Raw genomic sequence first — 53,711 nt, 5'->3', positions numbered from 1 at the left:
GCGGGGCAGGCGGCGTCCTGGTCGCAGTAGGGTTCTTCGGTGGTGTGAAGCTGGCGTATGGTGATGCCACCGGGCGAGGTGTGCCCGGCAATGGTCACGTCGCCACGCGTCAGGTGCACAGGGGCGTCGATCAGGCCGCTCACGGCAAAAACGATGGTGCGGGGGCCGGTTTCGTTCAGGGCAGCCTGCAACGAGCCGGGGCCGTTGGCGTTGAGGTTGGTGACGGTGATGACCCGTCCCCCACGCCCTCCCGTGGCCTGGGCGCCAAAGCCGGCCGCGCCCGGAAAGGCCTGTGCCGTGCCTGCCGCCACAGCGCCTACCCGCACCACTTCCAGTTGCGCGCGCTCCACGCGCACCCCCTGAAAGGCCCGTCCCTCGAACACCAGGGTCGGCAGATGCAGGGCGCCGCTGGCGCCGTCGTAGCTGAAGGTGGTGGCGCGCGGGTCGTTCAGCGACACTGGGGACGGGCCTGTGAGGCGCAGCACCACGTCACGGTAGCGGGTGGGGTCGCCCGTGATGCCGATCTCGGTGATGTGGATTTCCCCCGTGGCGCTGTGGAAGCTGGAGGACGCGGCCTGCGCCGCAAGACAGGCGCACAGCGCCGTGGACAAGGTGAGCAAGCGCAGCATCGTGGAGCCCTCCATGTGTGGGAGGAGCCCATGTTATGCCTATGCCTCGTTTGGGGGAAGAGGGGGCAACTCCGGACAGCGCCACTGCAGCAGCTCGGCCAGGCGCTGCACCACCCAGCTGGCCTCTGCCGGGCTGGTGCCCGCGCCGGGGCTGCTGAGCCCGGCGTGGATGCGCAGCAGGATTTCGGCTTCGGAGGGGGCTTGCACGTGGTACAGCGTTTGCGCCTGCTCCACCAGATGGCAGGCCAGGTCTTCGCACAGCTCGTAGCGTTCGCGCAGCTGCTGCACCGGGGTGCGCAGACGGCCCCGTGCATCGGTGCAGAGGGCCACGAAGGAGTCGGGGATGAGAATCTGGTTGTCGTCGTGCATGCGTTCAGTCGGGTGTGAACTGCTGCTGGAAGCGCGCAATGTCCTGCTCCAGTTCGAAGGTGACAAGCTGTCCCATTTTTCGGTCGGCAAGGCGGTGGGCGGCAAACAGGCTCCAATGGGCGTTACAGTGCGGGTACATCGTATCGAGAATCGATCGCTGAACCTGAAGACACCGGAAAGGGCGCCATGGCGCGAGCGAAAAATGAATGGGCTGCCAAGGTCTTTGCGCTGATCCGCGCAGGCAACCTGGAGATGGCCAGGGCGCAGATCAAGGTAGCGCCCACCGTTGCCGACATCGTTCGGCTGCAGGCGCTGCTGGCTGAACTTTCGCCCACCCCTGCGCTGCGGCTGCTGGCCGCGTTCGTCGAGGAAGAGCGCGCCCTGCTGGCCGCGCCGCGCCTGCATCGCTCGCCATAGTTTTCCCGTACTGTACTGGCCATGAACCCACCGCGTGTCTCGATCCAGACCCATGATTTTGACGTCTCTGCCGAACTGGCCGCCCTGCGTGCGCAGGACAAGCGCGTGGGCGCTGTGTGCTGCTTTGTGGGCACGGTGCGCGACCGCAATGGGGCCGAGGGCGACGCCGTGGCCTCCATGGAACTGGAGCACTACCCTGGCATGACCGAAAAATCCATCGAGGCCATGATCGACGCCGCCATGGCGCGCTTCGACATCTTTGGCGCGCGCGTCATCCACCGCGTGGGCCTGCTCGCGCCGCTCGACCAGATCGTGCTCGTGGCCGTGACCTCGGCGCATCGGGGCGCGAGTTTTGAGGCCTGCGAGTTCCTGATGGACTACCTCAAGACCCAGGCGCCGTTCTGGAAGAAGGAACAAACCCCGCAAGGTGCGCGCTGGGTCGATGCCCGCGTGAGCGACGATGCGGCGCTGGCGCGCTGGGGCATCGTGGCGCCCAACGCCTGAGGGCGCCGAGGGGGTCAGCCGCCGCCCGACGAGGGCTGCAGGCGCACCGACACATGGCTGCTCTGGATGGTGTGTACCTGGCCCGCGTGTTCCACGCGCAGCGCGCCACGGGCATCGATTCCCCGGCCCACGCCATGGTGCAGGTCCCCCGCACCGGTGAGGGTCAGTGCCTGGCCCGCCAGTGCATCCCGCCGGGCAAAGTCAGGCACGAAGGGCGCCAGGCCTTTTTCCTCGAATGTGATCAAACCCGTGCGCAGATGGTCGATCAGCCGCGCCGCCAGCGCATTGCGCTCCGGCGGCCTACCGCCGCACAGCGAGGCCAGGTCCGTGACGGGCTGACCCAGCCTGGCATGCCATTCCGGTGGCAGCCGCAGGTTCACGCCCACGCCCACGCGCGCGGTGCAGGGGCCGTCGTATTCGCCCTGCACCTCGATCAGGACGCCAGCCAGCTTGGCGCCGTGCGCCAGCACGTCATTGGGCCATTTGAGTTGCAGGTCCGGCACACCGGCTTCGGTCAGGGCCTGGGCCACGCACACCCCGGCGGCAATGGACAGGCCCGCCAGGCTGGCGGGCCCGCCCGCGAAGTGCTTCAGACACGACAGGTACAGACCCTGGCAAGGGGGGGACGCCCACCCATGCCCACGCCGACCACGCCCTTGCGTCTGTGTTTCGGCCAGCACCACGGACAGATCAGGGGCGTCGCCCGGCAGGCGCGCCAGCGCATCCTGCGTGGAATCGAGCGCCCAATGCACTTGCACGGGGGCGGCTGGGTTGGGCAGGGCCTGCTGGATGCGCTCGGCGTCCAGCAGCTCCATGGGCCAGGGCAGACAGTAGCCCACCTTGGTGCGTGCCTCGATGGGCAGCCCAGCGGCGCGCAGCGCCTCGATCTGCTTCCAGACGGCGGCGCGTGTGACACCCAGTTGCGCAGCCAGCTCCGCACCCGACACCGGCCCGCCATGGGCCAGTTGCTGCAGCACTTCGCGGGGATCCAAGGTGGCTTTCATGCCGGGGAGTGTGCCGCAGTTTGTCGTGACCAGACTTGATGCCCTGAGCCTGATTTGTGTAAACGTAATTATAAATTTTGGTTGACAATTGGCGCTTCGGTGCAGATACTTGCCTGCGTTTTGCGGCGGGGGAGCAAGCCTTCGTCATTGTTTTGTTCATCAGGATTGGTTCATGACTCAAGATGTTTCTGCTTCCCCGGTCGTCGGTGTGCAAGGCCCGGCGCGGTGGTTGCGCCAGGCGGGCTTGGTGTTGGCGGGCACGGTGGTGCTCACCCTGTCGTCGTATGTGAGCATTCCGCTGTCGCCCGTGCCGGTGTCCATGCAGACCTTTGCCGTGCTCATGGTGGGCGCGCTCTACGGCTGGCGCCTGGGTGGGTTGACCGTGCTGGCCTGGCTGCTCGAAGCGGCGCTGGGCATGCCGGTGCTGGCTGGCGGCAAGGGCGGCCTCGCACCCTTCTTCGGGCCCACGGGCGGGTACCTGTTTGCCTTCCCGGTCGGTGCGGTGCTGATGGGTTGGCTGGCCGCACGCGGTTGGGATGGCGCCCGCCCACTGCGTGCCTTTGGGGCCATGTTTTTGTGCACCACGCTGATCCTGGCGCTGGGTGGGCTCTGGTTGGGGGCCATGGTGGGCGCGGCCAAGGGCTGGCAGTTGGGTGTGCAGCCCTTTTTGGTCGGTGATGTGGTCAAGTCGGCCCTGGGCGCGGCATCGCTGGCCCTGTGGCACAGCGCGCGCAGCCACTGGAAGCGCTGATGGCCGTGCCAATGCGTGCACACCATCTGCTGTGCATGCTGAGCTATTCGGGTGAAGGCTACAGCCCGGCCTTCGTCCACGGGTTCAATGGCATCGTGCAGCGGCTGGGGGCTGGAGAACCCATGGAGCTGGTCACGGGCCCGGACGCCATTTGCGCTCCCCTGTGCAGCGATGCCTGTGCGCATTGCCACAACACGAGCGTCACGCAGCGCGATCGACTGGCGGCCGATGCGCTGGCCCCCTGGTTGGGCCAGGCGCTTGTGCCTGGAGCGCGCGTTGCGCTCAGCGCGTTGCGCCTGGCGCAATTGCGTGCTGCCTTTGCCCAGGGGGACATCCGCAGCGCGTGCACGGGCTGCCCCTGGGAGCACTTGTGCACGGACATTGCGCAGGACGGTTTTGCGGGCACGCTACTGCACATGGAGCTGGACGCTGCGCCCATGGACTGACGGCAACTATCCGGCATGATGGTTGGCTGAAATGGATACCGTCATCACCCCCGACATCGAATCGATCGAGCGCGCTACTGTGGCCGCCGTGGCGCCCGAGCGCCTGGATGAGCAGCCGGGTTGGCTGCTGCCCATGGACAGCGGCACCGTGGGTCGTGCACGCAGCGCCGTGCCCCTGCACCATGCGGCGCAGCCGCTGGAGCGGCTCGATGCCATCGTGCAGGCCTATCGTGCGGTCGGCTTTGTACCCGCCTTGCGCTTGCCCGATGTGCCGGCGTATGCGACCTGGCACCAAGCCTTGCAGGCCCAGGGCTGGCAGCGCTGCCAGCCCACCTGGACCCAGGTGGGCACGGTGCAGGCCTTGCTCGATCTCCCCGCCGCCGGCCCCGCCACGCGCTTGGATGCCCAGCCCGACGCCGCCTGGATGGCCATGTACCTGGGCGCAGGCCTGGACCCGGTGGACGGTGCCAGCCGCGCCCGCGCACTGGCCCGTGCCCAGGGGCTGTGCTATGCCAGCGTGCAAAGGGCGGGCGAGACCGTGGCCTGCGGCGCGGCGAGCTACAGCCAGGGCTGGCTGGGTGTGCATGGCATGCGCACGGCGGCGGCGCAGCGCGGCCAGGGCCTGGCGGCATGTGTGCTGCGCGCCATGGCGCAAGAGGCGCGCCAGCGCGGCATCGAGCGCGTGTTCCTGCAGGTGGACCAGCACAACGCCCCCGCACTGGCGTTGTACCGGCGCGCGGGGCTGGCGCTGGCCTGGGGCTATGCCTACTGGCGCCCTTGAGGCGTTGCTGGCTGGCTGCCTGCCTGCGGTGGGTGGCTGGACTGGGCACTGCGGATGCGCGCCACGTTCCGGTTCATCCAGCGGCGTACCACGGTCTGGAACAGCCAGCGCTTGAGGCCGTCCAGGTTCGCGCCATGGCGCGCGTAAAAGCGGTCCGGGTCGTCGAACACCCCCAAGTCCTGGTTGATGCCGTCTTTCTGGATGTGGGTGTTGCCGCCATTCCATTCGACGGGAGGGGCGTGCAGGTCGGGCGTGGCAACTCCATAGCCGCAAAAAGGCCCCTGGTGCTTGGCAAAGCGTTGTTGCAGAGCGCGCAGGTAGTCGGCATCCAGGATGAAGCCTTCCAGTTCCAGCCACTGGCCGTCCAGTTCCACCTCGACCCAGCTGTGCACGATGTTGCGTGGCGCCAGGGCGTAGGCCAGGCCGGTGATGGCGCCTTTCTGCAGTGCCTTGTCGATGGTGAAGCCGTGCAGGCGGCAGGGGATGCCACAGGCCCGCAGCAAGGCCATCAGCAGGCTGCCCTTGGTATTGCACTGGCCCAGCCCATCGTCCAGCACGCGCGAGGCGGGCAGGTCGTCGGCCAGGTTGTAGCCAAAGGCGATGTCGTTGCGTACAAAGTCATAGATGGCGGCGATGCGCTCGCGCGTTGGCAGGCGCCGCCAGCCGCGTGACTGGATCAGGGCCTCGATCCGGGGATGGGTGTAGTCCAGAATGGCTGTGGGGCGCAGCAGGGCACGGTGCTCGGTGGGGGACATGGGTTCTCCTGGTGAAATAGGCTCCATTGCAAACCTTCGAGAAACTTCAAAGTCAAGGGGCGCGGCGCGGATGTTGTGGCGGTGCGCCGTTGAAAAACTGAAAGCGGGCCTTAGTTGGGATGCAATAGGAGAAACATTCGCCATGCGTATCGACAAATTCACCACCAAGTTCCAGGAAGCTCTGGCCGACGCCCAGTCGCTCGCGCTGGGGCAGGACCATGCTTACATCGAGCCTCCGCACCTGCTGGCCGCCATGCTGCGCCAGCAGGACGGTCCGCGCGCGCTGCTCGAGCGTGCCGGTGCCAACACCGGCGGCCTGCTCGCTGCTGCCGAGGCCGGCATGAAGAAGCTGCCGCAGGTGCAGGGCCAGGAGCAGGTCACCGTCGGGCGCGACCTGGTGGGCTTGCTGCAAGGTGCCGAGAAAGAGGCCATCAAGCGTGGCGACCAGTTTGTGGCCAGCGAGTTGCTGCTGCTGGCGCTGTGCGACGCCAAGACCGACTTTGCCAACGCCGTGCGCTCCGCCGGCCTGACGCGCAAGAGCCTGGAGGCGGCCATCGAAGCCGTGCGCGGCGGCCAGAAGGTGGACAACCCCGAGGCCGAGGGCCAGCGCGAGGCGCTCAAGAAATACACGCTGGACCTGACCGAGCGCGCACGCCAGGGCAAGCTCGACCCGGTGATCGGCCGCGACGACGAGATCCGCCGCGCCATCCAGGTGCTGCAGCGCCGCAGCAAGAACAACCCCGTGCTGATCGGCGAACCCGGCGTAGGCAAGACGGCCATTGTGGAAGGCCTGGCGCAGCGCATCGTCAACGGCGAAGTGCCCGAGACCCTGCGCGACAAGAAGGTGCTGGTGCTGGACATGGCAGGCCTGCTGGCCGGTGCCAAGTTCCGGGGCGAATTTGAAGAGCGCCTCAAGGCCGTGCTCAAGGAGGTGGCGCAGGACGAAGGCCGCATCATCCTGTTCATCGACGAAATCCACACCATGGTCGGTGCGGGCAAGGCCGAAGGCGCCATCGACGCCGGCAACATGCTCAAGCCCGCCCTGGCGCGCGGCGAACTGCACTGCATCGGCGCAACTACGCTGGACGAATACCGCAAGTACATCGAGAAGGATGCGGCGCTGGAGCGGCGCTTTCAGAAAGTGCTGGTCGATGAGCCCACGGTGGAGCAGACCATTGCCATCCTGCGCGGCCTGCAGGAGAAGTACGAAGTGCACCACGGCGTGGACATCACCGACCCGGCCATCGTGGCTGCGGCCGAGCTGAGCCACCGCTACATCACCGACCGCTTCCTGCCCGACAAGGCCATCGACCTGATCGACGAGGCCGCGGCCAAGATCAAGATCGAGATCGACTCCAAGCCCGAGGTCATGGACAAGCTGGACCGCCGGCTGATCCAACTCAAGATCGAGCGCGAGGCGATGAAAAAAGAGACCGACGAGGCCTCGCAAAAACGCCTGCAGCTCATCGAGGAAGAAATCGCCAAGCTGGAAAAGGAATCCGCCGACCTGGAAGAGCTGTGGAAGGCCGAAAAAGCCCAGGCCCAGGGCAGCGCCCAGGTGCGTGAGGACATCGAGCGCATCAAGCTGCAGATCGAAGAGCTCAAGCGCAAGGGCGACTTCAACAAGGTGGCCGAGCTGCAATACGGCAAGCTGCCCGAGCTGGACAAGCGCCTCAAGGAAGCCCAGGCCCAGGAGGCTGCGGGCGAGGGCGCCAGCGGCAACAAGCTGGTGCGTACCCAGGTGGGCGCCGAAGAAATCGCCGAGGTTGTGAGCCGCGCCACGGGCATCCCCGTGGCCAAGATGATGCAGGGCGAAAAGGACAAGCTGCTGCAGATGGAAACCAAGCTGCACGAGCGCGTGGTAGGCCAGGACGAGGCCATTGCCGCTGTGGCCAACGCGATCCGGCGCTCGCGCTCGGGCCTGTCGGACCCGAACCGCCCCACGGGCTCGTTCCTGTTCCTCGGCCCCACGGGCGTGGGCAAGACCGAGCTGTGCAAGGCACTGGCGGGCTTCCTGTTCGACAGCGAAGAGCACCTGGTGCGCATCGACATGAGCGAGTTCATGGAGAAGCATTCCGTGGCCCGCCTCATCGGCGCGCCGCCCGGCTACGTGGGCTACGAGGAGGGCGGCTACCTGACCGAAGCCGTGCGCCGCAAGCCCTACAGCGTGCTGCTGCTCGACGAGGTGGAAAAGGCCCACCCCGACGTGTTCAACGTGCTCTTGCAGGTGCTGGACGATGGCCGCCTGACCGACGGCCAGGGCCGCACGGTGGACTTCAAGAACACCGTGATCGTGATGACGAGCAACATCGGCTCGCACCTGATCCAGGCCATGGTGGGCCAGGACTACGATGAGGTGAAGGACGCCGTGTGGGGTGAGCTGAAGAACCACTTCCGGCCCGAGTTCCTCAACCGCATTGACGAGACGGTGGTGTTCCATGGGCTGGACGCGCAGCACATCGAGTCCATCGCACGCATCCAGTTGCGCCTGTTGCAAGGCCGTCTGGCGCGCATGGAGCTGTCGCTGGACGTCTCGCCCGCCGCACTGGCCGAGCTGGCCAAGGTGGGTTTCGATCCGGTGTTTGGCGCGCGGCCGCTCAAGCGCGCCATCCAGCAGCGCATCGAGAACCCGCTGTCCAGGCTGCTGCTCGAAGGGCGCTTCCCGCCCAAGAGCGCGATTGCGGTCGGCGTCGATCCGGTGCTGGAGCCAGGGGTGTTCCGCTTCAGCGCCGCCCCTGTGGTTTGATATGCTATAAAATAGATAGCATCTTGCGCCTGAAATACGGGCGCTGGATGCCGATTTCACTCAAACACCTGGAGGTTGCTTGAACGATCTGCTTGCGGGCCTGGCCCGCTGGATGCTGCGCCTGTTGCTGCTGGCCATGGGCGTGGTGTTCTTTGTGAGCCTGCTGGCCGCAGCCCTGGTGCTGGCCTTGCTCTGGGGGCTGCGTGCCCTGTGGGCGCGCGTCACGGGCCGCTCGGTCACTCCCTGGGCCATGCCCATCGACCCGCGCACCGGCTGGACGACCGTGGTGCGCCGAAGCGAGCACTGGATGGGCTCTGGCCGCAGCGCTGCGCCGGGTACAGACACCCCTGCGCACCTGCGCCCTCTGCCTGGCGCCGAGGACATCACCGACGTGCAGCCGCGCGAGCCGGGCGCGCCGCGATAGACGCAACTCCCTACACATGCGGGATGCCTGCCGCCCGTATGATGCGCGGATGACCCACGCCGACCTTCAAGCCCTGTTTGACGCACAGTACCAGGCCAGCCGCGCCCAGGTGGATGTGCCCCTGCTGGTGCGCCGCGAGCGCCTGCTGCGCATGCGCAAGCTCCTGGACGAGCACGGCCCCACGCTGGCCGCTGCCGTGCAGGCCGACTTCGGCGTGCGTTCGCAGCGCCTGACCGAGATTGCCGACATGTTCGTACTGCGCTCGCTCATCGGCCACACCCTGCGCCACCTGGCGCGCTGGATGAAGCCGCAGCGCGTTGGCACGCCGCTGTACCTGCAGCCCGCCAGCGCCATGATCCTGCGCCAGCCGCTGGGCGTGGTGGGCGTGGTCGCGCCCTGGAACTACCCGGTGCAGCTCGCGCTGGCACCGGCGATCACCGCGCTGGCCGCGGGCAACCGCGTGATGATCAAGCCCAGCGAACTCACGCCCCACACCTCGGCCCAGCTGGCGCAGTTGCTGGCCCAGTTCTTCACCCCCGAAGAGGTTTGCGTGGTGCAGGGCGATGCGACCGTGGCCAGCGCCTTCAGTGCGCTGCCCTTCGACCACCTGGTGTTCACGGGCTCCACGGCCGTGGGGCGCAAGGTGGCGCAGGCCGCCGCCGCCAACCTGACGCCCACCACGCTGGAGCTGGGCGGCAAGTCGCCCTGCATCATCGACGCCAGCTGCGACCTGAAGGACGCTGCCCTCAAGATCGCGCACGGCAAGCTGCTCAATGCCGGGCAGACCTGCATCGCCCCCGACTACGTGCTGCTGCCGCGCGGCCAGGAGGCGGCGTTTGCCGAATCCTTCCGCGCGGCCGTGGCCCAGCTGTTCCCGCGCATCGCGGGCAACCCCGACTACGCTTCCATCATCAGCCCGCGCCACCTGGCCCGCCTGCGCACCATGGTGCAGCAGGCGCAGACCCAGGGGGCCGACGTGCAGAACATGGACCCGGCCCCTGGCGAATCGCCCACGCCGCAGGCGGCGGTGCAAGATGGCGGCACCAGCCGCCAGATGGCGCCGGTGCTGGTGTTCGGTGCCACCTCGGGCATGCAGCTCATGCAGGAAGAAATCTTCGGCCCCGTCCTGCCCGTGATCTCCTACGAGCGCCTCGACGACGCCATCACCCACATCAACAGCGGCCCGCGCCCGCTGGCGCTGTACTGGTTCGGCAACGACACCACCGTGCGCGACGACGTGTTGCGCCGCACCGTCAGCGGCGGGGTCACCGTGAACGACACGCTCATGCACATTGCCCACGACGGCCTGCCTTTTGGCGGTGTGGGCGACAGCGGCTGGGGCGCCTACCATGGCGAGCAGGGCTTCCTGCGTTTTTGCCACCAGAAGTCGGTGCTGGTGCAGTCGCGCTGGGCCATGGGCCACCTGTTCTACCCACCCTACGGGCCGCGTTTCGACCAGGTCATGGGCCTGCTGCGCCGCCTTTTCTGAGCACTGGAAAGCGCCGGGGCACAGCCCCGTTTTCCCGCCCCGTGGAGGGGCGTTTTTCATTTGCGGCGACAATGCCGCTCCGTTTCGTTTTTTGACAGTTTGTTTCCGGTCGGTTTTTCATGTCCAGTATCCAGGTTCGTCCCGCCACACTCCGCGATGCCAAAGCCATCGCCCAGATCCACACCGTAGCCGCACAGGCCGCCCTCAAAGGACTGGTGCCCGACGAGCAGCTGAAGTCCTTCTCCGTCGAAAAGCGCCAGGCCTACTGGCGCGAAGCCATTGAATATTCCGAGCCCCAGGTCCAGGTGGCCGTGGATGGTGACAAGATCGTGGGCTTTGTCGGTTTCGACCGCTCCCGCGACGAAAAGACCCGCCCCACCACCGGTGAGATCTGGGCCATCTACTGCGCCCCCACCCACTGGAGCAAGGGCGTGGGCCTGGCGCTGTGGGATGCCGCACGCGAAGGCCTGCAGGAAGAAGGCTGCACCACCGTCACCGCCTGGGTGCCGCTGCGCAACGAGCGCGCGCTGCGCTTCCACGAGATGGCCGGCTTCAAACGCGAAATGTCCACCGCCAAGACCGCCGTCATCGGTGGTGCCAAGCTCGAAGAAGTGCGCTTGCAGCGCCCGCTGAGTTGAAGTGACCATCGCATGGGCCGAGCAGGGCCAGACGCACACGCTGCACTGGCGTTCGGCCCAGGGCGCAGCTGCGCCGCGCCGCGTGCAGGTCGCCGACGACCGCCTGAGCGCTGACCAGGCCTACCGCCTGGCCTGCGAGGGCACGGCACTGCTGTGGCGGGGCGACTTCCAGAACGCGCGCCAGCTCTTGCAGGCCCTGCAGCGCCGCATCGAACGCAAGCCAGCATCGTCCGCAGCCCGCGCCGCCGCCAAGACAGCGCAGGCCGATGCCGCCACGCGCTTTCACCTGCACCGCCAGGCGCAGGCGCAGCGCGCACGCACGCTGGGCGCGCTGCTCATTGCGCTGGAGGGGGACTACAGCATCGCCCTGCGCCGTGCGCCCGACTGGCGCGTGGCCTGTACCGAGGCCTGGGGCCCGGCCGATGGCACGCCCAGCGTGGTGTCGCTGCGTGAGCTGCTGGGCATCGTGGGCGCGCATGAATGGCGCAAGAAGGGCGTGGAGATTGCCGCGCTGGGCGCCGCGCCGCACAACCGTATCCATCCGCACTACGGGGTGTTCTCGCCCGTGCGTGGGGAGTACCTGGACCTGGTGGCGCGCCAGCCCCTGCCCAGCCAGGCACTGGCGTTTGACATCGGTACCGGCACCGGCGTGCTGGCGGCCGTGTTGGCACGCCGAGGCGTGCGCCGCGTGGTGGCCACCGAACTGGCGCCCCGTGCGCTGGCCTGTGCGCAGGACAACCTGCAGCGCCTGGGTCTGCAAGAGCGGGTGGAGTTGTTGCAGGCCGACCTGTTTCCGCCCGGCCGCGCCCCCCTGGTGGTGTGCAACCCGCCCTGGCTGCCCGCTCGGCCCGTGTCTGCCATCGAGCAGGCCGTGTACGACGAGGACAGCCGCATGCTGCGCGGCTTTCTGGCCGGGCTGGCGCAGCACCTGGAAGAGGGTGGCGAGGGCTGGCTCATCCTGTCCGACCTGGCCGAACACCTGGGCCTGCGCACCCGCGCCCAGTTGCTCGATTGGATCGCGGCGGCGGGCCTGCGCGTGCTGGGCCGTGAAGACGTGCGCCCGCGCCACGGCAAGGCCCAGGATGCCAGTGACCCGCTGCACGCGGCACGCGCCGCCGAGGTTACATCGCTGTGGCGCCTGGGGGCAGCCTAGCGTTGGCGCTCAGGCCGCCAGCGCCTCTTCGTGCGCCAGGGGCAGCAACTGGTTCATGTGCTCGCGGATAGCGGCAGCGCGTTCAGTGCCGGCCAGGTAGCCCACTTCTTCGAGCATGGCCTCGCCCACATCCAGCATGCTCCAGCGGTCCTTGGCGTCGCGCAGGGCCGTGTGGAACTGCTGGGCCAGGTCGGGGTTGCGGCGAGCGAACATGCGCTCGCAGATGTCGAACAGGTACATGCGGGTGCCCGCCAGTGAACGCAGCGGCACACGCGAGCGGGGCAGGGGCAGCGCCTGGCTTGCGGGCGGTTCGTCGTTGGTGGACGCAGTGGGGCTGGGGTGGCGCAGATAGCCCGCGCGCATCAGTTCGTCCACAATCCGGCTTCCCTCACCGTGGTACATGGCCTGCAGCTCCTGCATGGGCTTGGCATCGGCCAGCAGGAGCAGCGAGCGCTCGCGCAGGCTCAGGGTGCGAACACCGGGCATGAGTTCCTGGCGGGCTTTGTCGGTTTTGAGCAGCAACATGGGGCAGAGCGTCTGGAGGTCAAGCCCGCATTGGAACCGCGGCGCGTGACGCCTTGATGAACACCCGTGCTCGCCACGGCGGGTTTTGTGATTGCTATAAAATGTATAGCTTATGACGCTTGTATTCATTGCCCTGAAGGCGTATTTGGCTTTGATTTTCTTGCCGCCTGCACCCCGCGCAGCCGTGCGCGTACAGCCATGAGCCTGCTGTTGGCGCCCATGGAGGGCCTGCTCGACTTTGTGCTGCGCGACGTGCTCACCCGCATTGGTGGGGTGGATCGTTGCGTGTCTGAGTTCATCCGCGTAACCGGCACGCTGCTGCCCGACCGGGTGTTTCTGCGCCATGTGCCTGAACTGCAGACCGGCGGTCGTACCCTCAGCGGCGTGCCCGTGCGGGCGCAGTTGCTGGGCTCCGACCCCGCCTGCATGGCCGACAACGCAGCCCACCTGGCCTCGTTGGGCCCCGAGGGCATCGACCTGAACTTCGGTTGCCCGGCCAAGACGGTCAACCGCCACGGGGGTGGTGCTGCGCTGCTGCAGGAACCCGAGCGCATTGCCGCCGTGGTGACTGCGGTGCGCCGGGCCGTGCCTGCGCACCTGCCCGTGTCGGCCAAGATGCGCCTGGGCTACCACGATGCCCGCCTGGCTGTGGCCTGTGCCCAGGCCATGGCCGACAGCGGGGCCTGTGAGATCGTGGTGCACGCGCGCACCAAGCTTGATGGCTACCGGCCCCCGGCCTACTGGGAACACATCCCCGCCATCCGCGAAGCGGTGGCCGTGCCCGTGGTGGCCAATGGCGAGATCTGGACCGTGGAAGACGCCCTGCGCTGCCGTGCCGTGTCTGGCTGTACGGCGCTGATGCTGGGCCGCGGCATCGTGGCCGATCCGGGGCTGGCGCGGGCCCTGCGCGCCCAGGATGCAGGCCTGTCGGGCCAGGATGTGGTGGACTGGCCCATGCTGGTGCCGCACCTGCAGGACTTCTGGCGCCAGGTCTGCGAACGCCTGGAGCCCAACCAGCGCGCGGGTCGCCTCAAGCAGTGGCTCAACCTGCTGCGCCGCCGCTTTCCTGAGGCCGAGCAGGCCTACCAGCAGGTGCGCACGCTGACCGACCAGCATGCCATCAGCCTGTGGCTGGATGCGCTGCCAGGACAGGGCAGCGCGTAGCAGCGGGGCTTACCAGCTCACCTCACGGTCGGGCGTGGCGCTGATCTTGTGGATGGACAGGTCGGCGCCGTCGTATTCTTCCTCCTGCGACAGGCGCAGGCCTACGGTGGCCTTGAGTGCCCCGTACACCAGCGCTCCGCCCAGCAGGGCCCAGGACACGCCCATCAGCGTGCCGATGAGCTGCCCGGTGAAGGCTACACCGCCCAGGCCTCCCAGCGCCTTGCTGCCGAAAATGCCAGCCGCCAGGCCACCCCAGGTGCCGCACAGCCCGTGCAGCGGCCACACGCCCAGCACGTCGTCGATCTTCCAGCGGTTTTGCGTGAGGGTGAACATGACCACAAAGATGGCCCCGGCCACGGCGCCCACGACGAGGGCGCCCAACGGGTGCATCAGGTCGGAGCCTGCGCACACGGCCACCAGGCCCGCCAAGGGCCCGTTGTGGACGAAGCCGGGGTCGTTCCTGCCCAGCAGCAGGGCGGTCAGCGTCCCGCCCACCATGGCCATGAGGGAGTTCACGGCCACCAGGCCCGAGACCTTGTCCAGCGTCTGCGCGCTCATCACGTTGAAGCCAAACCAGCCCACCACGAGCACCCAGGCGCCCAGCGCCAGGAACGGGATGCTGGAGGGCGGGTGGGCCGAGATCGCGCCGTCCTTGCGGTAGCGGTTGGAGCGCGAGCCCAGCAGCAGCACAGCGGGCAGCGCGATCCAGCCACCCACCGCATGCACCACCACGGAACCGGCAAAGTCGTGGAACTCCTCGCCCGTCAACGCCTTGATCCAGGCCTGCACACCGAAATGTTGGTTCCAGGCAATGCCCTCGAAGAAGGGGTACACCAGGCCCACGATGACGGCCGTTGCCATCAGTTGCGGCCAGAACTTGGCGCGTTCGGCGATGCCGCCGGAGATGATGGCGGGAATGGCCGCAGCAAAGGTCAGCAGGAAGAAGAATTTGACCAGCGCGTAGCCATTGAGCTGCGCCAGGCTTTCGGCGCCCACAAAGAAGTGGCTGCCGTAGGCCACGCTGTAGCCCAGGGCAAAGTAGGCGACGGTGGAAACGGAGAAGTCCACCAGGATCTTGACGAGTGCGTTGACCTGGTTCTTTTTGCGCACCGTGCCCAGTTCCAGAAAGGCAAAGCCAGCGTGCATGGCAAGCACCATGATGGCGCCCAGGAGGATGAAAAGGGTGTCCGCGCCCTGTTTGAGTGAATCCATGGTGGTCAGTGGGGTCGAAATTGATCCGTTGTGGTGCGCGGGCGGTGCCCGCAGCCTGAATGCACCGGGATAAAGCAAAATATGCGCCACGCTTGGGAATGAGCTGTGGACAACAGCACTGGCTTGGTGCTGTCCCAGGTTGCTATAAAAACAATAGCTGCTTACGCAATACAGACAAGCGTTAGAATGCGTTTTTACATAAATATTTTGATGCCGCAGGGTCTGATGGCTGCTGCGGCCTTGTGCTGTCTGTATGCAAAAACCGGTTTCGCGCGCCCCTTGGATTGACACCCTCAAGGGCGCGGCCTGCATCGCCATCGTCTGGCACCACCTGGCGTTTTACGGTCCCATGTCCGATGTGGCTTTGCCGCTGGCGCCGAATCTGATCGCCTGGCTCTATGACCATGCGCGCCTGGCGGTGCAGGTGTTTCTGGTGCTAGGGGGCTATCTGGCCGCCAGCAGCCTGGCGCCGCAGGGTTGGGTGCGGTTTGACAGCGCGGCCGCGCAGATCGGCAAGCGCTTCGTGCGCTTGATGATTCCGCTGGCAGCGGCGCTGGCGGTGGCCATGGCGGCGGCGGCGCTGGTGCGGCCGTGGCTGGAGCATCCCAGTGTCCCCGATGCTCCCCGGTGGCCGCAATTGCTGGCGCATGTGCTGTTGCTGCAGGACCTGGTGGGAGAGGAGGCGCTCTCGGCCGGGGTGTGGTACGTGGCCATCGATTTCCAACTGTTTGCGGGTACCGTGCTCGTGCTGGCGGGCGTGCGCACGGCGCTGTCCCAGATGCCCCCGGTGGTGCAGGCACGGGCCGTACAGGCGGTGGTGCTGGCGGGCGTGGCCGCGTCGCTGTTCTGGGCCAACCTCCAGCCCGAGCTGGATGTGTGGGGACTGTATTTCTTTGGCGCCTATGGCCTGGGCATGCTGGCGTGCTGGGCCGTGCGTTCACTGCGTCCGGCGTGGTGGTGGGGGCTCATGGCTGCCCTGGCAGTGGCGGCCCTGGCATGGGACTATCGCAGCCGGATTGCGCTGGCTGCCGTCACCGCTTTGACCTTGGCGGTGTTGCTGCGCCAGGTGCCGCAGTGGCCTGCGGGGGCATGGGCCAGGGGCTTGCAGCGTGTGGGCCGGATGTCCTACTCGGTCTTTCTGGTCCACTTTCCGGTCTGCCTGCTGGTCAACGCCGCGTTTGCGCAGGCCTGGCCCACCCAGCCCGTGCCCAATGCCTTGGGCATGGGGCTGGCGTTCGTACTGTCGCTGGTGGCCGGGCGCCTGATGTTCCGCTGGGTGGAGCAGCCTGCACCGACCTGGATGCAGGCATTGCGCTGGCAGGCCGGCATGCTGGGCCTTGGGCTGCTGGTGCTGCAGGTCGAGGCGCTGTGGTGAGTCAGGGGTGGTCGTGGTCGGCAAAACCCGGTGTTTGCCGACCCTTGCGCCGCATGTCGATGAACCAGGCCATGAACGGCAGCAGCAGCATGGAACCCGGCACCACCCAGATGATCAGGTAGGGGCTGACAGACGATGCAGAGCGCATCACCTGGCGCAGGTGAGCGCGGTCTTCGGGGCTCCAGCGGCCCAGCCGACGTTGGCGCACCAGCCACACCACAGAGCCGCGCATGACGGCCATTTCACCGCGCAGACGGTTCTTCTCGCGGTGGTTGCCTGCCAGAAACGAGCAAAACCACTCCGGCGCCCGCTCCATGCGGCGCTGAAATGCGCTGGTGGAGTTGGGATCGAAGCTTGGGTCTTGCATGGACTCTGGCGGGCAAGGGAGGTGCATGGGCGCGATTGTCGCTCCAAGCGGAGACTTTTGCACAGGAACAATGTCACACAGCGGCCCCAGCGCCTGCGCAGGCTTCAATCAGCGGTGCAACTCGCCAGCGCTCTCGGGCTGGTAGATGATGGACTTGACCTTGACGGTCATGCTCTTGCCACCCGGGCCAGGCCAGGCCAGTTCATCCCCCACCGACAGGCCCAGCAACGCGCTGCCCACAGGGGCGAAGATCGACACACGGTCGGCACTGCCATCCATGTCACGTGGGTACACCAGGGTCAGGCAGAAATCCTTGCCCGTCTCCGCGATGGTGAACTGGACGGTGGAATTCATCGTCACCACGTTCGGCGGGATTTCCTCGGGTGCCACGACGTCGGCGCGGTCCAGTTCGGACTGCAGGTCTGCCTTGCCGGGGAAAACGCTGGCTGGAATGGCCGCCAGCAGGGCCTCGATGCGATCCAGGTCGAGCGAAGAAAGAATGATCTGGGGTTTCTTGGATGCCATGGCCAGCTCCGAAGGATCAAAGGGCGCCACTGTAGTGCATGGGGAATCCCGCACTGCCGCTCATGGGTATGCGGCGTTGGGTGGCTTGAAAAAGAAAAAACCCGCCGGGCAGGCGGGTTGTGGACAGGTCTGCGACGCGCCGCGCTGCAGACCTGGAGTGCGATCAGATGTCGCGGCGGGGCGAGCCGGTGAACAGCTGGCGCGGGCGGCCGATCTTGTACTCGGGGTCGCTGATCATTTCGTTGAGCTGTGCGATCCAGCCCACGGTACGGGCCAGGGCAAAGATGCCGGTGAACAGGTTCACCGGGATGCCGATGGCGCGCTGCACGATGCCGGAGTAGAAGTCCACGTTCGGGTAGAGCTTGCGCTGCACGAAGTAGTCGTCTTCCAGGGCAATCTTTTCGAGCTGCTTGGCCAGTGCGAACAGGGGGTCCTTTTCCAGGCCCAGTTCGGCCAACACTTCATTGCAGGTTTCCTGCATGAGCTTGGCGCGCGGGTCGTAGTTCTTGTACACGCGGTGACCGAAGCCCATCAGCTTGACGCCGGAGTTCTTGTCCTTGACCTTCTCCATGAATTCGCCCACCTTGGCCACGCCGCCCATGGCCTGGATTTCTTCCAGCATGTTCAGGCAGGCTTCGTTGGCACCCCCGTGGGCAGGGCCCCACAGGCAGGCCACGCCGGCGGCGATGGCCGCAAACGGGTTGGTGCCGGACGAGCCGCACAGGCGCACGGTAGAGGTGGAGGCATTCTGCTCGTGGTCTGCGTGCAGGATGAAGATGCGGTCCATGGCCTTTTCGATGACCGGATTCACCTTGTAGTCCTCGCAAGGCGTGCCGAACATCATGCGCAGGAAGTTGCCTGCGTAGGACAGGTCGTTGCGGGGGTACATGTAGGGCTCGCCCTTGCCGTACTTGTACGCCATGGCCACCAGCGTGGGCATCTTGGCGATCAGGCGGATTGCGGCGATGTCGCGGTGCTGCGGGTTGTTGATGTCGGTGCTGTCGTGGTAGAAGGCCGACAGAGCGCCCACCAGACCGGTCAGCACGGCCATGGGGTGGGCATCGCGACGGAAGCCACGCAGGAAGAACTGCATCTGCTCGTTGACCATGGTGTGATTGATCACACGCTTGTGGAAGTCGGTGCGCTGTCCCTCGTCGGGCAACTCACCCTTGAGCAGCAGGTAGCAGGTGTCCAGGTAATCGCACTTGGTGGCCAGTTGCTCGATGGGATAACCGCGGTACAGCAGCTCACCCTTGTCGCCGTCAATGTAGGTGATGGCGGACTGGCACGATGCCGTGGACAGGAAGCCAGGGTCGTAGGTGAACATGCCGGTTTGGGCGTACAGCTTGCGGATGTCGATCACATCCGGGCCGATGCTGCCCTGGTACACCGGCAGTTCCACGCTGGGGCTGCCGTTACTGAACGACAGGGTGGCTTTGTTGTCAGCGAGCTTCATTGTTGCGTCCTTGTTGAGATGACCGAAGAGAGAGGGGCGTGGAGGGCTTCAGGCCGGTGCCAGCGGCGGGTCGCTATGCCTGAGCATGCCCAGCACATCGCGTACCACAGGGGTGTCGAGAGCGCCTTCCGGTTCGCGCCGCCGCAGCAGCAGGTCCAGAAGGTCGTTGTCCGAGAGGTCCATCAGCGCGGCCAGGCCTTCGGCATGGCGTTGCGTCAGGGTGGACTCATACCGGGAGAAGAACCGCTCGATGAACAGGTCGTTTTCCAGCAAGCCGCGTCGGCAGCGCCAGTGCAGCTTGCTCAACGCGCGGGTATCCAGCAGTGCATCGCACGCTTCTCCCGCGGACATGGTGGTTGCTTCACCCATGGTGTGGTCGTGTCTTGCTTCAGATGGCGCGGCGCACCATCAATTCCTTGATCTTGCCAATGGCCAGCGCGGGCTTGAGGCCCTTGGGGCACACGTCCACGCAGTTCATGATGGTGTGGCAGCGGAACAGACGGTACGGGTCTTCCAGGTTGTCCAGGCGCTCGGCGGTGGCTGCATCGCGGCTGTCGGCAATGAAGCGGTAGGCCTGCAGCAGGCCGGCGGGGCCGACGAACTTGTCGGGGTTCCACCAGAAGCTGGGGCAGCTCGTGGAGCAGCTCGCGCACAGAATGCACTCGTACAGGCCGTCGAGCTCTTCACGCTCTTCGGGCGACTGCAGGCGCTCGCGCTCGGGCGGGATGCTGTCGTTGATCAGGTAGGGCTTGATCGAGTGGTACTGCTTGAAGAACAGCGTCATGTCCACGATCAGGTCGCGGATCACGGGCAGGCCCGGCAGCGGCTTGAGCACGATGGTGCCCGGCAAGGTGTTCATGTTGGTCAGGCAGGCCAGACCGTTCTTGCCGTTGATGTTCATCGCGTCGGAGCCGCAGACGCCTTCGCGGCAGGAGCGGCGGAACGACAGTGTGGGATCCTTTTCCTTCAGCTTGAGCAGTGCGTCCAGCAACATGCGTTCGTGGCCGTCGAGTTCGATCTCGACGGTCTGCATGTAGGGCTTGGCGTCCTTGTCCGGGTCGTAGCGGTAGATTTGGAATGTGCGTTTTTGCATGGCGATTCTCTCGTGGGGCAAGACCTGATCAGAACGTCCGAACCTTCGGGGGGACGCTGTCCACCGTCAGGGGCTTGAGGTTGACGGGCTTGTAGGTCAGGCTGTTGCTTTCCTTGTGCCACAGGGTGTGCTTGAGCCATTCCTTGTCGTTGCGGCCCAGCGGCGCATCGGCATCGTCGGCGGGCTTCTCGTAGTCGTACACGGTGTGGGCACCGCGGCATTCCTTGCGGGCGGCCGCCGACACCATGGTGGCCTGGGCAGCTTCGATCAGGTTGTCCACTTCCAGCGCCTCGATGCGCGCGGTGTTGAACACCTTGGACTTGTCCTGCAGCGTGATTTCGGCCACGCGCTCACGCAGGGCGGCGATCTTCTTCACGCCTTCATCCATGCTGGCCTGGGTGCGGAACACGCCAGCGTGCTGCTGCATGGAGGCGCGGATATCACCAGCCAGGGTCTGGGCATAGATTCCGCTGGTGGATTTTTCGAGCTGGTTGAGGCGTTCCAGCGTCCGGTCTGCAGCGTCCTTGGGCAGTGGCTTGTGGGTCTTCTGCTTGTTGTTGAACTCCACGATGTGGCGGCCAGCGGCCTTGCCGAACACCAGCAGGTCCAGCAGCGAGTTGGTGCCCAGGCGGTTGGCGCCGTGCACGCTCACGCAGGCGCATTCGCCCACGGCATAGAGCCCGTTGACGATGCGGTTGGCCGTGCCGTCGTGCGTGACGACCTGGCCATTCACGTTGGTCGGGATGCCGCCCATCTGGTAGTGGATGGTAGGCACCACGGGGATCGGCTCCTTGGTGATGTCCACGTTGGCAAAGTTGACGCCAATTTCGTACACCGAGGGCAGGCGCTTGTGGATGGTCTCTGCACCCAGGTGGTCGAGCTTGAGCAGCACGTAGTCCTTGTTGGGACCGCAGCCACGGCCTTCCTTGATTTCCTGGTCCATGGAGCGGGACACGAAGTCGCGCGGAGCCAGGTCCTTCAACGTCGGGGCGTAGCGCTCCATGAAGCGTTCGCCATTGCTGTTGAGCAGGATGGCGCCTTCGCCACGGCAGCCTTCGGTCAGCAGCACGCCCGCGCCGGCCACGCCGGTGGGGTGGAATTGCCAGAATTCCATGTCCTGCAGCGGGATGCCAGCGCGTGCGGCCATGCCCAGGCCGTCGCCGGTGTTGATGAAGGCGTTGGTCGAGGCAGCGAAGATGCGGCCTGCGCCGCCCGTGGCGAACAGCACGGTTTTGGCTTCCAGGATGTACAGGTCGCCGGTTTCCATCTCCAGGGCGGTGACACCGACCACGTCGCCATCGGCGTCGCGGATCAGATCCAGCGCCATCCATTCGACGAAGAAGTTGGTGCGGGCCTTGACGTTCTGCTGGTACAGCGTGTGCAGCATGGCGTGGCCCGTGCGGTCGGCTGCGGCGCAGGCGCGCTGGACGGGTTTTTCACCATAGTTGGCGGTGTGGCCGCCGAAGGGGCGCTGGTAAATCGTGCCGTCGGGGTTGCGGTCGAACGGCATGCCGAAGTGTTCCAGCTCGTACACCACATTGGGGGCCTCGCGGCACATGAACTCGATGGCGTCCTGGTCGCCCAGCCAGTCGGAGCCCTTGATGGTGTCGTAGAAGTGGTAGTGCCAGTTGTCCTCGGACATGTTGCCCAGCGAGGCGCTCACGCCGCCCTGGGCGGCCACGGTGTGCGAGCGGGTGGGGAAAACCTTGGACAGCGAGGCCACGTTCAGGCCTGCGCGAGACAGTTCGAGCGCAGCGCGCATGCCGGAGCCGCCGGCCCCGACGATGACGACGTCGAACTTGCGTTTGGAGATGTTGGCTTGGGTGTAACTCATGGCTTAGCCTTGTTTTTCAGTGTGTGGGCGACGCTCAAAGACGCCACAGAACCTGGAAGCCCCAGCCTGCGCAGCCGACGAGCCAGACAATCGTGAAAACCTGCAGCGCCAACCGGATTCCGGCCGGCTTGACGTAGTCCATCCAGATGCTGCACATGCCGACCCAGGCATGCCAGGCCAGCGCAACGATTACGGAGAAGGCCAGAAACTTCATCCATTGGGCGGCAAAAATACCTGCCCAGAGTGCGTAACCGATGTTGCCCTTGCTGAACACAAGCTGCGCGATCACGGTCAGGGTGAACAGGATCATGATGAGGGCGGTGATGCGCTGAACCAGCCAGTCGCGCCAGCCATAGTGGGCACCGACGACGGTGCGCTTGTAACCGTAGGTGGTCATGGGATTTCCTTCGAATGGGTGTGGATCAGTAAAGGCCAAACAGTTTGGCGCCCAGGACCGCTGTCAGGCCCAGGCTCACCACCAGGGCTGCGATGGCGGAAGACTTGGCGAAGGACTTGCTGATGCTGCCGTGGTCCACATCCATCCACAGATGGCGGATGCCAGCGCAGACATGGTGCAGGTAGGCCCAGATGATGCCCAGCGTGACGAGCTTGAACAGCCAGCCGGGCACAAACCCCAGGCCGCTTTCAAAGGCCGCCTTGAAGCGGGCAAAGGAATACTCGGACGACAGGGAGGTATCGAACATCCAGACCAGCAGCGGCAGCAGCAGGAAGAGGATGGCTCCGCTGCCCCGGTGAAGGATCGAAACCCACGCGCCCACCGTCATGCGGTAGGTGGTGAGATCCTTGAAGGCGTTGATGTTGCGGAATTCAGGCCTTTTTTTGGCTAGATCGGTCATGGCAAGGGCTTTCGTGGATGTAACTGCTTTGTAATTCTGTGCACGCAAGGACACAAAATTCTATTGCAACGCAGCAACCAGGGTTTGATGCAGATGGGATTTTGTGTTTTTTTCAACATCCAATCTGAATGCAAGGTCGTTGTCAGTTGAGTTCGTTGTGGTAATGGTGCGTGTCCGTGCGGTAGAGGCCGCGCCGTAACTCCATGGGAACATCGTTGTAAGTGAAGGCGATGCGCTCCACGCTCAGCAAAGGGGTATCAGGTGCCACCTGCAGCGCCTGGGCCTGCTCTGCGGTGGGGAGCACGGCCCGGATTTTTTCCTCGGCCCGGACCATGCGAACACCGAAGTCGAGTTCGAACATGGCATAGGTGGGGCCGGGGTAGGCGGCAAGCTGGTTGGCCGAGAGCCCTTTGAAGGCTTGTCCCGGCAGCCAGATGTCTTCGAGAATCGTCGGTACGCCGCTGAAGGACAGGACACGCCGGGCCTGCATGACCGCGTCGCCGGTGCGCAGTCCAAGGGTTCGGGCCACGTCTGCGCTGGCGCGCACGCGCTTGCATTCAACAATATGGCGCTGTGCAGGGCCCTCGACACTGGCATCCCCGCTGTCAGGCATGAGCTTCAGAAAGCGGTACTGCACATGGCGCTCGGCGTGGGTGGCTACAAAGGTGCCCTTGCCCTGGCGGCGCGTTACCAGGTTCTCTGACGCCAGTTCGTCGATGGCTTTGCGCACCGTGCCCTGGCTCACCCGAAAGCGGGCGGCCAATTCCATTTCGCTGGGAATGGCTTCTCCGGGTTTCCACTCGCCCGCCTGCAGGCTTTGCAGGATCAGTCCCTTGATCTGTTGGTACAAGGGGCTGAACGCGGGTGCGGGCAGGCCAGCCTGGGGCAACTGCGGGGCGTCGGCGGTTTCGGTGGAGGCGGGGGGCAGGGAGGACATGGCTCTGCGTCGTTCGGGCCTTGATCATATCTTATATAAGACATAAGACAAATTGACGCAGTGCAGTATTCAAAGCTAGAATCCATACCTGTTTGCGGCGCGCACGTGTTGCTGGTAACAGGCGCAGGTGGCAACCGCTGCACATTCACCTGTTCCCTTCACTTCCTGGAGTTCCTACCATGAGCAAAAAGCCCGTCCGCGTGGCCGTCACCGGTGCTGCTGGCCAAATTGGCTACGCCCTTCTGTTCCGCATCGCCTCGGGCGAAATGCTGGGCAAGGACCAGCCCGTCATCCTGCAATTGCTCGAAATCCCGGATGAAAAGGCCCAGAACGCGCTCAAGGGCGTGATCATGGAACTCGAAGACTGCGCCTTCCCTCTGCTGGCTGGCATCGAGGCTCACTCCGACCCCATGACTGCCTTCAAGGACACCGACTACGCTCTGCTGGTCGGTGCCCGCCCCCGCGGTCCCGGCATGGAGCGCGCCGACCTGCTGGCCGCCAATGCCCAGATCTTCACCGCCCAGGGCAAGGCCCTGAACGCCGTGGCTTCGCGCAACGTGCGCGTGCTGGTGGTCGGCAACCCCGCCAACACCAACGCATACATCGCCATGAAGTCGGCCCCCGATCTGCCGGCCAAGAACTTCACCGCCATGCTGCGCCTGGACCACAACCGTGCCGCCTCGCAGATTGCCGCCAAGATGGGCGTTGCCGTGGGCGACATCGAGAAGCTGGCCGTGTGGGGCAACCACTCGCCCACCATGTACGCCGACTACCGTTTCGCCACCGTGAACGGCAAGTCCGTCAAGGACACCATCAACGACCACGAGTGGAACGCCAATGTGTTCCTGCCCACCGTGGGCAAGCGTGGCGCCGCCATCATCGCCGCCCGTGGCCTGTCGTCGGCCGCCTCGGCTGCCAACGCCGCCATCGACCACATGCGCGATTGGGCCCTGGGCACCAACGGCAAGTGGGTCACCATGGGCATTCCGTCCAAGGGCGAATACGGCATCCCCGCTGAAACGATGTTTGGCTACCCCGTCACCTGCGAAGGCGGCGAGTACAAGATCGTCGAAGGTCTGCCGATCGACGCATTCAGCCAAGAGTGCATCAACAAGACCCTGGCCGAGCTCGAGGGCGAGAAGGACGGCGTCAAGCACCTGCTGTAAGCCGCGTCTTCCATGACCCATCCGCGCGACATCCTGCTGGGTGCCCAGGCGGCGGCGGGCCTGCTGCCGGTCTGTGACCACTACAGCGGTGCGCCCGCGCGGATGCGCAAGAGCCTGCAATTGCAGGCAGAAATGATGCAGGAGTTCGGCGCTTGCGTCTTCGACGTGACGCTGGACTGTGAAGACGGCGCCCCTGTGGGTGCCGAGGCCGAGCATGCGGCGCTGGTGGCCGAACTGGCGCTGCACGAGGCCGCACCCGGCACCCGCGTGGCGGCCAGGGTCCACGCCGTGGACCACCCGGCCTTTGCCCAGGATGTGGACACCATTGTGGGCCGGGCAGGCCACCGCCTGTGCCACCTCATGCTGCCCAAGGTAGAGTCCGTGGCGGACATCGACCGCGCCGCACAGCTGCTGGACCAGGCGGGTGCGCCGCATCTGGCGCTGCACGCATTGATCGAATCGCCTGCGGCCGTGCACCGGGCCTTTGACATTGCAGCACATCCGCTTGTGCAAAGCCTGAGCTTCGGGCTCATGGATTTTGTGTCCGCCCACGGTGGCGCCATTCCTGACTCCGCGATGGGCGTGCAGGGCCAGTTCACCCATCCCCTGGTGGTGCGTGCCAAGCTGGAAATCGCTGCTGCCTGCCATGCGCATGGCAAGGTGCCCTCGCACTGCGTGGTCACCGAATTCAGTGACGCCGCTGCTCTGCAGGCCGCAGCGCAGCGTGTGGCACTCGAACTGGGCTACACACGCATGTGGAGCATCCATCCGGCGCAGATTCGGCCTATCCTCGAAGCCCTTTCGCCATCGCAGATGTCCGTGGACAAGGCAGCGCACATTGTTGCCGCTGCCGCCCGTGCCCACTGGGCGCCCATCAGCATCGAGGGCGTGCTGCACGACCGCGCAAGCTACCGCTACTACTGGCAGTTCCTGGAGCGGGCCCACGCCACGGGAAGGACTTTGCCGTCCGAGGTGCAGACCTGGTTTGTATCATCGCGCTGCTGAAACCTTGCCACATGGAGACTGCAATGACCAAAACCCTTCTTGCTGCGGCGCTGCTGGCGCTGATGCCCGGCCTGACCCTGGCGCAGGCCAGCCAGGCCAAGACCACCGCCAAGACAAACACCGCCGCCAAGGCAAGCCCCGCCAAGACCGCCGCGAAGCCGACGGCCAAAAAGGAAGTGGTGGCCAAGGCCAAGCCCACCAGCAGCCGCCAGCAACTGCACACGGCGGCCGTTCAGGTGGCCACGGGTCTGATTGCTGCACGAGAAGCACTCTCCCCGGACGAGTTGGCTATGGCGGAGCGCGTGTATGTGGGCCAGATGGCGTGCGAGCTGGGGGCATCGGTGAATGTCACCAGCGATCCCCAGGCCCCAGGACACTTCCACCTGGAAGGCAAGGGCTTTCGCTTCCATATGGCCCCCGTGCTCACCAGCACCGGCGCCGTGCGCCTGGAAGACCCCAAGGCTGGTGCCGTCTGGCTCCAGATTGCCAACAAATCCATGCTCATGGATCAGAAACGCGGACAGCGACTGGCCGATGACTGCATGAGCCCCGAACAGGTGGCGGTGGCCGAGACGCTGAAGAAGGCGCCCGCCCCGAACCTGCTTGAACCGTCACCGACCAAGTAAGCCTTTCCTACTGGTCCGGACCCCAACGCCCCCCGATACCACAAAGACCCAACCGGAGAAACCACCATGTTGCAAGCCTACCGTGAACACGCCGCAGAGCGCGCTGCCCTTGGCATTCCGCCACTGCCCCTGGATGCCAAGCAGGTATCCGCACTGATCGAGCTGATCAAGAACCCGCCCGCAGGCGAAGAAGCGTTCCTGATGGACTTGCTCACCCACCGCGTGCCTCCGGGCGTGGACGATGCCGCCAAGGTCAAAGCCAGCTTCCTGGCCGCCGTGGCCCACGGTGACATCCAGGTCGGCCTGATCTCCAAGGCCAAGGCCACCGAGCTGCTGGGCACCATGGTGGGGGGCTACAACGTCCATCCCCTGATCGAGTTGCTCGACGACGCCGAAGTGGCCGGTGTGGCTGCGGATGCGCTGAAGAAGACGCTGCTGATGTTCGACTTCTTCAACGACGTCGCCGCCAAGGCCAAGGCGGGCAACGCCAAGGCCCAGGAAGTGATGAAGTCGTGGGCCGACGCCGAGTGGTTCACCAGCCGTCCCGAAGTCGAGAAAAAGATCACCGTCACCGTGTTCAAGGTGCCGGGCGAGACCAACACCGACGACCTCTCGCCCGCGCCCGATGCCTGGAGCCGCCCGGACATTCCGCTGCACTACCTGGCCATGCTGAAGAACACGCGCCCCGATGCGGCCTTCAAGCCCGAGGAAGACGGCAAGCGCGGCCCCATGCAGTTCATCGAAGACCTGAAGAAGAAGGGCAACCTCGTCGCCTACGTGGGTGACGTGGTCGGCACCGGCTCTTCGCGCAAGTCCGCCACCAACTCCGTGATCTGGGCCACCGGCCAGGACATCCCGTTTGTTCCGAACAAGCGCTTCGGTGGCGTGACCCTGGGCGGCAAGATCGCTCCCATCTTCTTCAACACGCAGGAAGACTCCGGCTCCCTGCCCATCGAAGTGGACGTGACCAAGCTGGAAATGGGCGACGTGATCGACGTGCTGCCCTACGACGGCAAGATTCTGAAGAACGGTGAAACCGTGGCCGAGTTTGCGCTCAAGAGCCAGGTGCTGCTGGACGAAGTGCGCGCCGGCGGCCGTATCAACCTGATCATCGGCCGCTCGCTCACCGCCAAGGCCCGTGAGTTCCTGGGCTTGCCCGCGAGCACCGTGTTCCGCCTGCCCGTGGCCCCCAAGGACACCGGCAAGGGCTTCACGCTGGCGCAGAAGATGGTTGGCCGTGCCTGCGGCCTGCCTGAAGGCCAGGGCATCCGCCCCGGTACCTACTGCGAACCCAAGATGACCACCGTGGGCAGCCAGGACACCACCGGCCCCATGACCCGTGACGAACTGAAGGACCTGGCCTGCCTGGGCTTCAGCGCCGACCTGGTGATGCAGTCCTTCTGCCACACGGCCGCCTACCCCAAGCCCGTGGATGCCAAGATGCACCGCGAGCTGCCTGCCTTCATCTCCAACCGTGGCGGCGTCGCCCTGCGCCCCGGTGACGGCGTGATCCACTCCTGGCTGAACCGCCTGCTGCTGCCCGACACCGTGGGCACCGGCGGCGACTCGCACACCCGCTTCCCGATCGGCATTTCCTTCCCCGCAGGCTCCGGTCTGGTGGCCTTCGGCGCTGCCACCGGCGTGATGCCCCTGGACATGCCCGAGTCGGTGCTGGTGCGCTTCAAGGGCCAGATGCAACCCGGCGTCACCCTGCGTGACCTGGTGCATGCCATCCCCCTGTACGCCATCAAGCAAGGCCTGCTGACCGTGGCCAAGGCCGGCAAGAAGAACATCTTCTCGGGCCGCGTGCTGGAAATCGAAGGTCTGCCCGACCTGAAGGTGGAGCAGGCGTTCGAGCTGTCCGACGCCTCGGCCGAGCGCTCCGCCGCCGGTTGCACGATCAAGCTCAACCCCGAACCGGTCAAGGAGTACCTGCGCTCCAACATCGTGCTCATGAAGAACATGATCGCCGACGGTTATGCCGACGCCAAGACCCTGGCACGCCGCATCGAGAAGGTCGAAGCCTGGCTGGCCAAGCCCGACCTGCTCGAAGCCGACAAGGACGCCGAATACGCGGCCGTGATCGAGATCGACCTGGCCGACATCAAGGAACCCATCGTCTGCTGCCCCAACGATCCGGACGACGCCAAGTTCATGTCCGAAGTGTCGGGCACCAAGATCGATGAGACCTTCATCGGTTCGTGCATGACCAACATCGGCCACTTCCGTGCTGCAGCCAAGCTGCTCGGCGGTGCACGCGACATTCCGGTCAAGATGTGGGTGGCACCTCCCACCAAGATGGACGCGTCCGAGCTGATGAAGGAAGGCCACTACGCCAACTTCGGCGCTGCCGGTGCCCGCACCGAAATGCCCGGCTGCTCGCTGTGCATGGGCAACCAGGCCCAGGTGCGTGAGGGTGCCACCGTCATGTCCACCTCCACCCGCAACTTCCCCAACCGTCTGGGCAAGAACACCAACGTGTTCCTGGGCTCGGCCGAGCTGACGGCGGTGTGCTCGAAGCTGGGTCGTATTCCCACCGTGGCCGAATACCAGGAAGCCATGGGCATCATCAACAAGGATGCCGCCAGCGTGTACAAGTACATGAACTTCGACCAGATCGAAGAGTACGCGGAAGTCGCCAAGAACGTGACGGCCTGAGGCTCTGCCCAGCCACCACTGCAGCGGCCCTTCGGGGCCGCTTTTTTTATCGGTCGGCGGATGCAGCGTACACACGGGCTTGCTAAGCTGGGCGCATGTCCACATCTGCCCCCATGTCCTGGCCTGTCCGTATCGGGACCCTGCTTTTCAGCGCGGTGTTTGCCGTAGGGTTTGGCGCTGGCGGCTTTTTTGTGGGCCTGTTTCCGCTGTACCAGACCCTCCGCGCGGCCTGGGAAGTGCGGTCCTGGCAGAGCGTGCCCGCACAGGTGCTGGAAACGCAACTGGACCGCCGCCGGGACAGCGAAGGCTCCGAAACCTACGCGGTGCGCGTGCGCTACCGCTACCAGGTGGGGGCCCAGACCTACGAGTCGCAGCGCGTGGGGCTCGATGCCCAGGGCCATAGCGACAACGTGGGCGACTGGCACGCCCAGTGGCACCGCCGTTTGCAGGCGGCGCAGTCCAGCGGGCAGGCGCTCACGGCCTGGGTCAACCCCCGTGAGCCTGCCCAGGCGCTGCTCGACCCGCACATCCGCTGGCCCATGCTGTTGTTCCGGCTGCCCTTTGCGCTGGTCTTCACCGCAGTCGGGTTGGCGGCCGCATGGTTCTTCTTCAGGGCCTTGCGCGGTTCGTCAGGGCAGGCCACCCCAGCGGCGGATGCCGCTGCGGGGCTTCAGCGCATGGGGCGGTCGGTGCGCCAATCCGCAGGCATGCTCTGGTTCTTTGCGCTGTTCTGGTGCGGGCTGTCGTTTCCCATTGCAGCCTTGTTCTGGATGCAGGAGGGGCCCTGGCTCGTCAAGATCTTCCTGTTGCAGTTTGTGCTGGTCGGGCTCGGGCTCATCGCCTGGGCCGGTCAGCAGACGCGCCTGGCCTGGCGCCATGCGCACACGGCCCTTGCCTTGCGCCCCGCCACGCCGCGTGCGGGCGAGCCGCTGGAGGTCACGCTGAACCTGCCAGAGCGTGCCCTGCGCGGCAGGGCCCCGGAGCCCCTGGTGCTGCGGTTGGCGCAGTACCGGGTGGACGACTCGGGTTCGGGCGAAACCCGGCGGCTGGTCGAACACCTGGAGCAGCAGGCACAGCCTCTGCCCTTGCCCGATGGCAGTGCGCGCCTGGTGGCACGCTTTACCCTGCCCGACGATGCGCCAGCCCATGGCGCGCGCCGTTCGGGCGAGCGCGTGGATTGGCGGCTGGAGCTGATGCAGGCCGCTGGCGGGGTGGAACTGTCGCACGACGTCGCGGTACAAGGCAGCAGCACGCCTGGCGCCCAAGACCGCTTTGCGCAGCGCAGCGATTGGAACCAAGAGCGGCCTGTCGGCCCGACGGGCCGCAGTGCGGGGCTGTCAGACTGGCCCGCCCAGGCCGGGACGGTGGAAACCACCGACTACCAGGGGCTGGAGTTTTCCCAGACGGGCTCGCGCTGGGTGGCTGCCGTGCTGCTGCTGCCGTTTGCCGTGTTGCTGCTGCTGTGGGCGCAGGAATGGGCGCCCCGGCTGTCCTTGCCCCAGCGCTGGACTGCATGGCCCCTGTGGGGGCTGGGCATTGTGCTGGCCCTGATCCTGCACCGCGCCACCCGGCGCTGGCGTGTGCTGGTGCACGACCAGGGGCTGGCGGTTCAGCGGGTGTCCTGGCTGTGGTCGCTCCAGTTCAGCTTGCCACCCAATGCGCTGGACCACCTGAGCACCCAGCTCAACTACTCGGCCAGCACCCGGGGCGGCGACATGCAGGAATACCACGCCGTGATCGCGCGCGAAGCCGACAGCGCCAAGGCCCGGCGCATCACGCCCGGCGTGGCGGGCGAGGAGGGGGCGCAAGCCGTGGCCCAATGGTTGCAAGGCGCCTGGCACGATCGCGCCGGTCGCTTCACGCCGGGGCAAGGCCGCAGCCTTCAGTCCGGACACTCCCGTCCGCGCTGGGGCTGGCTGCTGTGGGCGGCCTTGATGGCGACCCTGGTGCTGGGGGTGCGCGGCGGTTGATGGGCTCAGGATGCCGCGTATTCCGTGGCCTATGAATCAAATTGGCCTCTAGCGCTCGTAAAATAAGCGCTAATAGCTATAAAAATTATAGCAAACGTGCTATCAACGCCCCTTCGGCAGGCCCTTCCAGCGGAATGCGCACGCGCAGCGGGCTGCCCGAGGCGAATTGCAGTTCCTCGCCCTCCAGGCCGCGCATCTGCGTGAGCTGCACCAGGCGGTTGCCCTGGGGGTGGATGATCTCCAGCGTGTCGCCCACATTGAAGCGGTTTTTCGTTTCCACCTCGGCCCAGCCGTCCTGCACGGCCTTGACCTCGCCGACGAACTGGCTGCGCCGGGACTCGGAGCTGCCGGTTTCGTAGTTCTGGTAGTCGTTGGCGGGGCGGCGTTCCAGAAAACCGGCGGTGTAACCGCGGTTGGACAGGCCTTCGAGCTCGGTGATGAGCTCGGGGTTGAACGGCCGACCGGCCACGGCGTCGTCGATGGCGCGGCGGTAAATTTGCGCGGTGCGCGAGACGTAGTACTGGCTCTTGGTGCGGCCCTCAATCTTGAGCGAATCGACGCCGATCTGCACCAGGCGCTGCACATGCTCCACGGCGCGCAGGTCCTTGCTGTTCATGATGTAGGTGCCGTGCTCGTCCTCCATGATGGGCATGAGCTGGCCCGGTCGTTCCTTTTCTTCCAGCAGATAGACCTTGTCGGCCAGCGGGTGGCGCTCGCCACCGCCGCACGAGGCGAAGGCGGTGTTGCCTTCCTCCTGCGCCTGGTTGAAGTTGAAGTCGCCCTCCATGCGCGCGGCCATGGCCTCGCCGGTGTTCGGGTCCACGGCGGCTTCTTGCGTGGCGTAGTTCCAGCGGCAGGCGTTGGTGCAGGTGCCCTGGTTGGGGTCGCGCCGGTTGAAGTAGCCCGAGAGCAGGCAGCGGCCCGAGTAGGCGATGCACAGCGCGCCGTGCACGAACACCTCCAGCTCCATGTCCGGGCATTCCTGGCGGATTTTCTCGATCTCGTCCAGGCTCAGTTCACGCGAGAGGATGATGCGCGAGACCCCCGCCTTTTGCCAGAACTTGACCGTGGCGTAGTTGGTGGTGTTGGCCTGCACGGAGAGGTGGATTTCGGTCTCGGGCCATTTTTCCTTGACCATCATGATGAGGCCGGGGTCGGCCATGATGAAGGCGTCGGGCTTGCAGGCGATGACGGGTTCGATGTCGCGCAGGTAGGTGCGCACCTTGTCGTTGTGCGCAATCAGGTTGCTGGTGACGAAGAACTTCTTGCCGCGCGCGTGGGCCTCTTGGATGCCCTGTGCGATCTGCTCCAGGCGGAACTCGTTGTTGCGCGCGCGCAGGCTGTAGCGCGGCTGGCCGGCATACACGGCGTCGGCGCCGAAGTCGTAGGCGGCGCGCATTTTTTCGAGCGAGCCGGCGGGCAGCAGCAGTTCGGGGCTTTTCAGGGTCATGGTGCGTGATTGTCTGTCAGGTGCTCCGGGCCGTGTGCACGGCTGCGTGGGAGCACCCAGCGGCGAAAGGGTCGCTGGATCGGTCGGTCAGTCTTTGGGCCGAAAGCCGATGACCAGCGCCGAGGGCACGCGGCCATCCACGTCGCGCGGCAGGGTTTCGGTCTTCTGAAGGGCGCGCAGCACGGCGTCGTCCCAGGCCTTGTTGCCGCTGGACTGGACCAGCCGGGTACTGGTGATGGTGCCATCGGGCGCGGCGCGCACTTCCACTTCGGCACGCGGGTTGCCCGCCACGGCGTCGGGATAGACGATGTGCGGCTTGACCTTGGCGGCCACCCGGCCGCCGTAGCTGCCTGAGGGGCCGGCGTCGCGCAGGGCCGTGCCGGTGGCGTTCTCTCCGCCTGTGGCGCCCGCCAGGCCTTGCATGCGGCGCATATGTTCCAAGCGCCGGGCCTCAGCCGCCTGGGCATTGGCCTTCTCGATGGCCTCCTGCTTGCGCTTGGCTTCGGCTTCCTTTTGTTTCTTTTCTTCGGCCAGGCGCTTGTCTTTTTCCTGGCGCTCTTTGTCCAGGCGCTCCTTCTCGCGCTGCTTTTCCTTGTCCTTCAGTTCCTGCGCCTTGCGCTCCTGCTCCTTACGCTCTTTTTCCAGGCGTTGGCGCTCCTGCAGTTGCTCGCGTTCTTTGCGCTCCTTCTCCAGGCGCTTCTTTTCCCGCTCAATGGCCAGATCGGCCTCGCGCGTGTCGGGCTCGGCCTGCCGCACAGGGGGTGGTGGCGGAGGGGGCGGCGGGGCGACGACCGGGGGCGGGGGAGGGGTGGGTTCGGGTGGCGGGTCGGCGCGGGGCGCTGCCTGCTGGGGCACGGCGGCCCACAGTTCGGCCTGCACGGCGGGCTGGTCGGTGCTGGTCTTCCAGTGCACGCCCCAGGTCAGGGCCACGATGAGCAGCACATGCGCCAGCACGGCCAGCGCAATCGCACGCAGGCGCGCAGGGGGTGTGGGCGGGGCCAGCTCGTCGCGGTCGTCGTGGGCGTGCATACCGGGTCAGCCGCCTTGCTTGACGGACAGGCCGACGCGCTGGACACCGGCCTTTTGCAGTGCGTCCATGGCCTTCATGACGGTTTCGTAGGACACGCCCTTGTCGGCACTGATGATGACCGGCGGTGTCTCGGCCTGGCCCTTTTGCCATTGGGCGGCCAGGCTGCCCAGCTCCTGGGTGGTCACGGCACGCTCGCTGCCGCCCGTCTTGAGCCGGACACTGCCGTCCTTGAGCACCACCACCTGGCCAAACTCCTTGGGCGGCTTGGCACCCTTGCCCACCTTGGGCACATCGACCACCCCCGGCGTGAGCATGGGCGCGGTCACCATGAAGATGATGAGCAGCACCAGCATCACGTCGATGAAGGGCACCATGTTGATCTCGTTCATCGAACGGCGGCGACTGCCACTGCGGGAGGCCATGGTGGGCATGTAGGGCTCCTTGCGCGGTTCAGTGGCCCGAGGGGCTGTGGGCCGGGTGCGCGCCCAGGTTGCGCTGCAGGATGTTGGAGAACTCCTCGATGAAGGTCTCCTGGTGGATGGCCACGCGGTCGATGTCGCGCGCAAAGCGGTTGTACGCCACCACGGCCGGTATGGCGGCAAACAGGCCGATGGCGGTGGCCACCAGCGCCTCGGCAATACCGGGGGCCACGTTGGCCAAGGTGACCTGCTCCATGCCGGCAAAGCCGGTGAAGGCATGCATGATGCCCCACACCGTGCCGAACAGGCCCACGTAGGGGCTGACCGATGCGACCGAGCCCAGGAAGGACAGGTTCGACTCCACGACATCCATCTCGCGCTGGAAGCTGGCGCGCATGGCGCGGCGTGCGCCGTCGAGCAGGGTGCCGGGGTCGCTGATGCGGCGCTCGCGCAGCTTTTGGTATTCGCGCATGCCGCTGGCAAAAATGCGCTCCATGGGGCCGGCGTTCTTGGCGTTTTGCACGGCGCTGGCGTACAGGTCGTTGAGGCTGGTGCCGGACCAGAACTCACGCTCGAACTCGTCGTTCAGCGAGCGCACGCGCTTGAGGCCAAACAGCTTGCGGAAAATGGCCGCCCAGCTGGCGACCGATACGCACAGCAACAGCAGCATCACGAGTTGAACCACCCAGCTGGCGTGCAGCACCAGGTTCAGGATGGACATGTCTTGGGCATTCATGCAATTCGTTCCAGGATGGTGGCGGGGATGCGGGACGGGCGCATGGTGGCCGCATCCACCCAGCCGATGCGTACCGTCGCTTCGTTCAGCAAGACCGGTTCGCTGGGGTTCATATGCTCTCGATTTAATAGCGCCTGCTGCCCGATTGTCAAGGAGGCGCGGCCTTTTTCCTGCAAATTTGCTGTGACCAAAAGTTGATCGTCCAGACGGGCGGGCTGCAGGTAGCGCAAGCGCACGTCGGTTACGACAAACATGCCGCCCGTTTGTTCCCGCAGAACCTGCTGCGACAGCCCGAAGGAGCGCAGCCATTCGGTGCGCGCGCGCTCGAAGAACCGGAGGTAGTTGGCGTAGAACACGATGCCACCGGCATCGGTGTCCTCCCAGTAGATGCGGATGGGGAGCTGGAATGCCATGGCCACCTTACGCCAACAGGGGTTGGAGGCGTGCCACGGCTTCCTGCAACTGGGCCATGGAGTTGGCGGTGGAAAAACGCACATAGCGCTGCGGGTCGTGCGTGCCAAAGTCACGCCCAGGGGTCACGGCCAGGTGGGCCTGGCGCATGAGGGCATAGGCCAGATCCCAGCTTCCGTTCACGCCGAGGCGCTCGCAGGCGGCGCTGCAATCGGCCCAGGCGTAGAAGGCGCCATCGGGCATCACCGGCACCTGCAGGCCCAGGCTTTGCAGCGCGGGGATGAAGTAATCGCGCCGGGCCTTGAATTCGGCGCGGCGGCGTTCGTATTCGGCCAAGCTCTCGGCCTCGAAGCAGGCCAGCGCTGCGTGTTGCGCGATGGTGCTGGGGCAGATGAACAGGTTTTGCGCCAGGCGCTCGACCACGGGCACCAGTGCTTCGGGCACCACCATCCAGCCCAGGCGCCAGCCGGTCATGTTGAAGTACTTGCTGAAGCTGTTGATGCTGATGATGTGGTCGGCAATGGCCAGCGCCGTATGGCCGAACTGCTCCTCGTACGACAGGCCGAGGTAGATTTCGTCGATCAGCGTGATGCCGCCATGCTCTTGCACCACGCCGTGGATGCGGCGCAGTTCCTCGGGCGCGATCGAGGTGCCTGTGGGGTTGGAAGGTGAGGCCAGCAGCACGCCGCGGGTGCGTTCTGTCCAGGCGGCGCGCACCTTGTCTGCGCTGAGCTGAAAACGCTCCTGCGCGGTGGTGGGGATCAGCACCGCCGTGCCCTCGGCGGCGCTCACGAAATGCCGGTTGCAGGGGTAGCTGGGGTCGGGCATCAAGACCTCGTCGCCCGTGTCGATCAAGGCCAGGCAGGCCAGCTGCAACGCGGCCGAGGCGCCCGCCGTGATGGCGATGCGCCGCGCCGGCACCTGCACGCCAAAGCGCTGTGCGTACCAGTCGCTGATGCGCTCGCGCAGCGGCGCAATGCCCAGCGCCTGGGTGTACTGTGTGGCGCCATCGCGCACTGCCTTGGCTGCAGCCTCCTGCACCAGGGGTGGGGCGGTGAAGTCGGGTTCGCCAATGTTCAGGAAGATCATGGGCGAACTGCTGCTCGCCACTTCGGCCGCCAGGGCCTGGGCGGCCTTGGCGATCTCCATCACATAAAACGGTTCGATGCGCGCAGCGCGGGTGGATGTCTTCATGGCAGGGGCCGCGCCAGCGGCGGCGGAGTCTGGGGTGACGACCAGGGCGCCGGGGGCGAGATGGCGCTTCAGTCAGGCGTGGGGGCGTTACTTGCGGTTGGCGGAATCGGCCTGCACCTCGTCGGGCCGCAGCTTGGGCGCCAGGCTGCCGAGCACGCCGTTGACGTACTTGTGTCCGTCGGTGCCGCCAAACTCCTTGGCCAGTTCGATGCACTCGTTGAGCACCACGCGCCAGGGCACGTCCAGGCAGTGCTGCAGTTCGTACACGCCGATCCACATCACCGCATGTTCGATGGGCGAGACTTCCGCCAGCGTGCGATCCAGCACCGGGGTGATCAGGGCATCCAGGCCCGTCGCGCCTTCAATGCAACCGTGCAGCAGCGCGTCGTAGTGCGCCGCATCGGCCTTGTGAAAGCCCGCCAGGTCGCGCGTGAACAGGTCGATGGCCGTGGCCTCGTTGCGACCCACCAGGTGCTGGTAGAGCGCCTGCAGGGCAAACTCACGTGCACGGGTGCGGTTGGACTTGGCGGCGGCCTTGCGCGCGCCGGTGCTGGTCAGGCCGGTGCGCTTTTGCTTGGGGGCCGGAGTGTCGGGGGTGGCGTTGTGCTCGCTCATGACAGCTCGTCCAGCAGGTTGGCCATTTCCACGGCCACGTAGGCGGCATCGCGGCCTTTCTCGGTCTGGCGTGCGACGGCCTGGTCGAGGTTCTCGGTGGTCAGGATGGCGTTGGCCACGGGCAGGTGGTAGTCCAGCGCGATGCGCGAGACAGCCGCGCCCGACTCGTTGGCCACCAGCTCGAAGTGGTAGGTTTCGCCACGGATGATGCAGCCCAGGGCGATCAGGGCATCGAACTCGTCGCGCTCGGCCAGGGCCTGCAGCGCCACGGGCACTTCCAGCGCGCCGGGCACCAGCACGTGGGTGATATGCTTTTCCTGCACGCCCAGGTCCAGCAGCGCGGCACGGCAGGCCGCCGCCAGGGCGTTGGTGATGCTTTCGTTGAAGCGGGCCTGCACGATACCGATGTGCAGCTTCTTGCCGTCGAGCTTGTCGCCCGTTCCTTTTTCTGCGCCAAACATAGTTATTCCTTCGGGATGTAGCCGGTGATTTCGAGCCCGTAGCCCGCCATGCTGGGCATGCGGCGGGGCTGGCCCATGAGCTGCATCTTGTGCACGCCGCATTCGCGCAGGATCTGCGCGCCTACGCCGTAGGTGCGCAGGTCCATGCGGCCGCGCTCGGGCGCCTGGGCCGCACGGGCCGTGCCTTCAAACTGGGCCAGCAGCTGCGCGGCGCTTTCACCACAGTTGAGCAGCACGGCCACGCCACGGCCCTGGTTGGCGATGTATTGCAGGCTGGTGTCCAGCCCCCAGGAGTGCATGGAGCGGTTGAGCTCCAGCGCGTCGAGCACCGACAGCGGCTCGTGCACGCGCACGGGCACCACATCGTCCTTGCTCCACTGGCCCTTGACCAGGGCCAGGTGCACGGCGCCGCTGGGCTGGTCGCGGAAGGCGTGGGCGGTGAACTCGCCGTAGCTGGTGTGCAGCGTGCGTTGGCCCACTTTTTCCACCAGCGATTCGGTGCGGCTGCGGTACTCGATCAGGTCGGCGATGGTGCCGATCTTGATGCCGTGTTCGGCCGCGAACACCTGCAGGTCAGGCAGGCGCGCCATGGTGCCGTCGTCCTTCATGATCTCGCAGATCACGGCCGCGGGGCTGCAGCCGGCCAGGGCGGCGAGGTCGCAGCCCGCTTCGGTATGGCCTGCGCGCATGAGCACGCCTCCGTCCACCGCCTGCAGCGGGAAGATGTGGCCGGGCTGGACCAGGTCGCTGGGCTGGCTGTCCTTGGCCACGGCCACTTGCACGGTGCGCGCGCGGTCGGCGGCCGAGATGCCGGTGGTCACGCCTTCGGCCGCCTCGATCGAGACGGTGAAGGCGGTGCTGTACACGGTGCCGTTGCGCGCGGCCATGGGGGGCAGCTTGAGAAACTCGCAGCGCTCGCGCGTGAGCGTGAGGCAGATCAGGCCGCGGCCGAAGCGGGCCATGAAGTTGATGGCCTCGGGCGTGACATGGTCGGCGGCCAGAACGAGGTCACCTTCGTTTTCGCGGTCTTCCTCGTCCACGAGGATGACCATGCGCCCGGCGCGCATCTCGGCCACGATGTCATGTACCGGGGAAATGGGGGCGGGGGGGAGGGGGGGCGTCATGCGGGGAGGGCTTTCGTCGGTGGGCCGCAGGGGGACAGGCCGCAGCGCAGGTTCCCCGGTGCTGGCGCGGTGCGGAGGCGGGCTCCGAGAGCGTCCCAAAGAACATGCGATGCGGCGCTGCCGCACGGTGGGCCGCGGCGCTGTGCGCACGCGGGCCAAAGGATGGCATTTTAGTCCAGTGCGGGCCGCAGCGTGCCACGCAAACCCGGCGCGGTGGCGGGGTCAGATGGCCGGAGCCTCGAGCACCACGTCGGATTCGGGGTAGGCCACGCAGGGCAGCACGCAGCCGCTGGCACGCTCCTCGGGGGTGAGGCCCGGCCAGTCCATGGCGTAGCGCACCTGTCCTTGGGCCAGATGGCCGATGCAGGTGCGGCAGGTGCCGTTGCGGCAGGAACTGGGCCAATGGATGCCCCCTTGTTCCATGGAGAGCAACAGGGGCTGCTCGGGCCAGGCGTCGCATTGCAGGCCGTCGGGCTCGACCACGGCGGTGAAAAAGGGCACGGTGGGTGTGTTCATGGGGTCGTATCAGGGGGAGGAGGGCTGGCGGTTCCAGACCAGCAGCAGGTTGTTGGCGGGCAGGGCGTGGCGTGCTGCGAGGTGCAGGCCCGCCGCTGCGGCTACCTGGGCCACGTCTTCCAGTCGGCGGATGCCCCAGGCCGGGTGGCGCTCGCGCAGGCTGGCGTCAAAGTCCCGGTTGCTGGGCGCGGTGGGCACGCCGTTTTCCAGATAGGGGCCGTAGGTGACGAGCCGTCCGTTCGCGGCCAAATGGCGCGCCGCACCCTGCATCAGCCCGGCGCAGCAGGCCCAGGGCGCGATGTGCAGCATGTTGGCGCAGTAGATCAGGTCAAACGGCGTGTCGAACGCGGGCCCCTGGTGTGGCCAGCGGGGTTCCAGCACGTCCAGCAGCACCGGTGGGAGCACGTTGCGCACCCCGGCCTTGGTGCACCAGGCAGCGATCGCTTCGAACTGCGCGTCTTGCGCGTCACTGGGTTGCCAGGTCCAGCCGGGCAGGGCAGCAGCGAACCAGGCCACGTGTTGCCCGGTGCCGCTGGCCACCTCCAGCGCCCGGCCGGTGGACGGCAGCAGGGCGTTCAGCACCTGCAGGATGGGCTGGCGGTTGCGCTCGGCGGCAGGGCTGTACGACGCATTCTGCATAAAAATGGGCTCTAGCGCTTGTGGTGTAAGCGCTGACCGCTATCAATTCAGTAGTAAAAAAGCGCCAAATCGACCTTGCTGCCGGGGCGGCAGAAACAATGCCGTGGGTGCTGCAAAAACAGGCAATGCAGGGAAGCGCATTGAAAATCAATGACTTAGCGCCGTCATACAGCGCTTGTTCAGATTTATCCACAGGATTGTCCAGCGGCAGCCGGGATAAGTGGTGCGCGCGGCGCAATGGCCTGCATAAAAATCGGGCAATCTGCTGTGGGTCCTTACGAATCAAGCACTTGCGTGCCCTATACAAGGCTTGTCCAGAGTTGTCCACACGATTGTCCCGTGCGGGGCGGGATAACCCGAGGGGAGTCAGGCGACGGTGACACCCTTCCAGAACGCCACGCGGCCGCGGATGGCTTCGGCCTCGGGCTTGGGGTCGGCGTAGGTCCAGGCGGCCTCGGGGTTGAGCTCGCCGTCCACCAGCAGCGAGAAGTAGGTGGCCTGGCCTTTCCAGGGACACATGCTCTTGTGGTTGCTGAAGGTGAAGAACTCGCGCTTGAGTGCGCTCTCGGGGAAGTAGTGGTTGCCTTCCACGAGCACGGTGTCGTCGCTCTCGGCGACGACCACGCCGTTCCAGATGGCTTTCATCGGGTGTCTCCCATTACAAGAAAAGGGCTTCGAAACCGCCCTCGGGCAGGAACTGCCGCCCCTGCTGGCGCAGCCTGGTGGGGCCGGGCAGGGCGCGTTTGTGCTCGGCATGCAGCGGATCGCCAGGGTAGGCGATGGTGCGCAGGCCAGCGTCCAGGTGCGCCAGCGGCAGGATGGTGGGCGGGCGCTGGCTTCTTGCGGCGACCACCACGTCCTGCATGCGGGCGTACCTGGCCAGGTGCGCCAGGCTCATGATCTGCGGTGGCGCCAGTTCGATCTGGCCGTCGCGGTATTGCTCCAGTGCGGCGCGCGGCGCCAGCCACACGCTCTCGGTGGCTTCCTCGTTGTCGTGCGCAGCGGTCTGGTCCAGCGGCGCTGGAGCCACGAAAAAGCGCGTGTCAAAGCGCCGGGTGCCCATGGCGGGGGACAGCGGTGTGATCCAGCGCGACCAGGCGGCGAGCCGCTGCGTGGCCAGGCGCAGGCCCAGGTGGGACAGCACCTGCGCCAGGGGCTGCCCCTCGCGCAGCATGGCCCTGGCGCGCGGGGCGTCCAATGGAACGCCCGCCTGCAGGGGCTCGGCCAGCAGCAGACCGCATTCCTCCAGTGCCTCGCGCAGCGCGGCCACGTGCAGGCCCGCCGCCAGGGGCGCAGTCAGATCGGGTTCGCCCAGGTGTGCGTGCAGCGCTTGGGGGGCTTGGTCGAGCGCGGCCAAGCTCTGTGCGTCCGAGTCTTGCGGATCGAGTTTGCCGCCGGGGAAGACGTACAGCCCGCCCATGTCGGTCATTTGGGCATGGCGGCGCTGCAGCAGCACTTCCAGGCCGCCGGGGGCGTCGCGCAGGAGCACCACGGTGGCTGCGTCGCGGGGTGTTTCAGGGACGGGTGTGGTGGTCATGGGCAAGGAAAAGCGCGCGCTGCAGGGTCACCCACTGTACAGGCTTGTATCGCTTTGTAGCGTAAAGTGCTGCGCCGAAGTCGCTTGTGCGACTTCGATCTTCGTTCAAGACACAGGAGTGAAAGCAGCATGGAACTGGATTTCAAGGGCCGCGTGGCCATCGTGACGGGCGCCGGCGGCGGCCTGGGCCGCCAGCATGCGCTGGCGCTGGCCAAGCGCGGCGCCAAGGTGCTGGTCAACGACCTGGGTGGCGCGGTGGATGGTAGCGGCGGCTCGGTGTCGGCGGCGCAGGCGGTGGTGGACGAAATCCGCGCGGCAGGGGGCGAGGCGCTGGCCAACGGCGCGTCGGTGACGGATTTTGCTGCGGTCGAGGCCATGGTGCAACAGGCCATCGACGCCTGGGGCCGCGTGGACATTCTGGTGAACAACGCCGGCATCCTGCGCGACAAGTCGTTCTCCAAGATGGACATGGCGGATTTCCGCCTGGTGGTGGATGTGCACCTCATGGGCGCGGCCAACTGCTGCAAGGCCGTGTGGCCGCACATGGTGGCGCAGCAGTACGGACGCATTCTGATGACCACTTCGTCCACCGGGCTGTATGGCAACTTTGGCCAGGCCAACTATGGCGCTGCCAAGCTGGCCCAGGTGGGCCTGATGCAGACGCTGGCCATCGAAGGGGCCAAGTACCACATCCACGTCAACGCCCTGGCGCCCACGGCGGCCACGCGCATGACCGAATCGCTGTTCCCGCCCCAGATCCTGGACGCGCTGCAGCCCGAGGCCGTGGTGCCCGCCATGCTGGTGCTGGTGCACGAGAGCGCGCCCACGCGCACCATCCTGTGTGCGGGCGGTGGCTCGTTCGAGGCAGCCCACATCACGCTTACCCAGGGCATCCACCTGGGCCTGGGTGATACGGTGCCGGAACAACTGGCGCAGCGCCTGGCGCAGGTGACCGAGCGTGCCGACGAGCAAGTGCCCGCCAGCGGGGCAGCCCAAGGCACGCTGGAAGTGCAAAAGGCGATGGCCGCGAGGGGCTGAGCAGGTGGGGCCATGACCTGCCGCAGCGCGGGTCTGCTCTTGGCGTGATAAGTTCCGGCCCCTGAACTAGAACTGCTGAGCACCATGAACACCTTGCAGGAACGCATCCAGCAGCTTTCTTCCGACCGCCTGGCTGGCATCCGCCGGGGGATCGAGAAAGAAGGTCTGCGCGTGCTGCCCACCGGGGGGCTGGCCCTCACGCCGCACCCTGTGGCGCTGGGCTCGGCCCTCACGCACCCGCACATCACCACCGATTACAGCGAGTCGCAGATCGAGCTCATCACCGGCGCGCACCTGGGGGTGCAGGACTGCCTGGACGAGCTCACCGCCATCCACCAGTACGTGTACCGCGTGCTGCAGCCCCAGGGCGGCGAGATGCTGTGGGTGGCCAGCATGCCCTGCAACCTGCCCACGGACGAGACCATTCCGCTGGCGCGCTACGGCAACTCCAATGTGGGCCGTGCCAAGAGCGTGTACCGCATGGGCCTGGGCCACCGCTACGGGCGGCGCATGCAGACCATTTCGGGCATCCACTACAACTGGTCCTTGCCGGGGGTGACGAACGAAGACTACTTCGGGCTCATCCGCAACTTCCGGCGCCATGCTTTCGTGCTGCTGTACCTGTTTGGTGCATCGCCTGCGCTGTGCCCCTGTTTTGTGGAAGGGCGCACGCACCGCCTGCAGCCGCTGGGTGCTGCTGGGCAGTCCATGTACCTGCCGCACGCCACCTCGCTGCGCATGGGGCGCCTGGGCTACCAGAGCGATGCGCAGGCCTCGCTGGCCGTCAGCTACAACGGCCTGCAGGGCTACGCCGATTCGCTGCACGAGGCGCTGACCCGCCCCTATCCAGCCTACGAAGCCGTGGGCATCCGCAACCCCGGCGGCGACTACAACCAGCTGGCCACCAGCCTGCTGCAGATCGAAAACGAGTTCTACGGCACCATCCGCCCCAAGCGCACCGTGCACACGGGCGAGCGGCCCCTGCATGCGCTGCGCGAGCGCGGAGTGGAATACGTGGAGGTGCGGCTCATGGATCTGGACCCCTTCGTGCCCGTGGGCATCACGGCATCCACCATGCGCCTGCTCGATGTCTTCCTGCTGCACTGCCTGCTGTCGGACAGCCCGCCCGACACCCCGGCCGAGATTGCCGAACTGCGCGCCAACCAGCTTCTGGCCGCAGAGCGTGGGCGTGAAAGCGGCCTGCGCCTGCAGCGCCAGGGGCGCGAGGTGCCGCTGGTGGAGTGGGGCGGCCAGATCCTGGCCGAATGCGAGCCCCTGGCCGCAGCCCTGGACACCACGCACCAGTGCAGCGACTACAGCGCGGCGCTGCGCGACGCGCAGGCATTGCTGGGGCGCCCTGCGGACACGCCGTCGGCCCGCGTGCTGGACAAAATCGAGACCTTGCACGGGCACAGTTTCTCGGCGTTCAGCCTGTCGCAGTCACTGGCGGCGCGTGATGCATTGATGGAGCGGCCCTGGCAGGACGACCAGCAGGCGCAGTTCGAGGCCATGGCCCGGCAGTCGCTGAGCGACCAACAGGCCATCGAAGCGGCGGACAGCCTGCCTTTTGAGGAATGGCGCCAGCGCTACCTGTCGCCAGAAGGCTTGCTGGTTTGAAGATTTGGGCTCTGATGGGTTTGCAGACAGCGCGCAAGAGGCCCGCACTACCGCACTGGACGTTGTGGGTGCGCATGGCGCGGCCGGGTTTTCTGGTGGTCACCGCCATCGGGTGCGTTCTGGGGATGGCGTCTGCCCAGGCTGCTGGAGCATTCACTTCGGCGGCGCTGGCGTGTGTGACAGTGGTGCTGGCGCTCATGCTGCATGCCGCGGCCAACATGTTGAATGACCACGCCGACGCCATCAACGGTGCCGACGCCGCCAATACCCAGGGCCTGTATCCCTTCACTGGCGGCTCGCGCATGGTCCAGACGGGGCAGGTGGATGCGCAGGACATGCACCGTGTGGCATGGATCCTGTTGACCCTGGTGGCCGTGGCGGGTATCTGGCTGGCCGCACGCACCGGCTGGGCCTTGCTGGTGCTGGTGCTGGGGCTGGCTGGCATGGCGCTGGGGTGGGTCTATTCCATGCCGCCGCTGGCATTGATGGCGCGCGGCCTGGGCGAAGTGGCGGTGGGCCTGGCCTGGGGGTTGGTGGTCGTGGGAGCCGACTATGTGCAGCGCGGGCAATTTTCGTTGCAGGCGGCCGCAGTGGCCGCTGGATTCGCGGCCCTGGTGGCCAATATCCTGATCGGCAATGGTTTTCCGGATGCGCCGTCGGACGCGGCGGTCGGGAAACGAACCATGGTGGTGCGGCTCGGAACGCAGCGCGCCGCCTTGGTGTACCTGGGCCTGGCGCTATGGGCCCATGGCGCGCTCGCAGCATGGGTGGCGCTGCATGTGCTGGCACCCACGGCGCTGTGGGGCCTGGCGTCTTTGCCGCTGTCCTTGGTGGCGGTGGCCTTGCTTTGGCGCCACCATGCCCAGCCACAGCGGCTGCGGCTTGCATTGGTGCTGGGCATCGCGGCGGCGTCCGTGCACGGGCTTGTGCTGGCGGCGGGTTTGTGTGCGACACAATAGGCGCCACTTTTTTCCAAAGCAAATTCATGTCCATCCAGTGGTTCCCAGGGCACATGCACCTGACACGCCAGGCCATTGCCGAGCGCGTCAAGAGCATCGATGTCGTGATCGAGGTGCTCGACGCGCGCCTGCCCGGCTCCAGCGCCAACCCGCTGCTGTCCGAGCTCACGGGCCACAAGCCCACGCTCAAAGTGCTCAATAAGCAGGACATTGCCGATCCTGAGCGCACAGCCCTGTGGCTGGCCTGGTACAACGCCCGGCCTGATACGCGTGCCGTGGCGCTCGACGCGCAGGACGCCGCGCCCGCGCGCAAGCTCATCGACGGCTGCCATCAGCTCGCGCCGAACCGGGGCGGCATGGCCAAGCCCATGCGCGTGCTGATCTGCGGCGTGCCCAATGTGGGCAAGTCCACGCTCATCAACACGCTGTCCAACAAGCGCCAGGCCAAGACCGGCGACGAGGCAGGTATCACCAAGCTGGAGCAGCGCATCGTCCTGGCCGATGATTTCTATTTGTGGGACACGCCCGGCATGCTCTGGCCCAAGATCATCGTGGCTGAAAGCGGCTATCACCTGGCCGCCAGCGGCGCGGTGGGCCGCAACGCCTATGACGAGGAACTGGTGGCGCTGGAACTGTTGCGCCGTCTGCAAGGGGCCTATGCGGACCTGCTGGAAGCGCGCTACCGTCTGGGCCTGAGTGCGCAGGCCATTGCGGCGCTGCCTGACCACGAACTACTCGAAGCCATTGGCCGCAAGCGCGGCGCAGTGATGAGCGGTGGGCGGGTGAATCTGCAGAAGGCGGCCGAGCTGGTGCTGACCGACTTTCGCAGTGCAGTGCTGGGCCGCATCACGCTGGAGACCCCGCAGGAGTTTGACGCATGGCTCGCCGTGGGCCAGGCGCAGGAGGCCGAGCGCAAGGCGCGCAAGGAAGAACAAGAGCGCCGCCGCAAGCGTCGCAACAAGGACGATTGAGTTTTTTGTCCCGGCATCCCGTGCAGCATTGCACAGGTTCGCTGCGCGCCAGATGCGCATGGGGTGCCAGGGCCGCCTATCATGCGCTCCAGCAAGTCACTGGAGGAATGGCAATGGCATTCATGCAATGGGCGCGCCGCATGGCGCTGGTGCTGGTGGGTTGTGCGGGGTTGTGGGGCGCAGCCCAGGCGCAGGACATGGCAGGCGCCAAGGACCACCCGGCCGTCAAGCGCTTTGGCGGCAGCAGTATCGTGGGCTACGAGGTGCGCAACTTCGACGCCGTGGAGTTCCAGACCTCCACCTTCAAGGAGTTCGACCTGGGCGCCGGGGTGCGGCGCTACGTGCAGCCGCCGCTGCAGCTCGAAGGCAAGCTGACCCGCTTATGGTACGAAGCGCCTGGCGACACGCGCGCGCTGGAGCTGTACCGCAATTACGTCAATGACCTGACGGCCGGGGGCTTTCAGGCGTTGTACGACTCCACCAAAGACCCTGCCGCAGGCAAGTGGACCAACTTCCTCGCCAGCTTCAGCAGCAGCAAGAAGGACTTCGTCAAGAACGCGCGCTCCGAGTACGTCATGTACGCGGCCGAGGCCAACACCATCCGTACCGGCACGTTCCAGAAGGACAACGTCACCGTGCGCCTGGTCGCTATCGACTGGCCCAAGGAAGACCGCACCTACAAGGCCCGGCAAGGCGCCTACATTGCCGTGGACGTGCTCGAAACCAAGGCCATGCAGCAGAACATGGTGGTCGTGAGCGCCTCGGAAATCGGCAAGTCGCTGATCACACAAGGCAAGGTAGCCATCTACGGCATCTACTTCGACACCGGCAAGGCCGATATCAAGCCCGATTCCAAGCCTTCGCTCGACCAGATTGCCGCCTTCCTGAAAGCCGAGCCTGGCGTCAAGCTGCACGTGGTGGGGCACACCGACAGCGTGGGCGGGTTCGACAGCAACCTCGCTCTGTCACGTCGCCGCGCCGAGGCCGTGGCGGCTGCTTTGGTCAAGGACTATGGTGTGGCGGCCGGGCGCCTGGTGGGCAATGGCGTGGCTTCTCTGGCCCCCGTGGCCAGCAACGCCAGCGAAGAAGGGCGTGCCAAGAACCGACGCGTTGAGCTGGTGTTGCAATAAGCACACTCCGACCGGGCGGCGCGTGGTGCCGCAGGGGGGAAACCGCTAGGATGCGTTGTCTCCATCCCACTCGGGTAGATACCGGTATGCAGCCGTACGCCCCCGCCCCCGACCTTGATGTGCCCGATGTCACTACCCGGCTTCTCGTGCGGGTGGCGGGCTGGGCCGTGCTGGCGATTGGTGGTGCCATCGCCCTCTTGCTGGCATTGGACCCTGTCGGTCAATCGACCAGCCGGATTCTTTTCAACCTGGGTGCGGGCCTGGTGGGTGGTCTGGCCCTGGTGCTGGCGCGCTTGCGGCATTGGCGGCTGGCGGCGCACTTGCTGGTCTGGGGCGTATGGTGCTTTGTGACGCTGGTGACCGTGCGCAATGGCGGGCTGCACGGGCCCAACCTGCTCAATTACCCCGTGCTCATTGTGCTTTCGGGCTGGATGCTGGGTGGGCGGGCTACCGTGGTGCTGGTGGCGATCACCGGCATGCTGTTCGGCCTTTTTTTCTGGGCGGAAGCCCAGGGCTGGATGCCCCAGGTGCCCCGGGGCAGTCGATGGGCCCATGGGGTGTACCTGGCGGGCATTCTGGTGCTCACGGCGGCAGCCACCTTGCTGTCGCGGCGCAACTACATGCAACGGGTGCAGGAGGCGCAGCGTACGGCCCACGAGCTGGCAGCCAGCGAGTCGCAGTTGCGCAAGCTGCTGCGTGCCGTGGAGCAAAGCCCCGAGAGCATTGTCATTACCGACCTGCAAGAGCGCATCGAGTATGTGAACGAGGCCTTTGTGCAGCGCACCGGCTATGTGCGTCAAGAGGTGTTGGGCCATGCAGCGGCCCTGTTTTCCAGCAAGGGCATGGAGGCGGCCCAACGCCAGGGGCTGCGCGAGACACTGGCCAGCGGCAAGGTCTGGGCGGGGGAGCAGACCAACCAGCGCAAGGATGGGGCGCCCTTGGCCGAGTCCGTGGTGGTGGCGCCCATACGCCAGACCGACGGCAGCATCAGCCACTATGTGGAGTACCGGCAGGACATCACCGAGCGCAAGCGTGCCGCGCAGGAAATCCACCGCCTGGCCCGCCATGACGCGCTGACCGGCCTGCCCAACCGCGCCATGCTGGTGGAGCACCTCCACGGGCTGCAGGAGCGCGCCGATGGGTCCCCGGCGACCTTGCACGCCTTGTTGCTGCTGGACCTGGACCGATTCACCGTGTTCAACGACGCGCGCGGCAGCGAGATGGGCGACCGCCTGCTGTGCGCCATGGCGCTGCGCCTGTCGCACCAGCTCCCTGCGGAGGGCATGCTTGTGCGCGTGGCGGGGGATGAATTCGCCTTGGTGCTGCATGGTCTCGGGGACGATGCACCTCTGGCGGGCCGCCGGGCGCTGGCCTTTGCGGACCAGGTGCAGGCGGCGCTGGGCCAGCCCCTGCGCTTGCAGGGCGACGCCGGCCCCATCCAATGGACGGCCAGTGTGGGTATCACGCTCTACCCCCAGGGGCCTGAGGACCAGGCGCACGATGCACTGCGCCGCGCGAGCATGGCATTGCACCGGGCCAAGGCCGTGGGCGGTGGGCAACTGGCCTTTTTCGAACAGGAGATGGGGCAAGCCGCAGAGCAGCGCTTCCAGTTGGAGCGGGAATTGCGCCAGGCCATCGGTGCCGGGGAACTGCGTCTGTTCCTGCAGTCCCAGGTGGACATGCAGGGGCGCACCACCGGGGCCGAGGTGCTGGTGCGCTGGCAGCACCCGCGCGACGGCCTGGTGATGCCGGGCGTGTTCATTGCGGTGGCGGAGTCGTCCGATCTCATCGTCCTGCTGGGGCGCTGGGTGCTGGAGCAGGCCTGCGCCTTGCTGGCCAACCCTGCGTTGGCGCAGCAGCGGGTGCGCCTGTCGGTCAACCTGAGTGCGCGCCAGTTTCGCCAGCCGGGCTTTGTGCAGGAGTTGCGGGCCCTGCTGGAGCGCACGGGCGCCGATCCGGCCTTGCTGACGCTGGAGGTGACCGAGGGCCTGGTGATCGAGGACTTTGACGATGTGGTCGCCAAGATGCGCGAGCTTGCCGCCTTGGGGGTGGAGTTCTCGCTCGACGACTTTGGTACCGGGTACTCGTCGCTGGCCTACCTCAAGCGCCTGCCGATCCAGGAAATCAAGATCGACCGCAGCTTTGTGCGCGATGCCTGCACCAACGCCGACGACGGTGCCCTGGTGGAGGCCATTTTGTCTGTCGCACGCCATTTCGGCCTGCGCGTGGTGGCCGAAGGGGTGGAAACCGAGGAACAGGCCAGCTACCTGAGGGAGCGCTCGTCCGCCATCATCTGCCAGGGCTTCCTGTACTGCCGTCCGCAGCCCCAGGAAGACTGGCTGCAGCGTCTCACGTAGGCATCCACGGCTGGCTGCGCAGCAGCATGTGCCAGTCGTCCAGCCAGTCGGGTTCGGGCATTGCCGGGGCAGCGGCGCCAAGATCCAGCCCGCTGTGCAACTGCAGGGGCTCACCACTCACCGGGTGGGGCAGCTCCAGGCTCCAGGCGTGCAGCCACAGCCGCTGGCGGCCCAGGTGTGCCGCCCACCAGCGGTTCAGCGGCCCCTTGCCGTGCGTGGCATCGCCCAGGATGGGGTGCGCAAGGTGCTTGAGGTGGCGCCGGATCTGGTGCCTGCGGCCGGTGGTGGGCTCGGCCAGTACCAGGCTGGCGCGGGTACTGGCAAAGCGCGCATCGCTGGCCATCGGCAGTTCCAGGCGCGCCAGCCGCTGCAGGCGGGTGTGGGCAGGCTGCGCAGCGGTATCCGGGGGCGCATCGTCCGGGCGCAGGGCGTGGTCCACCTCGGCCAGCGCGGGTGCCCAGCCGCGCACCAGGGCCAGGTAGCGCTTGCGCACCTTGTGGTGCTCGAAAGCCTGTGCCAGTGCGTGCGCTGCCTGGGGGTGCAACGCCATCACCAGCACGCCACAGGTGCCCTTGTCCAGCCGGTGCACCGGATAGACATGCTGGCCCAACTGGTCGCGCAGCGTCTGCACCACGAAACGGGTTTCCCCTGCGTCCAGCCCTGTGCGGTGCACCAGCCAGCCCGGCGGCTTGTACACCGCGACCAGGTGCGCGTCGTGCCAGAGGAGGTGCAGAGCAGTCATGGGGAGTGGGAGGAGAGGCGCGCATTGTGCTCCATGCAGACTGGGGGCCGCGCTGCTAGGATGCCTCCCCAGCGCAATCCTGAGGAGGTATCCGATGTCGGCAGGGGACTGGAAGGACATGTATGCGGCCGCCTTGGCGGGCGATCTGGCGCGGGTGCGGCACCACATTGCCTCGGGCGTCGATCCGAACTACCAGCACCCGGAAGTGATGTGCACGCCCCTGGTCGCGAGCCTGGTGCAGGGCCACGATGCCGTGGCCGACTTTTTGCTGGAGCATGGCGCCAGCCCACACCTGCGCTCGGATTTTGATGGGCTGACCCCTTTGGAGGCGGCGCGCAAGCATGGGCGGGACGTGCTGGTGCAAAAACTCCAGCAATTGGGCGCGCAGGACGCTGCCCCCTCGCTGTGGCGGCGTTGGCTGGGGATTTAGGGCGACACGCAATCAGCGTCGCCGCAGGGCCGTTGGATCGGCGATGGCAAGCGACAATTCGGGCATGAGAACCCTTCTTCCATTGCAACTGCTGGTCGCCCCAGACCGCAACGATCCCGATCCCCTGGTGCTGTACCACGGCAAGGGCTGTCCCGATGGCTTTGCTGCCGCCCTGGCGGCCTGGACGTTTTATGAAGGCCGTGTGCAGTGCCTGGGCCTGGACCATGGCCAGGTGCAGACCGTGGCCGACCTGCCGCCCCTGCAAGGCCGCACGGTCTATGTGCTGGACTTTGCGTTTGCACCCGAACTGCTGCGCGCCATCGAGGCGCAGGCCGCCAAGCTCGTGCTGTTGGACCACCACAAGAGCGCGGCCGACCAGTTGGACGGCTTCACCTGCCGCTGTGGCGTGGTGTTCTTCGACATGCACAAATCCGGAGCACGGCTGGCGTGGGAGTTCTTCCACCCGCAGGCGCCACTGCCGGACCTGGTGCGCTACGTGGAGGACCGCGACCTGTGGAGCTGGCAGTTCCCCGAGAGCGCCGCCTACCTGGCCGCGTTGGACATGGAGCCCCAGGACTTTGCGCGCTGGCAGGAGCTGGCCACTTTCGATGCGGCGCAAAACGCTAGCTTCATGGCGCGCGGCGAGGCCATGGACGAGAAGTTCCGCAAGCTCGCCAGCGACATGGCCGAGGGCGCCCAGCCCCTTCGCTTCAACGGCCAGGAGGGGCTCATGCTCAACGCGCCCAGCGCCTTCCACAGCCTGCTGGGCGAACTGCTCTCAAAGCAGTGCGGCAGCTTTGCCCTGCTGTGGTCGGCCGGGCAGGGCGGCGTGGTCAAGGTGGGTCTGCGCTCGCAGCGTGGCTACGACTGCATCCCGCTGGCGCACAGCATGGGTGGCGGCGGGCACGCGCAGGCCTGCGGGTTCCGCATGCCGGTCAGCCGTTTGCCTGAATTGCTGAGCGGGCGGTTCGAGGCATAGGCCTGCTTGCACCTACTGTTGCCGATGGCGGTATTTCCAGGGCGGCACCGGCTGCGCATCGGCCCACAAGCCTGAGCGCTCTGCGCGGGCCTGGCGCTGCAGGCGGGCCAGGTGCGGGTAGGCCAGCGCACGCGGCGCATAGACCCAGGCCATGCCCGCGCGCACCTGGGCGCTGGCGGCGTCCTTCCCCTGGCATTGCACCCGGGCCACGGTGCGGCCATAGTGGTCGCGGTCCACGGGTTCAATGCGCGCCTGCTGGCGCCAGCACAGGCGGGCCAGTTGCTGGCGCGCACGCTGACCGTAGGGCTGGCTGTGCTCCGGTGCATCGATGGCCGCCACGCGCAAGCGCACCGTCTCGTAGGCGCCTGGGTGACCGCAGCGCGCGGTCACAGAATCGCCGTCGCTGATGGCGACAACCAGGCAGAACAGGGCGGCAGCAGGCATGGAGGGGGATGCTGTAGGGCAGAAAGGCCCGCCACTATAGAGGCAAACGCATGCTGGCCAAGGCTGCCCAATTGGTGGGCAGTGCGGTGCAAGCCAATGCAGGCGCGGTTTTGGCGGCTTGTGCCAGGGCTTATCCACAGGGTGGCCCACAGAGACTGGGTACAAACCCCTGGGGCTCTACAGCACCGTGCCGGGTGCGCGGTGGTGGCTGCTCCTGGGGCGCCGCTGCGCAGACGGACATGGCCCGTGTCGCTGGGTTCTTTCTGCTGCTCGTGATGGTGTGGGATGGCGTGCTGCGGTGTGACAGACTTCAAAGAAAATTAGGCTCTAGCGCTTGATGGATAAGCGCAGATAGCTATAAAAATAATAGCATTTAACGCGCTGGAAGCGGTGCCTGGTGTGGTGAGGGCACCGGGGCGGCAATCCTGTGCAGCCCGGTTCCTATAATGCCCCCCGGCCCGCAGAGGGAGGCGGGCCCCACCATGAATCAGCGCACCCCAGGGCCTGCAGAGCCCGCACAGCAGCCGCCCCGTTTCTGGCACCGGCTCAACACCTTTTTCCTGTTCCCGCTCCAGTCCCAGCCGCTGACCTATGGCGGGCTGCTGGCCCTGTGCAGTCTGTTGATCTATCTGCTGCCCTCCCCCCTGGTGGCGATCGTCACGGAGCTGGGCATTCTGCTGGCGGCATCGCGCTATGGCTTCAAGGTCACCGCGCTGGGTTCGCGCGGCATTTACCGTGCGGAAGACTTCACCAGTCACTACGACGAAGACTGGAAGAACCTGCCCTGGAAGCTGTTCGCCCTGTTGGTGCTGCAATCCATGGCCGCTGGCTGGCTGGGCAGTGTGAAGCCCGTGCTGGGGCAACTGGCGCTGCTGGCCATCAGCTTCCTGCTGCCAGCCAGCCTCATGGTGCTGGTGCAAACGGGCAGCCTGCGCGCCACGCTGAACCCGGCCAACGCCTGGGCTGCGGTGCAGGTGGTCGGCTGGCCCTATGTGCTGCTGTGCTTTTTCCTGTTCCTGCTCAGCGAGGGCTCGGTCCTGGCCATGGCGTTGCTGGCGCCGATTTTTCCCGAGTGGCTGCTGCTGCCCTTGATCAACTGGGTGCTCATTTACTTCAGCTGGGTGATGTGCAGCCTGCTGGGCTACGTGATGTACCAGAACCATGAGGCCTTTGGCATCGACCTGCTGCCGGGGGCCGGTATCGACACGCCTGCGGTAGATCGGCGCACGCCGCAGCAGATTGAACACGATGCGACCGACGCCCTGGTGGCGCAGAAGGTGACCGAAGGCGACCTGGAAGGCGCCTTGGGCATTGCCTACGAACACCAGCGCACCCGCCATGACGAGCTGCCAGCCCAGCGGCGCTACCACCGCATTCTGGCGTTGGCGAACAAGACGCCCAGCCTGCTGGACCATGCGCAGCGCTTTATCCCACTGCTGCTGCGCCTGGGGCAAAACGCCGAGGCACTGCGCGTTTGCCAGACCTGCCGCGCACAGGACGCAAAGTTTGTGCTGGCCGAGGCTGACCACACCCTGGCCCTGGCCCGCACGGCCTGGGGCGTGGGTGACGCAGCGTTGACGCTGGCCTTGCTGGGCGGGTTCGACCGCCGCTTCAAGGGCCACGCCAGCGTGCCCCAGGCCTACGAGCTGGCGGCGCGGGCGCTGCTGCAGGGCATGGGCCGGGCCGACATGGCCCTCAAGGTGCTGGCCACGCTGGAAGCGCGCCACCCCAACGACGCCGCCACGCAAGAGGCGCGCTGGCTGCTGCGCCAGCACCTGCCGCCTGCGCCCAGCACCGCCTAGCGCGCCAGGCCAGGGGTGCGCAGCACCGGGCTGTCCGGCGCCAGCGTGCGCAGTTGCGGCAGCCACGCGGCGGCGCGTTCATGCTGGCCGGCATGCCACTGCGCGGCCACCAGCAGCCCCAGCGTTTCGCCCAGCAGCGGGTGGGTGGGTGCGGTTTGGTGCAGGGCCTTGAACAGGCGCTCGGCGTCGCCCCATTGCTGGGCGCGCGCAAAGCGGCGGGCCAGATGGGCCATC

The 53,711-nt window shown here is 66.3% G+C and carries 58 protein-coding genes (2 of these 58 running past the window's edge); 26 read left to right on the top strand and 32 right to left on the bottom strand.

Annotated elements, in window-relative coordinates; translation table 11 throughout:
• The 3 genes in view from MJ602_RS09825 to MJ602_RS16740 are tightly spaced (at most 39 nt apart) and all read right to left on the bottom strand, a layout consistent with a single transcriptional unit that may run on beyond the window.
• On the bottom strand, positions 1-629 hold the 5' portion of the coding sequence (locus tag MJ602_RS09825; protein WP_243020675.1) for a hypothetical protein. 1,093 nt of this gene lie to the left of the window's left edge; only the first 629 of its 1,722 coding nucleotides appear in the window; it begins with the start codon at positions 627-629; the stop codon falls past the left edge of the window.
• A gap of 39 nt (positions 630-668) precedes the next feature.
• The gene (locus tag MJ602_RS09820) at positions 669-998 is read right to left on the bottom strand and encodes a hypothetical protein (RefSeq protein WP_162016795.1); all 330 of its coding nucleotides are present in this window, start codon (positions 996-998) and stop codon (positions 669-671) included.
• 4 nt (positions 999-1,002) lie between these two features.
• On the bottom strand, positions 1,003-1,137 hold the full coding sequence (locus tag MJ602_RS16740) for a hypothetical protein (RefSeq protein WP_277950308.1): 135 nt from the start codon (positions 1,135-1,137) through the stop codon (positions 1,003-1,005).
• Positions 1,138-1,184: 47 nt separating this feature from the next.
• Between MJ602_RS16740 and MJ602_RS09815 the strand changes: the two genes are divergently transcribed.
• Positions 1,185-1,415 carry a hypothetical protein gene (locus tag MJ602_RS09815; protein WP_162016794.1) on the top strand — a complete coding sequence of 77 codons (231 nt, stop codon included), beginning with the start codon at positions 1,185-1,187 and terminating at the stop codon, positions 1,413-1,415.
• 21 nt (positions 1,416-1,436) lie between these two features.
• A complete protein-coding gene (locus tag MJ602_RS09810; RefSeq protein WP_243020673.1) occupies positions 1,437-1,919 on the top strand; it encodes a molybdenum cofactor biosynthesis protein MoaE in 483 nt (160 codons plus the stop codon).
• Positions 1,920-1,933: 14 nt separating this feature from the next.
• Here MJ602_RS09810 and MJ602_RS09805 read toward each other — a convergent pair whose 3' ends face one another.
• A complete protein-coding gene (locus MJ602_RS09805; protein WP_243020671.1) occupies positions 1,934-2,923 on the bottom strand; it encodes a biotin--[acetyl-CoA-carboxylase] ligase in 990 nt (329 codons plus the stop codon).
• 172 nt (positions 2,924-3,095) lie between these two features.
• Here MJ602_RS09805 and MJ602_RS09800 point away from each other — a divergent pair, with 172 nt between their 5' ends.
• The 3 genes from MJ602_RS09800 to MJ602_RS09790 are packed head-to-tail and all read left to right on the top strand — an operon-like array spanning position 3,096 to position 4,901.
• Positions 3,096-3,674: a biotin transporter BioY gene (locus MJ602_RS09800; protein WP_243020670.1), complete on the top strand. Its 579-nt coding sequence runs from the start codon at positions 3,096-3,098 to the stop codon at positions 3,672-3,674.
• Positions 3,674-4,120, top strand: a complete 447-nt coding sequence (locus MJ602_RS09795; protein WP_243020668.1) for a DUF1284 domain-containing protein — start codon at positions 3,674-3,676, stop codon at positions 4,118-4,120. Before MJ602_RS09800 ends, MJ602_RS09795 begins: the two co-directional genes overlap by 1 nt.
• Positions 4,121-4,151: 31 nt before the next feature.
• Complete coding sequence (locus MJ602_RS09790; RefSeq protein WP_243020667.1) at positions 4,152-4,901, top strand: GNAT family N-acetyltransferase; 750 nt, start codon at positions 4,152-4,154, stop codon at positions 4,899-4,901.
• Here MJ602_RS09790 and MJ602_RS09785 read toward each other — a convergent pair.
• Positions 4,886-5,656, bottom strand: coding sequence for a transglutaminase-like domain-containing protein (locus MJ602_RS09785; protein ID WP_243020665.1), 771 nt, complete (start codon positions 5,654-5,656; stop codon positions 4,886-4,888). The two genes, MJ602_RS09790 and MJ602_RS09785, sit on opposite strands and share 16 nt — an antisense overlap.
• A 142-nt stretch (positions 5,657-5,798) precedes the next feature.
• On the opposite strand from MJ602_RS09785, the gene clpB reads away from it, so the two are divergent.
• The 5 genes from clpB to MJ602_RS09760 all read left to right on the top strand — a co-directional run bounded on the left by clpB (position 5,799) and on the right by MJ602_RS09760 (position 12,106).
• The gene (gene clpB / locus MJ602_RS09780; RefSeq protein WP_243020663.1) at positions 5,799-8,402 is read left to right on the top strand and encodes an ATP-dependent chaperone ClpB; all 2,604 of its coding nucleotides are present in this window, start codon (positions 5,799-5,801) and stop codon (positions 8,400-8,402) included.
• Positions 8,403-8,481: 79 nt separating this feature from the next.
• A complete protein-coding gene (locus MJ602_RS09775) occupies positions 8,482-8,826 on the top strand; it encodes a hypothetical protein (RefSeq protein WP_162016787.1) in 345 nt (114 codons plus the stop codon).
• A gap of 49 nt (positions 8,827-8,875) precedes the next feature.
• Positions 8,876-10,315 carry a coniferyl aldehyde dehydrogenase gene (locus MJ602_RS09770; RefSeq protein WP_243020661.1) on the top strand — a complete coding sequence of 480 codons (1,440 nt, stop codon included), beginning with the start codon at positions 8,876-8,878 and terminating at the stop codon, positions 10,313-10,315.
• 119 nt (positions 10,316-10,434) lie between these two features.
• The gene (locus tag MJ602_RS09765) at positions 10,435-10,953 is read left to right on the top strand and encodes a GNAT family N-acetyltransferase (protein WP_162016785.1); all 519 of its coding nucleotides are present in this window, start codon (positions 10,435-10,437) and stop codon (positions 10,951-10,953) included.
• A 1-nt stretch (position 10,954) separates the two neighbouring features.
• Positions 10,955-12,106 (top strand): methyltransferase, encoded by a 1,152-nt coding sequence (locus MJ602_RS09760; protein WP_423246700.1) that lies wholly within the window; start codon positions 10,955-10,957, stop codon positions 12,104-12,106.
• Positions 12,107-12,115: 9 nt separating this feature from the next.
• Here the strand turns inward: MJ602_RS09760 and MJ602_RS09755 are convergent, their stop codons facing one another.
• Positions 12,116-12,631 (bottom strand): hypothetical protein, encoded by a 516-nt coding sequence (locus MJ602_RS09755; RefSeq protein ID WP_243020660.1) that lies wholly within the window; start codon positions 12,629-12,631, stop codon positions 12,116-12,118.
• A gap of 198 nt (positions 12,632-12,829) precedes the next feature.
• Between MJ602_RS09755 and MJ602_RS09750 the strand changes: the two genes are divergently transcribed.
• Complete coding sequence (locus MJ602_RS09750; RefSeq protein WP_243020658.1) at positions 12,830-13,795, top strand: tRNA dihydrouridine synthase; 966 nt, start codon at positions 12,830-12,832, stop codon at positions 13,793-13,795.
• 9 nt (positions 13,796-13,804) lie between these two features.
• Here the strand turns inward: MJ602_RS09750 and MJ602_RS09745 are convergent, their stop codons facing one another.
• Complete coding sequence (locus tag MJ602_RS09745) at positions 13,805-15,007, bottom strand: ammonium transporter (protein WP_243020656.1); 1,203 nt, start codon at positions 15,005-15,007, stop codon at positions 13,805-13,807.
• A gap of 253 nt (positions 15,008-15,260) precedes the next feature.
• Between MJ602_RS09745 and MJ602_RS09740 the strand changes: the two genes are divergently transcribed.
• Positions 15,261-16,382: an acyltransferase family protein gene (locus tag MJ602_RS09740; RefSeq protein WP_243020654.1), complete on the top strand. Its 1,122-nt coding sequence runs from the start codon at positions 15,261-15,263 to the stop codon at positions 16,380-16,382.
• A gap of 1 nt (position 16,383) precedes the next feature.
• Here the strand turns inward: MJ602_RS09740 and MJ602_RS09735 are convergent, their stop codons facing one another.
• The 9 genes from MJ602_RS09735 to MJ602_RS09695 form a co-directional block, all read right to left on the bottom strand.
• A complete protein-coding gene (locus MJ602_RS09735; RefSeq protein ID WP_242455366.1) occupies positions 16,384-16,749 on the bottom strand; it encodes a hypothetical protein in 366 nt (121 codons plus the stop codon).
• 108 nt (positions 16,750-16,857) lie between these two features.
• A complete protein-coding gene (gene rnk, locus MJ602_RS09730) occupies positions 16,858-17,274 on the bottom strand; it encodes a nucleoside diphosphate kinase regulator (RefSeq protein WP_162016779.1) in 417 nt (138 codons plus the stop codon).
• A gap of 163 nt (positions 17,275-17,437) precedes the next feature.
• On the bottom strand, positions 17,438-18,730 hold the full coding sequence (locus MJ602_RS09725; protein WP_162016778.1) for a citrate synthase: 1,293 nt from the start codon (positions 18,728-18,730) through the stop codon (positions 17,438-17,440).
• 48 nt (positions 18,731-18,778) lie between these two features.
• Positions 18,779-19,099 (bottom strand): FAD assembly factor SdhE, encoded by a 321-nt coding sequence (locus MJ602_RS09720; protein WP_423246699.1) that lies wholly within the window; start codon positions 19,097-19,099, stop codon positions 18,779-18,781.
• Positions 19,100-19,118: 19 nt separating this feature from the next.
• The gene (locus MJ602_RS09715; protein WP_162016777.1) at positions 19,119-19,823 is read right to left on the bottom strand and encodes a succinate dehydrogenase iron-sulfur subunit; all 705 of its coding nucleotides are present in this window, start codon (positions 19,821-19,823) and stop codon (positions 19,119-19,121) included.
• Between the two features lie 28 nt (positions 19,824-19,851).
• Positions 19,852-21,657 (bottom strand): succinate dehydrogenase flavoprotein subunit, encoded by a 1,806-nt coding sequence (gene sdhA / locus MJ602_RS09710; RefSeq protein ID WP_162016776.1) that lies wholly within the window; start codon positions 21,655-21,657, stop codon positions 19,852-19,854.
• Between the two features lie 34 nt (positions 21,658-21,691).
• Positions 21,692-22,054 carry a succinate dehydrogenase, hydrophobic membrane anchor protein gene (gene sdhD / locus MJ602_RS09705; RefSeq protein ID WP_162016775.1) on the bottom strand — a complete coding sequence of 121 codons (363 nt, stop codon included), beginning with the start codon at positions 22,052-22,054 and terminating at the stop codon, positions 21,692-21,694.
• Positions 22,055-22,079: 25 nt separating this feature from the next.
• Positions 22,080-22,514 (bottom strand): succinate dehydrogenase, cytochrome b556 subunit, encoded by a 435-nt coding sequence (gene sdhC, locus MJ602_RS09700; protein WP_243020652.1) that lies wholly within the window; start codon positions 22,512-22,514, stop codon positions 22,080-22,082.
• A gap of 142 nt (positions 22,515-22,656) precedes the next feature.
• The gene (locus MJ602_RS09695; RefSeq protein WP_243020651.1) at positions 22,657-23,451 is read right to left on the bottom strand and encodes a GntR family transcriptional regulator; all 795 of its coding nucleotides are present in this window, start codon (positions 23,449-23,451) and stop codon (positions 22,657-22,659) included.
• Positions 23,452-23,630: 179 nt separating this feature from the next.
• Between MJ602_RS09695 and MJ602_RS09690 the strand changes: the two genes are divergently transcribed.
• From MJ602_RS09690 to MJ602_RS09670, 5 genes are all read left to right on the top strand, one after another.
• Positions 23,631-24,617 (top strand): malate dehydrogenase, encoded by a 987-nt coding sequence (locus MJ602_RS09690; RefSeq protein WP_162016772.1) that lies wholly within the window; start codon positions 23,631-23,633, stop codon positions 24,615-24,617.
• A 12-nt stretch (positions 24,618-24,629) separates the two neighbouring features.
• The gene (locus tag MJ602_RS09685; RefSeq protein ID WP_243020649.1) at positions 24,630-25,622 is read left to right on the top strand and encodes an HpcH/HpaI aldolase/citrate lyase family protein; all 993 of its coding nucleotides are present in this window, start codon (positions 24,630-24,632) and stop codon (positions 25,620-25,622) included.
• 23 nt (positions 25,623-25,645) lie between these two features.
• A complete protein-coding gene (locus MJ602_RS09680) occupies positions 25,646-26,248 on the top strand; it encodes a hypothetical protein (RefSeq protein ID WP_243020647.1) in 603 nt (200 codons plus the stop codon).
• Between the two features lie 66 nt (positions 26,249-26,314).
• Entirely contained in the window at positions 26,315-28,906 is a 2,592-nt protein-coding gene (gene acnB, locus MJ602_RS09675) for a bifunctional aconitate hydratase 2/2-methylisocitrate dehydratase (protein ID WP_243020645.1), read from the top strand.
• 113 nt (positions 28,907-29,019) lie between these two features.
• Positions 29,020-30,876 (top strand): DUF3592 domain-containing protein, encoded by a 1,857-nt coding sequence (locus MJ602_RS09670; protein WP_243020644.1) that lies wholly within the window; start codon positions 29,020-29,022, stop codon positions 30,874-30,876.
• A gap of 85 nt (positions 30,877-30,961) precedes the next feature.
• Here MJ602_RS09670 and trhP read toward each other — a convergent pair whose 3' ends face one another.
• The 13 genes from trhP to MJ602_RS09605 all read right to left on the bottom strand — a co-directional run bounded on the left by trhP (position 30,962) and on the right by MJ602_RS09605 (position 41,008).
• The gene (gene trhP / locus MJ602_RS09665) at positions 30,962-32,326 is read right to left on the bottom strand and encodes a prephenate-dependent tRNA uridine(34) hydroxylase TrhP (RefSeq protein ID WP_162016767.1); all 1,365 of its coding nucleotides are present in this window, start codon (positions 32,324-32,326) and stop codon (positions 30,962-30,964) included.
• Between the two features lie 87 nt (positions 32,327-32,413).
• Positions 32,414-33,355, bottom strand: a complete 942-nt coding sequence (gene tolA, locus MJ602_RS09660) for a cell envelope integrity protein TolA (RefSeq protein ID WP_243020642.1) — start codon at positions 33,353-33,355, stop codon at positions 32,414-32,416.
• 6 nt (positions 33,356-33,361) lie between these two features.
• The gene (locus MJ602_RS09655; protein WP_162016765.1) at positions 33,362-33,787 is read right to left on the bottom strand and encodes an ExbD/TolR family protein; all 426 of its coding nucleotides are present in this window, start codon (positions 33,785-33,787) and stop codon (positions 33,362-33,364) included.
• Positions 33,788-33,806: 19 nt separating this feature from the next.
• Positions 33,807-34,511: a protein TolQ gene (tolQ, locus tag MJ602_RS09650; protein ID WP_162016764.1), complete on the bottom strand. Its 705-nt coding sequence runs from the start codon at positions 34,509-34,511 to the stop codon at positions 33,807-33,809.
• Positions 34,508-34,924 (bottom strand): tol-pal system-associated acyl-CoA thioesterase, encoded by a 417-nt coding sequence (gene ybgC, locus MJ602_RS09645; RefSeq protein ID WP_162016763.1) that lies wholly within the window; start codon positions 34,922-34,924, stop codon positions 34,508-34,510. The genes tolQ and ybgC overlap by 4 nt, the downstream gene beginning before the upstream one ends.
• A gap of 7 nt (positions 34,925-34,931) precedes the next feature.
• Positions 34,932-36,116: a pyridoxal phosphate-dependent aminotransferase gene (locus MJ602_RS09640; protein ID WP_243020641.1), complete on the bottom strand. Its 1,185-nt coding sequence runs from the start codon at positions 36,114-36,116 to the stop codon at positions 34,932-34,934.
• An 87-nt stretch (positions 36,117-36,203) separates the two neighbouring features.
• Positions 36,204-36,731, bottom strand: a complete 528-nt coding sequence (gene nusB, locus MJ602_RS09635) for a transcription antitermination factor NusB (protein ID WP_162016761.1) — start codon at positions 36,729-36,731, stop codon at positions 36,204-36,206.
• Positions 36,728-37,192 carry a 6,7-dimethyl-8-ribityllumazine synthase gene (gene ribH / locus MJ602_RS09630; RefSeq protein ID WP_162016760.1) on the bottom strand — a complete coding sequence of 155 codons (465 nt, stop codon included), beginning with the start codon at positions 37,190-37,192 and terminating at the stop codon, positions 36,728-36,730. Before ribH ends, nusB begins: the two co-directional genes overlap by 4 nt.
• A gap of 2 nt (positions 37,193-37,194) precedes the next feature.
• Positions 37,195-38,316 carry a bifunctional 3,4-dihydroxy-2-butanone-4-phosphate synthase/GTP cyclohydrolase II gene (gene ribBA, locus MJ602_RS09625; RefSeq protein WP_243020640.1) on the bottom strand — a complete coding sequence of 374 codons (1,122 nt, stop codon included), beginning with the start codon at positions 38,314-38,316 and terminating at the stop codon, positions 37,195-37,197.
• 222 nt (positions 38,317-38,538) lie between these two features.
• Positions 38,539-38,832: a 2Fe-2S iron-sulfur cluster-binding protein gene (locus MJ602_RS09620; protein ID WP_243020638.1), complete on the bottom strand. Its 294-nt coding sequence runs from the start codon at positions 38,830-38,832 to the stop codon at positions 38,539-38,541.
• 9 nt (positions 38,833-38,841) lie between these two features.
• Positions 38,842-39,471: a DUF938 domain-containing protein gene (locus tag MJ602_RS09615; protein WP_243020636.1), complete on the bottom strand. Its 630-nt coding sequence runs from the start codon at positions 39,469-39,471 to the stop codon at positions 38,842-38,844.
• Positions 39,472-39,837: 366 nt separating this feature from the next.
• On the bottom strand, positions 39,838-40,116 hold the full coding sequence (locus MJ602_RS09610) for a DUF427 domain-containing protein (protein WP_162016755.1): 279 nt from the start codon (positions 40,114-40,116) through the stop codon (positions 39,838-39,840).
• Positions 40,117-40,129: 13 nt separating this feature from the next.
• Positions 40,130-41,008, bottom strand: coding sequence for an NUDIX hydrolase (locus MJ602_RS09605; RefSeq protein WP_243020634.1), 879 nt, complete (start codon positions 41,006-41,008; stop codon positions 40,130-40,132).
• 129 nt (positions 41,009-41,137) lie between these two features.
• Between MJ602_RS09605 and MJ602_RS09600 the strand changes: the two genes are divergently transcribed.
• The 6 genes from MJ602_RS09600 to MJ602_RS09575 all read left to right on the top strand — a co-directional run bounded on the left by MJ602_RS09600 (position 41,138) and on the right by MJ602_RS09575 (position 49,080).
• Complete coding sequence (locus MJ602_RS09600) at positions 41,138-42,046, top strand: SDR family oxidoreductase (protein WP_243020632.1); 909 nt, start codon at positions 41,138-41,140, stop codon at positions 42,044-42,046.
• 84 nt (positions 42,047-42,130) lie between these two features.
• Positions 42,131-43,663 (top strand): glutamate--cysteine ligase, encoded by a 1,533-nt coding sequence (gene gshA / locus MJ602_RS09595; RefSeq protein ID WP_243020631.1) that lies wholly within the window; start codon positions 42,131-42,133, stop codon positions 43,661-43,663.
• 14 nt (positions 43,664-43,677) lie between these two features.
• Positions 43,678-44,622: a prenyltransferase gene (locus MJ602_RS09590; protein WP_243020629.1), complete on the top strand. Its 945-nt coding sequence runs from the start codon at positions 43,678-43,680 to the stop codon at positions 44,620-44,622.
• Between the two features lie 26 nt (positions 44,623-44,648).
• Entirely contained in the window at positions 44,649-45,593 is a 945-nt protein-coding gene (gene ylqF / locus MJ602_RS09585; RefSeq protein ID WP_162016751.1) for a ribosome biogenesis GTPase YlqF, read from the top strand.
• A gap of 113 nt (positions 45,594-45,706) precedes the next feature.
• Positions 45,707-46,723 (top strand): OmpA family protein, encoded by a 1,017-nt coding sequence (locus tag MJ602_RS09580; RefSeq protein WP_243020627.1) that lies wholly within the window; start codon positions 45,707-45,709, stop codon positions 46,721-46,723.
• A gap of 86 nt (positions 46,724-46,809) precedes the next feature.
• Positions 46,810-49,080 (top strand): putative bifunctional diguanylate cyclase/phosphodiesterase, encoded by a 2,271-nt coding sequence (locus tag MJ602_RS09575; protein WP_243020626.1) that lies wholly within the window; start codon positions 46,810-46,812, stop codon positions 49,078-49,080.
• On the opposite strand, the gene MJ602_RS09570 is transcribed toward MJ602_RS09575, so the two are convergent.
• On the bottom strand, positions 49,073-49,822 hold the full coding sequence (locus MJ602_RS09570; RefSeq protein WP_243020624.1) for a pseudouridine synthase: 750 nt from the start codon (positions 49,820-49,822) through the stop codon (positions 49,073-49,075). The two genes, MJ602_RS09575 and MJ602_RS09570, sit on opposite strands and share 8 nt — an antisense overlap.
• A gap of 94 nt (positions 49,823-49,916) precedes the next feature.
• Here MJ602_RS09570 and MJ602_RS09565 point away from each other — a divergent pair, with 94 nt between their 5' ends.
• Together MJ602_RS09565 and MJ602_RS09560 are read left to right on the top strand one after the other, a co-directional pair.
• On the top strand, positions 49,917-50,252 hold the full coding sequence (locus MJ602_RS09565; RefSeq protein WP_243020622.1) for an ankyrin repeat domain-containing protein: 336 nt from the start codon (positions 49,917-49,919) through the stop codon (positions 50,250-50,252).
• 64 nt (positions 50,253-50,316) lie between these two features.
• Complete coding sequence (locus tag MJ602_RS09560) at positions 50,317-51,231, top strand: DHH family phosphoesterase (protein WP_243020621.1); 915 nt, start codon at positions 50,317-50,319, stop codon at positions 51,229-51,231.
• Positions 51,232-51,243: 12 nt separating this feature from the next.
• Here the strand turns inward: MJ602_RS09560 and MJ602_RS09555 are convergent, their stop codons facing one another.
• Entirely contained in the window at positions 51,244-51,675 is a 432-nt protein-coding gene (locus tag MJ602_RS09555) for a thermonuclease family protein (RefSeq protein WP_243020620.1), read from the bottom strand.
• Between the two features lie 482 nt (positions 51,676-52,157).
• Between MJ602_RS09555 and MJ602_RS09550 the strand changes: the two genes are divergently transcribed.
• Positions 52,158-53,477 (top strand): tetratricopeptide repeat protein, encoded by a 1,320-nt coding sequence (locus MJ602_RS09550; protein WP_243020618.1) that lies wholly within the window; start codon positions 52,158-52,160, stop codon positions 53,475-53,477.
• Here the strand turns inward: MJ602_RS09550 and MJ602_RS09545 are convergent.
• A protein-coding gene (locus tag MJ602_RS09545; protein ID WP_243020616.1) for a rhomboid family protein crosses the window boundary here: on the bottom strand, positions 53,474-53,711 show its final stretch. It continues 1,247 nt past the right edge of the window; only the last 238 of its 1,485 coding nucleotides appear in the window; its start codon lies off the right edge, out of view — the gene reads right to left on this strand; it ends in the stop codon at positions 53,474-53,476. The two genes, MJ602_RS09550 and MJ602_RS09545, sit on opposite strands and share 4 nt — an antisense overlap.

It is taken from the genome of Simplicispira sedimenti, assembly GCF_022760965.1.
In the GTDB taxonomy this organism is placed as follows: domain Bacteria; phylum Pseudomonadota; class Gammaproteobacteria; order Burkholderiales; family Burkholderiaceae_C; genus Simplicispira; species Simplicispira sedimenti.
Note: the sequence above shows the minus strand (reverse complement) of the source record. Positions and strands in the feature narration are given on the sequence as shown.

What these genes read in the sequence shown, in the direction of transcription:
- tolA (WP_243020642.1), bottom strand. Translation starts at nt 33,355, where the DNA reads ATGCACGCCCACGACGACCGCGACGAGCTGGCCCCGCCCACACCCCCT.
- MJ602_RS09790 (WP_243020667.1), top strand. Translation starts at nt 4,152, where the DNA reads ATGGATACCGTCATCACCCCCGACATCGAATCGATCGAGCGCGCTACT.
- MJ602_RS09565 (WP_243020622.1), top strand. Translation starts at nt 49,917, where the DNA reads ATGTCGGCAGGGGACTGGAAGGACATGTATGCGGCCGCCTTGGCGGGC.
- MJ602_RS09735 (WP_242455366.1), bottom strand. Translation starts at nt 16,749, where the DNA reads ATGCAAGACCCAAGCTTCGATCCCAACTCCACCAGCGCATTTCAGCGC.
- MJ602_RS09755 (WP_243020660.1), bottom strand. Translation starts at nt 12,631, where the DNA reads ATGTTGCTGCTCAAAACCGACAAAGCCCGCCAGGAACTCATGCCCGGT.
- MJ602_RS09765 (WP_162016785.1), top strand. Translation starts at nt 10,435, where the DNA reads ATGTCCAGTATCCAGGTTCGTCCCGCCACACTCCGCGATGCCAAAGCC.
- MJ602_RS09695 (WP_243020651.1), bottom strand. Translation starts at nt 23,451, where the DNA reads ATGTCCTCCCTGCCCCCCGCCTCCACCGAAACCGCCGACGCCCCGCAG.
- sdhD (WP_162016775.1), bottom strand. Translation starts at nt 22,054, where the DNA reads ATGACCACCTACGGTTACAAGCGCACCGTCGTCGGTGCCCACTATGGC.
- MJ602_RS09570 (WP_243020624.1), bottom strand. Translation starts at nt 49,822, where the DNA reads ATGACTGCTCTGCACCTCCTCTGGCACGACGCGCACCTGGTCGCGGTG.
- ribBA (WP_243020640.1), bottom strand. Translation starts at nt 38,316, where the DNA reads ATGACGCCCCCCCTCCCCCCCGCCCCCATTTCCCCGGTACATGACATC.
- MJ602_RS09810 (WP_243020673.1), top strand. Translation starts at nt 1,437, where the DNA reads ATGAACCCACCGCGTGTCTCGATCCAGACCCATGATTTTGACGTCTCT.
- MJ602_RS09600 (WP_243020632.1), top strand. Translation starts at nt 41,138, where the DNA reads ATGGAACTGGATTTCAAGGGCCGCGTGGCCATCGTGACGGGCGCCGGC.
- ybgC (WP_162016763.1), bottom strand. Translation starts at nt 34,924, where the DNA reads ATGGCATTCCAGCTCCCCATCCGCATCTACTGGGAGGACACCGATGCC.
- MJ602_RS09610 (WP_162016755.1), bottom strand. Translation starts at nt 40,116, where the DNA reads ATGAAAGCCATCTGGAACGGCGTGGTCGTCGCCGAGAGCGACGACACC.
- MJ602_RS09715 (WP_162016777.1), bottom strand. Translation starts at nt 19,823, where the DNA reads ATGCAAAAACGCACATTCCAAATCTACCGCTACGACCCGGACAAGGAC.
- MJ602_RS09770 (WP_243020661.1), top strand. Translation starts at nt 8,876, where the DNA reads ATGACCCACGCCGACCTTCAAGCCCTGTTTGACGCACAGTACCAGGCC.
- MJ602_RS09640 (WP_243020641.1), bottom strand. Translation starts at nt 36,116, where the DNA reads ATGAAGACATCCACCCGCGCTGCGCGCATCGAACCGTTTTATGTGATG.
- MJ602_RS09615 (WP_243020636.1), bottom strand. Translation starts at nt 39,471, where the DNA reads ATGCAGAATGCGTCGTACAGCCCTGCCGCCGAGCGCAACCGCCAGCCC.
- ylqF (WP_162016751.1), top strand. Translation starts at nt 44,649, where the DNA reads ATGTCCATCCAGTGGTTCCCAGGGCACATGCACCTGACACGCCAGGCC.
- rnk (WP_162016779.1), bottom strand. Translation starts at nt 17,274, where the DNA reads ATGGCATCCAAGAAACCCCAGATCATTCTTTCTTCGCTCGACCTGGAT.
- MJ602_RS09815 (WP_162016794.1), top strand. Translation starts at nt 1,185, where the DNA reads ATGGCGCGAGCGAAAAATGAATGGGCTGCCAAGGTCTTTGCGCTGATC.
- trhP (WP_162016767.1), bottom strand. Translation starts at nt 32,326, where the DNA reads ATGACCCTGAAAAGCCCCGAACTGCTGCTGCCCGCCGGCTCGCTCGAA.
- MJ602_RS09680 (WP_243020647.1), top strand. Translation starts at nt 25,646, where the DNA reads ATGACCAAAACCCTTCTTGCTGCGGCGCTGCTGGCGCTGATGCCCGGC.
- MJ602_RS16740 (WP_277950308.1), bottom strand. Translation starts at nt 1,137, where the DNA reads ATGTACCCGCACTGTAACGCCCATTGGAGCCTGTTTGCCGCCCACCGC.
- MJ602_RS09655 (WP_162016765.1), bottom strand. Translation starts at nt 33,787, where the DNA reads ATGCCCACCATGGCCTCCCGCAGTGGCAGTCGCCGCCGTTCGATGAAC.
- MJ602_RS09785 (WP_243020665.1), bottom strand. Translation starts at nt 5,656, where the DNA reads ATGTCCCCCACCGAGCACCGTGCCCTGCTGCGCCCCACAGCCATTCTG.
- MJ602_RS09745 (WP_243020656.1), bottom strand. Translation starts at nt 15,007, where the DNA reads ATGGATTCACTCAAACAGGGCGCGGACACCCTTTTCATCCTCCTGGGC.
- MJ602_RS09670 (WP_243020644.1), top strand. Translation starts at nt 29,020, where the DNA reads ATGTCCTGGCCTGTCCGTATCGGGACCCTGCTTTTCAGCGCGGTGTTT.
- MJ602_RS09560 (WP_243020621.1), top strand. Translation starts at nt 50,317, where the DNA reads ATGAGAACCCTTCTTCCATTGCAACTGCTGGTCGCCCCAGACCGCAAC.
- MJ602_RS09620 (WP_243020638.1), bottom strand. Translation starts at nt 38,832, where the DNA reads ATGAACACACCCACCGTGCCCTTTTTCACCGCCGTGGTCGAGCCCGAC.
- sdhC (WP_243020652.1), bottom strand. Translation starts at nt 22,514, where the DNA reads ATGACCGATCTAGCCAAAAAAAGGCCTGAATTCCGCAACATCAACGCC.
- MJ602_RS09750 (WP_243020658.1), top strand. Translation starts at nt 12,830, where the DNA reads ATGAGCCTGCTGTTGGCGCCCATGGAGGGCCTGCTCGACTTTGTGCTG.
- nusB (WP_162016761.1), bottom strand. Translation starts at nt 36,731, where the DNA reads ATGAGCGAGCACAACGCCACCCCCGACACTCCGGCCCCCAAGCAAAAG.
- clpB (WP_243020663.1), top strand. Translation starts at nt 5,799, where the DNA reads ATGCGTATCGACAAATTCACCACCAAGTTCCAGGAAGCTCTGGCCGAC.
- acnB (WP_243020645.1), top strand. Translation starts at nt 26,315, where the DNA reads ATGTTGCAAGCCTACCGTGAACACGCCGCAGAGCGCGCTGCCCTTGGC.
- MJ602_RS09725 (WP_162016778.1), bottom strand. Translation starts at nt 18,730, where the DNA reads ATGAAGCTCGCTGACAACAAAGCCACCCTGTCGTTCAGTAACGGCAGC.
- MJ602_RS09555 (WP_243020620.1), bottom strand. Translation starts at nt 51,675, where the DNA reads ATGCCTGCTGCCGCCCTGTTCTGCCTGGTTGTCGCCATCAGCGACGGC.
- MJ602_RS09605 (WP_243020634.1), bottom strand. Translation starts at nt 41,008, where the DNA reads ATGACCACCACACCCGTCCCTGAAACACCCCGCGACGCAGCCACCGTG.
- MJ602_RS09590 (WP_243020629.1), top strand. Translation starts at nt 43,678, where the DNA reads ATGGGTTTGCAGACAGCGCGCAAGAGGCCCGCACTACCGCACTGGACG.
- MJ602_RS09690 (WP_162016772.1), top strand. Translation starts at nt 23,631, where the DNA reads ATGAGCAAAAAGCCCGTCCGCGTGGCCGTCACCGGTGCTGCTGGCCAA.
- MJ602_RS09575 (WP_243020626.1), top strand. Translation starts at nt 46,810, where the DNA reads ATGCAGCCGTACGCCCCCGCCCCCGACCTTGATGTGCCCGATGTCACT.
- MJ602_RS09740 (WP_243020654.1), top strand. Translation starts at nt 15,261, where the DNA reads ATGCAAAAACCGGTTTCGCGCGCCCCTTGGATTGACACCCTCAAGGGC.
- MJ602_RS09795 (WP_243020668.1), top strand. Translation starts at nt 3,674, where the DNA reads ATGGCCGTGCCAATGCGTGCACACCATCTGCTGTGCATGCTGAGCTAT.
- tolQ (WP_162016764.1), bottom strand. Translation starts at nt 34,511, where the DNA reads ATGAATGCCCAAGACATGTCCATCCTGAACCTGGTGCTGCACGCCAGC.
- MJ602_RS09685 (WP_243020649.1), top strand. Translation starts at nt 24,630, where the DNA reads ATGACCCATCCGCGCGACATCCTGCTGGGTGCCCAGGCGGCGGCGGGC.
- MJ602_RS09805 (WP_243020671.1), bottom strand. Translation starts at nt 2,923, where the DNA reads ATGAAAGCCACCTTGGATCCCCGCGAAGTGCTGCAGCAACTGGCCCAT.
- MJ602_RS09720 (WP_423246699.1), bottom strand. Translation starts at nt 19,099, where the DNA reads ATGGGTGAAGCAACCACCATGTCCGCGGGAGAAGCGTGCGATGCACTG.
- MJ602_RS09580 (WP_243020627.1), top strand. Translation starts at nt 45,707, where the DNA reads ATGGCATTCATGCAATGGGCGCGCCGCATGGCGCTGGTGCTGGTGGGT.
- sdhA (WP_162016776.1), bottom strand. Translation starts at nt 21,657, where the DNA reads ATGAGTTACACCCAAGCCAACATCTCCAAACGCAAGTTCGACGTCGTC.
- MJ602_RS09550 (WP_243020618.1), top strand. Translation starts at nt 52,158, where the DNA reads ATGAATCAGCGCACCCCAGGGCCTGCAGAGCCCGCACAGCAGCCGCCC.
- ribH (WP_162016760.1), bottom strand. Translation starts at nt 37,192, where the DNA reads ATGTTTGGCGCAGAAAAAGGAACGGGCGACAAGCTCGACGGCAAGAAG.
- gshA (WP_243020631.1), top strand. Translation starts at nt 42,131, where the DNA reads ATGAACACCTTGCAGGAACGCATCCAGCAGCTTTCTTCCGACCGCCTG.
- MJ602_RS09800 (WP_243020670.1), top strand. Translation starts at nt 3,096, where the DNA reads ATGACTCAAGATGTTTCTGCTTCCCCGGTCGTCGGTGTGCAAGGCCCG.
- MJ602_RS09820 (WP_162016795.1), bottom strand. Translation starts at nt 998, where the DNA reads ATGCACGACGACAACCAGATTCTCATCCCCGACTCCTTCGTGGCCCTC.